Here is a 55,077-nt window from a genome sequence, read left to right on the forward strand (position 1 = left end):
GTCCGGCCGGCGCCAGTTGGCGGCCGGGAAGCGGCCCGAGATGCGCTCGATATCGGCGAAGACGCGGTAGCGGCGCTCGCCGTGCAGGCGGTCGAGCGCGGTGCGGAAATGGCCCTCGTAGTCGGTTCTGGTGGCTTGCCCAGCGCCTTGCCCAGCGCCTTGCCCAGCGCCTTGCCTGGTGTCTTGAGCCGGGCGCGTGTCGGGAATCGTCGTGTCGGGCATCCGGTTCAAGGGGCTCGTCCTTCGCGTGGCTGCCCGGACGGCCGTATGGGCGGCCCGGGGCGGGATCGTCGCGGTCGGGGCCCGCTCGCTGTCGGGCCCTCGGCGCGCGGGGCCTTGACGGTGGCCCCGCCCGATCGCGCATCAGAGGGAGGGGGTTCCTTGGAGAGGTTTCCTCGGAGCGGTTTCCTGGGCAACCGTCTATCGGGCGGCGTCGGGGGCAGGATACAGGCGGATTTGGAATCGGTTCAAGCTGGGATCCGACATCCCTGCTTTGCATCCGCGATGCGGTTCCGGCAAAGCGGATTCGAGCCCCTGGCGACGATGGGTCGCGTATCATGAGCACGAAGCCGAACGAATCCCGCAACGAGCGCCTGAAGGCTGCGCTTCGGGACAACCTGAAACGGCGCAAGGCGCAGGGGCGCGGCCGGGCGGAGGCGCCCGACAAGCGGGCCAGCGCCCTCGATCCCGCCCCGCAGCCGGAGCCCGACCCGCCGGGCGAGCCGTGACGGCGGCCCGAATCTACCCGGTCCTCATTCCGCCAAAACTGCCCTATACGGGGCCGTAACGCCGGGGCGCGAGCACGTGCCCCCGAGGGGAATGACCGGCGCCGACGACCCGAGAACGGGCCGGCGCGCGAGAGGACCGACATGGACCGCATCCACATCACCGGCGGCGCGCCGCTCAACGGCGTGATCCCGATCTCGGGCGCCAAGAACGCGGCCCTGCCCCTGATGATCGCGAGCCTGATGACGGGCGAGACGCTGGAACTCGTCAACGTGCCGCGGCTCGCCGACATCGCCTCCCTGCTGCGCATCCTCGGCAACCACGGCGTCGACCACATGGTGGTGGGCAAGCGCCCGGGCCAGACCTCGGAGACCGGCCAGACCATCCGGCTCACCGCCTCGAACGTGATCGACACCATCGCCCCCTACGAGCTCGTCTCGACCATGCGGGCGAGCTTCTGGGTGGTGGCGCCGCTGCTCGCCCGCTTCGGCGAGGCCAAGGTGTCGCTGCCCGGCGGCTGCGCCATCGGCACGCGGCCCGTCGACCTCCTGATCATGGCCCTTGAGCGCCTCGGCGCGCAGATCGAGATCGACGGCGGATACGTCGTGGCCAAGACCAAGAACGGCCTGCGCGGCGGCGAGATCGCCTTCCCCAAGGTCACGGTCGGGGGCACGCACGTGGCGCTGATGGCGGCGGCGCTGGCCTACGGCACCACCGTGATCGAGAACGCCGCCCGCGAGCCCGAGGTGGCCGACCTCGCCGAGTGCCTCAACAAGATGGGCGCGCGCATCGAGGGCGCGGGCACGCCCCGCATCGTGGTCGAGGGCGTCTCGCGCCTGCACGGCGCCCGCCACGAGGTCCTGCCGGACCGGATCGAGACCGGGACCTACGCGATGGCGGTCGCCATGACGGGCGGCGACGTGATCCTGGAGAACACCCGCCCGGACCTGCTCCACTCCGCCCTCGACGTGCTCGCCACCACGGGCGCGGAGGTGACCTCCACGGCCGACGGCATCCGCGTCCGCCGCAACGGCGCCGGGATCGCGGCCGTCGACGTGACGACCGACCCGTTCCCGGGCTTCCCCACCGACCTGCAGGCGCAGTTCATGGCCCTGATGACGCTCGCCAAGGGCCGCTCGCACATCCGCGAGACCATCTTCGAGAACCGCTTCATGCACGTGCAGGAGCTCGCCCGCCTCGGCGCCAGGATCCGGCTCGAGGGCGACCTCGCCATCGTCGAGGGCGTGGAGCGCCTCAAGGGCGCGCCCGTGATGGCGACGGACCTGCGCGCCTCGGTGTCGCTCGTCATCGCGGGCCTCGCCGCCGAGGGCGAGACCCAGATCAACCGGGTCTACCACCTCGACCGCGGCTTCGAGGCGCTGGAGGCCAAGCTCGGCCGCTGCGGCGCCGAGATCCGGCGCGTGCGCGCCTGACGGCGGAGGCGCCGCCGCCTCCGCACGAGGCGGCGCGACCGCTCAGCCGCCGATCTGGCCGCGCTTGAAGCCGAAGCCCGGCACCTCGCAGCCGCAGGCCGAGTTGTAGGGAGCCGGCCGGGTCACGCAATTGCCGCGGGCGGTGACGCAGATGCTGCTGCGGCGGCCGCCGAAATCGCGGCGGCGCTCGAACCGGTCCTCGTCGTAGCGGCGGCGCTCGTAGCGATCCTCGTCGTAGCGGCGCTCGTAGCGGCGGGGCCCGCCGTAATCGTCGCCGTAATACTGGGCGCTTGCCCCGGCCGCGCCGAGCGTCGTCCCGAGCGTCAGGGCGGCGATCGCCGCGAGCGTGATGCGCTTCACTGTCCAGTCTCCGTGATCGAACCGTTCCTCGCCGTACGGGATAGCGCCCGCCAGATGAACGGCGACTGAGGCCCGGCCGCCGGTTGCCGGAGCGGGATCGCCTCGCTACCTACGCCCCAGCCGCCCCGCCCGCACCCGACAAGCGGGCCACCCGCACCGGAGCCGGACACCCGCGCCATGGAGCTTCTCAAGCTCGCCGCCCTCGATCCCGAGGACCTGACCATCATCTCGGCCCACCTGCAGGACGCGATCCTGCGGGCGGGCGATCTCACCTATCTCGCGGCCGAGCACCGCTTCGTGCTGTGCGTGCGCCGCTTCGACTGGTCGGCCGGCCCCGGCGAGCCTCCCCGACGGCGGCTCGCCGGCGTGCATTTCGAGCGGGTGCTCGGCGTGCGCACCCGCGGCATCGCGCCGGGCCGGCACGCGGACGCGACCCTGAGCCTGCTCGCCGTCACCTTCGAGCCGGGCGACGCGCCGTCCGGCGCCGTCACCCTGGTCTTCGCCGGCGGCGCCGCGATCCGCCTCGAGGTCGAGTGCGTCGAGGTGCGCCTGAAGGATCTCGGCCCCGTCTGGGAGGCGCAGGAGCGCCCGGCACACGATCCGCAGGGCCCGACGCAAGATCCTGCACTCCAAGATCCCGCGCTCCAAGATCCCAAGCTCCAGGATCCTGCGCGCAACGCGCCGGCCTGAGGCCTCGGCCCGCCAGCGCTCCTCCCTCAACGCTCAGCACGGCTCGCACCCGATGGTCCGCCTCGACAGCACCTCCCCCGACTTCGCGCAGGACTTCGCGCGCCTGCTCACCGTCAAGCGCGAGATCTCGGAGGATGTCGACGAGACGGTGCGGGGCATCATCGCGGGCGTCCAGGCGGGCGGCGACGCGGCCCTCGTCGACTACACGCGCCGCTTCGACCGGCTCGGCGACGCGTTCGGCGCGGCGCGGCTGCGCGTCGGCGAGGACGAGATCGCGGAGGCGCTCGCCGCCTGCCCGGCCGAGGCGCTCGACGCGCTGACCCTCGCCGCCGAGCGGATCGAGAGCTTCCACCGGGCGCAGGTCCCGCGGGACCATCGGGCGACCGACGCCCTCGGGGTCACGGCGGGCTGGCGCTGGACGGCGCTCGAATCGGTCGGCCTCTACGTGCCGGGCGGCACCGCGAGCTATCCCTCCTCCGTGCTGATGAACGCGGTGCCGGCCCGCGTGGCCGGGGTGCCCCGCATCGTCATGGCGGTGCCGATGCCGGAGGGCCGGGTGAACCCGCTGGTGCTCGCCGCGGCGCGCCTGTCGGGCGTTCACGAGGTCTACCGGGTCGGCGGCGCCCAGGCGGTCGCGGCGCTCGCCTACGGCACCGAGACGATCGCGCCGGTCGCCAAGATCGTCGGCCCCGGCAATGCCTGGGTGGCGGCGGCCAAGCGACGGGTGTTCGGGCAGGTCGGCATCGACATGATCGCCGGGCCCTCCGAGGTCCTGATCCTCGCCGACGGCGAGGCCAACCCGGACTGGATCGCGGCCGATCTCCTGGCCCAGGCCGAGCACGACACGGCCGCGCAATCGATCCTGATCACGGACAGCGCGGCGCTCGCGCGGGCCGCCGAGGACGCCGTCGAGCGGGCGCTCGCCACCCTCCCCCGGGCCGAGATCGCCCGCGCGAGCTGGCGCGACTACGGCGCCATCATCCGGGTGCGGGACTTCGACGAGGCCGTGCCACTCGTCGACAGGCTCGCGCCCGAGCATCTCGAGATCGAGACACGGGACGCCGACGCGCTCGCCGCGCGGATCCGCAATGCCGGCGCGATCTTCCTCGGCTCGCACACGCCGGAGGCGATCGGCGACTATGTCGGCGGCCCGAATCACGTGCTGCCGACCGCCCGCTCGGCCCGGTTCTCCTCGGGGCTCGGGGTCATCGACTTCATGAAGCGCACCTCGATCCTGCGCTGCGGCCCGGAGGCGCTCCGCGCGCTCGGCCCCGCCGCCATCGCGCTCGGCCGCTCGGAGGGGCTGGAAGGCCATGCCCGCTCCGTCGCGATCCGCCTGAACCTGTGATACTGGCGAGCTTGAGCGAGATGGCGGCGATCTCCCCCGGCCTCGGCGGAGAGGCGGGACGCCGCCGCATGCGAGGGGACTGAGGCATCCGCATGAGCGAGGCGAAGGGCAAGGACCGCCTCGCGGCGGTGACCCTCGACGAGGATTCGATCGGGCGCGGCAACCCCGACCAGGAGCACGAGCGCGCCATCGCGATCTTCGACATCCTGGAGGACAACCGCTTCGTCATCCCGGGCCGCGAGGGCCCCTACGCGCTCAGCCTCGGCCTCGTCGAGAACAAGCTGTCCTTCGCGATCACGACGCCGGAGGGCGAGCCCGTGATCACGCATCTCCTGTCGCTGACGCCGTTCCGCCGGGTCATCCGCGACTACGAGATGATCTGCGAGAGCTACTACAACGCCATCCGCACCGCCTCGCCGACCCAGATCGAGGCCATCGACATGGGCCGGCGCGGGCTGCACAACGAGGCGTCCGAGACCCTGAAGCAGCGCCTCGACGGCAAGGTCGACCTCGACCACGACACGGCGCGGCGGCTGTTCACGCTCATCTTCGCCCTTCACTGGAAGGGCTGAGCGGCGTGGCGATGCGCCTCCCGCATCGCCCGCCCGGGTGTTGTCCATGATCCCCGGATCATGAAAAACACTCCAACCCTAGACAGTATCGCATTTTCTCGCGCCGAACCGGTGGCCAGTTCGGCGGACAATGCTCTGGAGCGAGCCCGGAGATGGATCCCGCAGCCCCGAAGAAGAAGCGGGTTCAGTCGGTCCTGTTCATGTGCAATTTCAACGCCGTGCGCTCGCTCGCGGCGGAGGCGATCGCGCGCCACTATTTCGGCAAGTCGATCTACGTGCAGTCGGCCGGCGTGCGCTCGGGCGAGCCGGCCGATCCGTTCATGATCGCGGCGCTGGACGAGATCGGCATCGATGCCGGCCGCCACCGGCCCCGCACCCTCGAGCAGCTCGAGGAGTGGGAGGGGGTGAATTTCGACCTCATCGTCACGCTCGCACCCGAGGCCCACCACGCGGCCCTCGAGCTCACCCGCACGCTCGCGGCCGACGTGGAATACTGGCCGACCCCCGACCCGACCGTGCTGCAGGAAGGCAGCCGCGAGCAGCGCCTCGACGGCTACCGCGACGTGCGCGACGGCCTGACCTACCGGATCAAGAGCCGGCTCAAGAGCTGAGGCGCCGCGGGCCCTGCCCTAACGCCGGCCCGATTCGCGCGGCACGGACGCTCCGAACGCCGATGCCCGGAAAGCCGCCTCCGCGGCCGACGGTCCGGGGCCTACACAAATTTGCGACAGTAAGGCTTTATCGACCGGAATTTGATCGGCCCGACTTGCCTCGTCCAAGTCTTGCTCCTTAGCTGCGAATCAGTCTCGAAAAGGCGGTTTTTCAAGATTTGTCGTAAACCGCACGGGCCCTGAGCTTGGAACCTTGGTCGAAGCGAGACAGTTACCCGTCTTTGCCGGTGGCAGCGTTCGATATGACACTTGATATTGCCGATGCGGACGAAATAGAGCCGGCCTGGGATCCTGAGGAGAACAGCCGGCGCGTGAGGGCCGGCCTCGTCTCCCTCTTGGCCGGGCGACCGATCAGCTTCACGCGGAGCCGATGTGACCTCATCGTCGTGTTCTCAGGGTCCTTCACGAAATTCAGCGGCGGAAGAGTTCATCTGTTTCAACAACATGTCCTAGACGGATTGGGAATTTACACCGAAATCGTCAAGCAAATACCGGCCTGTATAAAAGTTTTCTTCGTATTTCATAATAAAAATTATGGCGGCAAGGCAGAAATTCAGGAATTTCTTACATCGCAGGAGTCGATGGAAGTTTACGAAAATCTTGGCATAACGCAGATCCAGCTTGGCGGCGAGATCATATTCAAGAAGTAATCACGCCAGCCACCTCTATCCAAAATACATAAGAAATTCCGGGGGAATGCAATGACGGCGAATCTCCGTCACAATAAGTTCTGTCTGCTCTGCGCAAAGACGGAAGAATTGCGCCAAGTCATCAAGATCTTCGACGAGAAGTTCGACAGGGTACGGGGGCACCTATACACGGACCATGTCTATCGTCTGTCGGAAGACGCGACCATCCGCGTCGCCACCTGCAGCGCGATGGGTCACATGAGCGCGGCGGTCCGCACGGGACAGCTCATCACCCTGTCCCAGCCCGCGATCATGATCTTCCTCGGCACGGCGGCGAGCCTGAAGCCCCACGAGGTGCAGATCGGCGACGTCGTCATCCCCCGGAAGGCGATCAGCCGCGTCTACGAGAAGATCAGCGAGGCCGGCCAGCGCGACTTCGAGGAGCGCGCCGCCGCGGGCGACTTCCAGGAGTTCATCCTGCAGAGCAACGCCCTCATCTCCGATCTGGCGACGGTCGATTGCTCGGAGGACGCGCTGACGGTGATCGCGGCGCTCGAGATCGACGGGATCGCGCTGGAGCGGGGCAGCGGCGAGGCCATCGCCCTCGGGGGAAAATCCTACGCGCTCCGCCAGCCGAAGGTGCACGACGACATCGACATCTTCTCGTGCGGGATGGTGGTCGACAGCATCTCCTACCGGGAGTTCATCACCACCAACACCCACCGGAACCTCCGCAAGGCCGCCATCATCGACATGGAATCCTACGGCTTCTTCAAGGCGATCGACGCGACCCGGGGATCGGGCGTCGGCAGTTCGTGCTCCGGGCTGATGATCCGGGGCATCTCCGACTATGCCGGCCGCAAGGCCGAGACGGAGGGCCGTCCCGAGGGCTGGAAGAAGGCGGTCCGGAACGCGGCGATCGTGGCGGCGGCGCTGCTCCAGCGCATCGTCGAGTACGAGGCGGACCACGCCGCGGTCTGACGGATCCGGCGAGATCCGCGCGTCCCGTCAGGAGGCCGCGAGGCGCCGCAAGCCGGTGACGGGACCGTAGCTCTTCTCCAGGATGCGGGCTACCGCGACGACGAGGGGCTCGACCGCCACGGCCATGTGATGCCCGTTGGCGTGGATCAGCCGCTCGGCGTCGAGCATCAGGCCCACATGCCCGCGCCAGAACACGAGGTCGCCACGGCGAAGCTGCCCGAGGTCGAGGGGCAGGGCGCGGCCGAGGCCCCGCTCCTGCTGGTCGGCGTCGCGCGGGCAGGGCAGCCCCGCGAGGTCGAGGGCGAGCTGGACGAGGCCGGAGCAGTCGAGCCCGAGGCTGGTGCGCCCGCCCCAGAGATAGGGGGTGCCGACGAGCCGCTCGGCGGTCGCCGCGTAGTCGGGCTCGCGCCAGCCGGCCGCCTCGCAATGGGGCGCGAAGACGTAGGCATCGCCGGCGAGCCGGAGATAGTCGCCCTCCCGCCCCTCAGCCGCGAAGGCCGCGCCGAGCCCGAGATGCCCGCGATTCGGGCGTTTCAGGTCGGGTGCCGGGTACAGGAAGGTGCGCAGCGCCCGCACCCGGTGGGTCGGCGCGGGCTCGGCCGGCCCGAGGCTCGCGGCCGGCAGGTAGCCGACATATCCGTCCCGCACGAGCTGGACATAGGCATGGCCGTCCCGTTCCTCGTAGAGCCGCACCGCCTCGCCCATCACCGCCTCGGTATCGATGCCCGCATCCTCCCGCGGGGCGCGCCGCAGGGGCGCGGACGGAACGCGCACGCGGCGCGGTTCGGGCGCCACGAAGCGCTCGGCCGCGACGGACCCCTGCAGGGCGATGTCGGCGAGATCCGGCCGCGCCGGGGTGAGGCGGGGATCGCGCGCGGAAGGCGCGTCGACGGAGCGCGCGTCGACGGAGCGCGCGTCGACGGAGCGCGCGCCGGTGACGGGAGCGTCGGTGACGGGAGCGTCGGTCATGGCGACAGCCGTAGCGCGCCGGCCGGCGGGCCGGCAATGGCCGCGTCCGGCAAATCAATTCCGCTCGGCCTTAACCCATGTCCTGGCAAGCGGGAGAGTCTGGAATGCATCCTGCATCCGACTCGGTCGTTGCGCTGCACGGGTGGGACGGCTGCGTTCCGATGCAGTGCACAAATCCCCGCGAAGCTGTATGGTCGAGCGATGACGAGCGTGAGCCGAGCCGTGAAGAAGACACCGAGATCCCAAGCCGACCTGCCGCCGATTCGCGTGCGCCGCGAGCCGCCCACGATCGCCGAAGCCGTCATGGCCGCGCAGGATCTCGCCGACGACCTGGAGCAGCAGGTCGAGATCGCCGCCGGCCTGATCGGCCTGCCGCCCGACGAGGTGCGCCCGCACGTGCTGGCGGCCGAGCGCCCGAAGCCCGAGCCCCGCTTCGAGCGGGCGCCCGAGCGCATCCTCGGCCCGGCGAGCCCGAGCCGGGCGCCCCGCACCGTCATCGTCGAGCGCCGCACGCGGGCGCCCGTGGTGGTCGAGCGCCGCGGCCGCCCGCCCTTCGACGGGCGCCGCTGACGCGCCTCACCAGGCGAGCGTCTCGCCCCGGTAATCGAGATAGGCGACGCCGCTGCGGCCGAGCCGGCCCTCGATCACGTCGGCCATGCCGGCGACGCTCGTCGCCACGTCGATGTCGGCCTCCGCGCCCCCCATGTCGGTGCGGACCCAGCCCGGATGCATCAGCAGGACGCCGAGACCCGCGTCGCGGTGGCGGATCTCGAAGCTGCGCGCGTAGGTGTTGAGCGCCGCCTTGCTGGCCCGGTAGGTCTCCCAGCCGCCCGATTCGTTGAGCGCCACGCTGCCGAGCACCGAGCTCATCAGCGCGAGGGTTCCTCCCGGCCGCACGGATTCGCGAAACGCTTCCGCCAAGCGGATCGGGCTCACGGCGTTCGTCAGATAGACCTGGGCCGCGACCGCGCGCGGCACGGCGTGGAGCGGCTCGTGCGCCTGGGTGGCGACGCCCGCCACCACGAAGATCAGGTCGAAGGTCTCGCCCCCGAGCCGGTCGCGGAGGGTTGCCACGGCCGAATCGTCGTCGATGTCGACGGTCTCGACCCGCACGGAATCCGAGGCGAGCCGGGCGAGGCCGGGCGAAGGCGAGCGCTGCGTCGCCGTCACGCGCCAGCCGCGCCCCGCGAAGGTCTCGACGAGGCCGAGCCCGAGGCCGCGCGAGGCCCCGACGATGAGCGCGCTCTTCTGCTGTTCGGACATGATGGTCGTCTCCCGGAGCCGGGTGCCCGCGAGGGCCGCTCCTGCGGGACGGGAGGTTGGGGCGCGGGCCCGGCGCGGGAAGGCGCGGCCGGTCCCGTCCCGTGCGGCCGCGCACGCGCTCCTCTCAATCGGCCGTCTGCACCGACCAGGTGGCGTGGCGGATGCCGGGCGCGCGTGCCAGCGCCGCCGTGACGGCGTCGAGCTCCTCCGCCTCCACGGCGGTCGCCATCAGGGTCGCGACGACCTCGACCGCCTCCTCGCCGCGCTCCACCACCTCGATCCCGCCGACCGGGTAGCTCGCCGCCTCGAGCCGTTCGACCAGCAGGTCGCGGGCCGGGCCCGCCGCCTCGGGGGCCGTCGTCACCTGCACCTCGTAGGTCGCCTCCGTGGCGCTCTCGTCTATCGGCGCCCGGTTGATGGCGTTGACGAGGGGCCGCAGCAGCGTGTTGCCGGAGAGCACCGCCGCCGTCACGAAGCCGGCCTCGAGCGGCAGGTCGGCCCCCGCGAAGGCCCCGACCGCGGCCGAGCACCAGAGCGTCGCGGCCGTGTTGAGGCCCCGCACGTTCATGCCCTCCTTCATGATGACGCCGGCGCCCAGGAACCCGACGCCCGAGATCACGTAGGCGACGGTGCGGGTGCCGCCCGCCGCCCCTTCGAGCCGCATGCCGAGATCCACGAAGGCCGCCGCGCCGATCGCCACCAGCACGTTGGTGCGCAGGCCCGCCGTGCGCTGCCGGTACTGCCGCTCGGCCCCGATCAGGGTGCCGAGCACGAAGGCCACGATCAGGCTGATCGCGGAATTGAGGCTCTCGGGGATCGGGGAGGCGAGCAGGCCGGTCATCGCGCCTTCCTGTCGGGCGCCCGTGACGGAACCGTGACACGTGCGCGCAGGCCCCCGCGCGGAGCCGCCGAAATCCCGGGGCGAAAGGCCCGTGCCGCGCCATTCGATTGCGCGCGGGATTGACGCTCCCCCCGGCCAGCGGGCACACGGATGAGACCTATGGGTCGTCTAAGAACCCGTTGAGGAGACGCGTCGAATGCCGGTTTCAGCCCCCGTGACGGAGTCCCGCCCGTGAGCGGCGCCACCCTCGCCGAGCGGCCGGCCGCGATGGGGACGGACGAGGCCCTGCGCGCCCGCATCCACGCGCTGCGCGAGGGGCTGGAGCACGGGCTGATCGGCTGCACGGGCCTCGTCGAGCGCCTGCTGATCGGGCTCCTCACGGGCGGTCACCTCCTGATCGAGGGCGCGCCGGGCCTTGCCAAGACGCGGGCGGTCAAGCGCCTGTCGGACGGGCTCGACGGTTCCTTCGCGCGCGTCCAGTGCACCCCCGACCTGATGCCCGCCGACCTGACGGGCACCACCGTGTGGCGCCAGGACAGCGGCACCTTCGAGTTCCTGCCCGGCCCCCTGTTCCACTCGCTGATCCTGGTGGACGAGGTCAACCGGGCGCCCCCGAAGGTGCAATCGGCGCTGCTCGAGGCAATGGCCGAGGGCCAGATCACGGTCTCGGGCCACACCCATCCCCTGCCCGATCCCTTCATGGTGGTGGCGACGCAGAACCCGATCGAGCATGCCGGCACCTTCCCGCTGCCCGAGGCCCAGCTCGACCGCTTCCTGCTCCACGTCGTCGTCGACATGCCCGACGAGGCCTCCGAGCGGCGCATCCTCGACCTCGTCGAGGGCGAGCTGAACCACCACGCCGAGGCGATGCCCGTGAAGCTCTCGGTGGCCGAGATCCGGGCCGCCCGCGAGGCGGCGCTGAGGACCTACGTGTCGCCCGCGCTCAAGGATTATCTCGTGCGGCTCGTCGCCGGCACCCGCAGCGACGCGGCGGCCCCCGACCTCCGCGCGGCGATCGAGCACCCCGCCTCCCCGCGCGGCACGCTCGCGCTGATGGTGGCCGGCAAGGCCCGCGCCTACCTGCACGGGCGCGACCACGTCGTCCCGGAGGACGTGGCCGACCTCGCGGTCGACGCGCTGAGCCACCGGATCGGCCTGACCTGGCGGGCCGCCGCCGAGGGGCGCACCGCGCGCGGCATCATCGAGGGGCTCGTGCAGCGGGTGCGGGCGCTCTGAGGAGCGCGGCGATGTCCTCGGGCCCCTCATCCCCCGCCGACCCGTTCGAGGCCCCGGGCATCCACCTGTCCGGCGAGGTTCTGATGGGCCTGCGCCACCTCGCCCGCCGCGGCGTATCGCCGGCGACCCGCACGCTGGCGGGCCTGCCCGGCGGCATCGTCACGCGGCGGCGCGGGCGCGGCTCCGAGCCCGACGACGTGCGCCTGTGGTCGGAGGGCGACGACCGCCGCCACATCGACCGCAACGCCACCGCCCGCACCGGCGTGCTGCACGTGCGCACCCACCACGACGAGCGCGACCGCGCCGTGGTGCTGCTCGCCGATTTCCGGCCCTCGATGCTGTTCGGCACGAGGCGGGCGCTGCGCTCGGTGGCGGCGGCCGAGGCGCTGACGCTCCTCGGCTGGCGGGTCGTCGGCGATGGCGGGCGCGTCGGCCTCGCGGTCGGCAGCGCGGGCGAGCCCGCCGCCATCCGCCCGGCCGGCGGCGAGCGGGCCATGACGGCCGTGACGGGGGCGCTCGCCCTCGCGCATGCCAGGGCGCTCGCGGCGCCCGACATCGCGGACCCGCCCCTCGACGCCCTGCTGAGCGTCGCCCAGAGCCTGCTGCCCTCGGGCGGCCACCTCGTCATCGCGAGCGCGCTCGACGCGCCGGGCCCCGATTTCGACCACCTCCTCACGGTGCTGGCCGAGCGCCTGTCGATCCGCCTCCTCCTCGTCAGCGACGCCTTCGAGCGCGGCCGCCCGCCCGGCTTCTACCCCTTCGCCACGCCGGACGGCCGCCGCGGCACCGTGCAGGCGGCCCGCGCGGCCCATCCCGGCGCCGACGAGCGCCTCGCCGGCTACGCGCAGCGCGGCATCGAGGGCCTGCGCCTCGACGTCGAGGCCGGCCCCGAAGCCTACGCCCCCCTGATGGAGCGCCTCGATGCGGTGCTGTGAGCCGCGCCGGGCGCCGCACGCGCCCTCCCCGCCCGCGCGGCCCTCCCCGTACGCGCGACGCGCGCCCGCCCCCCGGAGGCCCGCATGAACCCGGCCGACGCGCCCGCGAGCCTCGACCAGCTCCGCGGCCTGCACCTTCCGGCGAACGCGGCCGGCGCCATCCAGGGCGAGGTCGTGGTGGCGGTGGCGCTCGGCTTCGCCGCCGCGCTTCTGGTCGGCCTGGTCCGCGCCCTGCGCGCCCGGATGCGGGCGACCGTCTGCCGCGCCGCCCTGCGGGACTTCGCGGCGACCCGCGCGCTGGCGCCGGAGGCGCGCCTCGTGGCGCAGGCCCGGCTCCTGCGCCGGGTCGCCCGGACGCTGGAGGGAGAGGCGGCGGCCTCCGAGCGCGGCGAGGCCTGGGCCGCACGCCTCGACCGGCTCTTCGCCACCGACTTCTTCAGCCGGGGCGCCGGCCGCGTCCTCGTCGACGGACTCTACCGGCGCCCGGCCGCAGCCGACGCGGGGGTAATCGACGCGGAACTCGCGCGCCTTCTCGCCCGGATCAGGGCCTGAGCCCATGAGCCTCGCCCCATGAGCATCGTTCCATGAGCGCCCTCCTGCCCGGCTGGGCCACGGCCCTCGCCTCCGCCTTCGACCTCGCGAGCCCGCTCGCGCTCCTCCTGCTGCCGCTGCCGCTCATCGCCGCCCGCCTGATGCCCGCGGAGGCCGCCGGCGGCAGCGGGGCCCTGCGCGTGCCGGCCTCCGTTGTGGCCCGCGCGCCCTCGGCCGCCGACATCGCGGCGCGGGGCCGGCGCCGCACCTGGCTGATCTGGACCCTCTGGGCCGCCCTCGTGGCGGCGCTCGCGGGCCCGCGCCTCGTGCTCTCGGCGACCGCCCTGCCCGCCTCGGGCCGCGAGATCATGATCGCCATGGACCTGTCCGGCTCGATGGAGCGGCGCGACTTCGCCCTCGACGGACAGACCGTGTCGCGCCTCGCCGCGGTGAAGCGCGTCGGCGCGGACTTCATCCGCCGCCGGGCCGGCGACCGCATCGGCCTCGTCATCTTCGCCGACCAGGCCTACGTCGCGGCGAGCCCGAGCTTCGACACCGCCACCGTCGCGCACGCGCTGGAAGAGTCGACGATCGGCCTCGTCGGCCGCTCGACCGGCATCGGCGACGGCCTCGGCCTCGCGCTGCGCCGCCTCGATCCCAGGGGGGCGGGCAAGGACGCGGCCAAGGAGGCCGGCGGCGAGGCCAGGCAGCCCCCGCCCTCCACCGCCAAGGTGGTGATCCTGCTCTCGGACGGGGCCAACAATGCGGGCCAGACGAGGCCCACCGACGTGGCGGAGCTCGCCCGCGACCTCGGCATCAAGGTCTACACCATCGCGCTCGGGCCTCGCGACCTCGCCGACGCGGACGGCGAGCAGGACGTGGTCGACGTCGAGACCCTGCGGGAGATGGCCACGGTGAGCGGCGGCAAGTCCTTCCGGGTGAAGACCACCGACGACCTGATCGCGGTGGCGGACGCCATCGATGCCCTGGAGGGCGGTCGCGCCAAGGCCCCTCCCCTGCCGATCCGGCGCGACTTCTGGCCCTGGCCGGCGGCGCTGGCGCTCCTCTGCGCCGGGTGGCTCCTGGCGACCCGGAGGGGGGCATGAGCCTCCTCGACGCCGTCACCCTGCTCCGCCCCTGGTGGTTCGCCGCGATCCCGCTCGTCGGCCTGCTGGTCCTGCGGGCGGCGTGGCGGGCGGCGCCGCTCGGCGACTGGGCGCGGGTGGTCGACCCCGCCTTGATGGCGCTCCTCGCCCGACGCGGTGCCGTGCTCGGCGGGCGGCGGCAGGCGAATCGCGCGGCGGCGGTCGCCGCGGCGCTCATCGCGCTGGCGCTGACCGGCCCCGCCGTGGAGCGCCGCGACACCGCGACCTTCCGCAACCTCGACGCCACCGTGATCGTCGCCGACCTCTCCCGCTCGGTCACGGAGGGCGGTGCCCTCAAGGAGGTGCGGCAGGTGGCCCAGGGCATCGCCGAGGCCGCCGGCACCCGCTCGGTCGCCCTCGTGGTCTACGCGGGCGACGCCTATCTCGCGATTCCGCCGACCACCGACCGCGAGAGCTTCGCCACCACGCTGTTCGCGCTCGACGCCGACACGGTGCCGGACCGCGGCAGCCACCCCGAGCGGGGCTTGGCGCTCGCCCGGCGCACGCTCGCCGAGGCGGGCGTCGTCGCGGCCGACGTGGTGCTGATCAGCGACGGCGACGGCATCGGCGAGGCGGCGATGCGCGAGAGCGCGGCGATGCGCGCGAGGGGCTGGCAGCTGCAGGCCGTGTTCGTGCCGGCCGCCCGCCCTCTGCCCGCGGGGGTGCCGAAGCCCGACCGCACCGCCCTCGAGACGCTGGCGCGGGCCGGCGGCGGCACGGCCGCCGACGTCACCGCGCCCGCGCCCGTCCTCGACGCGGTCGGGGCGAGCACGGCCAGGCACCTCGCGGCCGGCGGCTACACCGTCCTGGCCTATGCCGATCTCGGCCGCTGGCTCCTGCTGCTCGCGGCCCTGCCCGCCCTCCTCCTGTTCCGCCGGAGCGCCTGATGGGCCAGGATCGAATCTCGGAGCGCGCCGCATGATCCAGGAGCGCATGACCGACCTTCGGGGAAGCGTTTTGCAGGGAAGCGCCTCGCGGGCCGGCATTCTGCGGGGCCTGCCGGGGCTCGCCCTCGGCTTCTCGCGCCGCTGGCGGCGCTGGGCGCGGATCGGCGGCCTCGCGATCGCCGGGGGCGGCATCCTGGCGCTGGCCCTCGTCTCGCCGCCGCGCACCGGGCTCGGCCGCCTGCTGATGGGCGTCGGGCTGCCGGGCGCCGCGGCCGCGATCCTCGACGATCCGGCCTGGCGCGGCCCCGCGCTCTACGAGGCCGGGCGCCACCGGGAAGCCGCCGCGCTGTTCCGCAACGGCGGCCGGCGCAACGCCTACAACCTCGGAAACGCGCTGGCGCGCGCGGGCGATTACCAGGGTGCCATCGCGGCCTACGATGCGGCGCTGCAGTTCAACCCGCGCGACGCCGACGCGCAGGCGAACCGCTCGCTGATCGCCCGGATGCTCGCCGAGGAGATCGACCGCGGCAAGGGCGGCGGCGTCGCCAACGGCACGGCGCAATACGGCGCGCGCTACAACAACACCGCGAACCAGGACCAGAGCGACGACATCCAGGCCACGTCGAGCGGAGAAGGATTAGCCGGCAACAAGGAGGCGAGCTCGAGCGCCTCGCTGCCCGGCAACAGCACGGTCTCGCGCCGCGGCAAGGCCGAGCAGGTCGCGGTCGATTCCGGTCAGGGCGAGGCGCGGGGCTCGGCGAGCGACGCGGCGGGGCGCGGGCGCAAGGGCAACGGCTCCGCCATGGTGGCGGAAGCGCCCGAACGGGAAGTGCGCCGGGTCACGAAGAGCTTCGAGGCGCACGAGATCCGGCCCGACCGGCTCTGGCTGCAGACGCTGCCCGACGATCCCGGCCGCTACCTGAAGCTCCGCCTCAAGGCCGAGCAGACCCGCCGCATCGAGGCCGGCACCGCCATTCCCGCCGGGAGCAACCCATGGTAAGCCGGCTTAATTTGTACGTTGGCGTAATCCTGCTCGCCGTGCTTCCCACGGCCGCGGCCCGGGCGATGGAACCGGGTGATCTCACTTTCACGGTCACGCCGGAGCTCAACGGCAACGCCGCGCCCTTCTCCCGCGAGATGGTGCTGCTGCGCCTGCACGGTGTCTACAAGCAGCCGATCCTGCTGGAGGAGGTGATCCAGCCGACGCTCGCGAATTTCAGCTGGACCCAGCTCGGCCGCGACCATTGGAGCCGGACGAAGCTGCCGGACGGGCAGAGCGCGATCGCGTTCGACCGGGTGATCGCGATCTTCCCGCACCATCCGGGCGACTTCACCATCGACCCGTTCGTTCACCGCCTCACCGTCAACGACGTCGGCGAGCGCAAGGTGATCGACGTGCGCTCGCGGCCGGTCCCGCTGCCGGTGGCGGCCTGGACGCAGAAGACCGGCGGCCCCGACGCCAAGGAGCCCTGGTGGCTGCCGGCCCGCGACGTCACGGTCACGGATTCGTGGAGCCCCGATCCCGAGACCGTGAAGGTCGGCGAGACGACGCGGCGCGTCGTCACCGTCGAGGCGCAGGGCATGGTGGCCGAGGGCCTGCCGCCCCGCCCCGTGATGCGCACGCGCGGCATCCTCACCTTCGCCGGCCCGGTGACGCGCGAGACCGTCATCACCCCGCTCGGGCCGGTGGCGCGCGCCACCTACCAGTGGGACGTGCGGCCGGCCATCGACGAGGTGATCCCGCTCGACGCCATCGCGATCCCGTGGTTCGACACCGTGTCGCGCACCATGCGGGAGGCCGAGATCCCCGCCCGCCAGATCGGCGGCGGCCTCCCCGACCGCGAGGAGGCGCCTCCCGCGATCTCGGCCTCGCCCGTGCTGATCGGGGCGGCGGGCGCAGCCGCCTTCGGCCTCGGTCTCGCGCTGATCGGCGTCGGTTCGGGGCGGCGGCGGCTGCGCCTCGACGCAGCGAGCCGCCGGGCGCTGCGCCGCGCGGCCGCCGCGGGCGACGCCGCCGCCGTCCGGGCCGTGCTGGCCGGCGCCGAGCCCGAGCTCGCCCGGCGCTGGCGCGAGCGCCCGGACGTCGCGGCGGGCCTTGCCGCCCTCGACCGTGCCGTCTACGCGCCGGCCGGCGCCCCGGCGCCCGATCTTCCGGGTCTCGCCCGCGCCCTCTCGCGCGCGGAGCGGGTCCCGGCCCCGGCCGGGCTCGCCCTGGACGAGCGCTTGCTGCCCCTCGACGGCGGCCGCGCGGCGCACTGACGGGGGCGCAGGCGCCATGTCGAGAGCCACCCGCGCGACCCAGGCCCTCGACCGGGCCGGCGTCGCCTACAGCGTCCACGCCTACGCCTACGACCCGGACGCGCCCCGCATCGGCCTGCAGGCGGCCGAAGCCCTCGGGATCCGGCCGGAGCGCGTCCTCAAGACCCTGATGGCGGAGGTCGACGGCAAGCCCGTCTGCGTGCTCGTGGCCTCGAACCGCGAGATCGCGCTGAAGCGCCTCGCCGCGGCGCTAGGGGGCAATTCCGCCGCCATGCTGAAACCGGCGGAGGCCGAGCGCATCACCGGCTACCATGTCGGCGGCATCAGCCCGCTCGGCCAGAAGCGGCGCCTGCCGGTGGTCATCGACGCGGGCTCGCTGCCGGAGGAGGGCGAGATCTACCTCAACGGCGGCGGGCGCGGCCTGCAGGTGCGGCTGCGTCCCGCCGACCTCGTGGCCGTGCTGGAGGCGCGGCTCGCGGCCCTGATCTGACGGTAACCCTCCGTTCACCACGTCCTGCGAGGTTGCGGCTTTCCGGGGATGGCGCGCATGGGCGGATTGCGGAGGGTGCTGGCGCTCGGCCTCGCGCTGGCGGGCACATCGCCGCGCGCCGCCGACCTCGTCGAGATCGAGCCGGGCCCGTATCCGTATCCGGCCGCCCCGCGCTACTTCCCGCGCGGCGACGGCGAGGACCGGGTGATCGGCCTCGCGCGGCCCCTGCCCCGCCCCGTCGGCTGCCTGCCGCGGCGCGTGCCCGTGCCCACCAACGCGCCCGACGACCCGAGCTATGTCGGCTCGACCTACGGCCTGTCGAAGCCGAGCTATTACGGCTTCACCCCACCGCTGGGCGTCGACGATCCGTACGGCCGCCCGCTCCTGCCCTATTGCCGATAGGCGCGGGCGGGTAGGCGCGGGCTGGCGCGCGGGCGCGCACGGCTCTACAAGACCGGCCGAGCCCGCCGATGGCCCGTCAAGAGCCAGTCAGGAGCCAGTCCCTTGCCCCCGACCGACCCGGCCTCGCCCCTCCACCTCACCGAACTCGGGCCCTTGCGCGAAGCCGTCGCGGGCTGGCGCCGCGCGGGCGAGAGCATCGTGCTCGTCCCCACCATGGGGGCGCTGCATCCCGGCCACCTGGCGCTCGTGGCGCATGCCAAGGCGATCGGCCGGCGCGCGGTGGTGAGCATCTTCGTGAACCCGACGCAGTTCGGCCCGAGCGAGGACTTCTCCCGCTATCCCCGCGACGTCGCGGCCGACCTCGCGCTGCTGGCGGGAGCCGGCGCCGATGCCGCCTGGACGCCGGACGTGGCCGCCATGTACCCGCAGGGCTTCTCCACCCGAATCGAGGTGGCGGGCCTCGGCGAGGGCCTGTGCGGCGCCTACCGGCCCGGCCATTTCTCGGGCGTCGCCACCGTGGTGACGAAGCTTCTGAACCAGGTCCGGCCCGACATCGCCCTGTTCGGCGAGAAGGATTTCCAGCAATTGCAGGTGATTCGCCGGGCGGTGCGCGACCTCGACCTCGCGGTCGAGATCCGGGGCGTGCCGACGATCCGGGAGGCGGACGGCCTCGCCCTGTCCTCGCGCAACCGCTACCTCGGCCCGGAGGAGCGGCTGGTGGCGCCCCGCCTGCAGGCGGTGCTCGCCCGCATCGCCGCTGCCCTGGGGGAGGGCGCCGAGGCCGGGCGGCTCCTGCAGGAGGGGATCCGCGAACTCGAGGCGGCGGGCTTCAACCCGGTCCAGTACCTCGAATTGCGCGATGCCGAGACCCTGGAGAGGGTGGAGCGGCCCGTCCGCCCCGCCCGTCTGCTGGCGGCGGCCTATCTCGGCCGCACGCGCCTCATCGATAACGTAGCCGTCTAATCGACTTACGCCTGCCCGGCGCCGAGCCGGTGCTCGGCGAAGAAGTCGAGCATGGCGCGGGAGGCGTCGGGTCCGCGCGGATCGGTGTAGCTGCCGGCGGGGCTGCCGCCGGACCAGGTATGGCCCCCGCCCCGCACCAGCCAGCTCTCCACCTGCACGCGCCCGGCGGCGTCGGCGTAGCGGGTCCGGGTGTAGGGATGGCCTCCGTCCCCGCCTTCCTCCCGCGTCGGGCGCAGGGCATCGATGCCGGCCTGGGCGAGCACTTGGTCGCGGTTGCGCGGGCTCACCGTCGCGTCCCCGTCGCCGTGGAAGACGATGGTCGGCACGCGCACGCCGTCGGTCGGTGCCCCGAACCCGTTCGGCTCGGCCAGGCCCGGTGCGCCGACCTGCATCGCCATCAGGGCCGAGGAGAGATCGCGCGCGCAGCCCGCCGCGAGGCCCGAATGGATCCCGACCCCGGCGTAGAGGTCCGGATAGGCGCGCGCGAGGTTCGCGGCCGCCGCGGCGCCCGCCGAGAAGCCCGCCACGTAGACCCGTGCCGGGTCGATCCCGTGCTCGGCCATCACTGCCCGGGTGAGGCCCGCGACGATCGCGGCCTCGCCGGATTCCCGTCCCTGATCGCCGGGCTCGAACCAGTTCCAGCACTTCTGGCCGTTGGCCCGGCGGGACTGGGCCGGATAGGCGACGAAGATTCCCTCCTCCTCGGCGAGCGCATTCATGTTGGTGCCGGCCGCGAAATCGTCGGGCGACTGGGTGCAGCCGTGCAGCATCACCACGAGCGCGGCGGGCCTGCGCGGGCGGCTCGGGATGTAGAGCTTGTAGTCGCGCGCGCCGGCGACGCTGGAGTAGCTTCGGCGCACGAAGCGATCCGTGTCCGGCGGGCCGGCCGGACGCGGCGCGGGACCGCGCCCGAGCCCGCCGAGCCCCTCGGCACCGAGGAAGCCCTCGGCGCCGAGGCCCTTCAGGACCGGCGCGACGCCGCGTCCGAGGCCGCGCATCACCCCGTCGAGCGTCTCGCGCAGGCGGTCGGGCAGGACGCTCTCGTGGTTGATGGGGCTCGCGGCGGCGGCGCGGCGGGGCTCGGCGCGAGGCCCGTCCTCGCGGCGCTCGGCCGTGAGGTCGATGGTCGGCGGCGCGAGGCGCGCCGCAGCCGTGTCCCGGCGCTGGCCCGGGTCGATGCCGCCGCCCTGGAGGCTGCGCTGGATGAGCGCCGTCGCCTCCTGCAGGCGGCCGGAGCCGGTCAGCTTGGCGGCTTCCAGCATCTCGGCGAGGCGCGCGGTGTTCCATGCGGAGTGATCGGTCATGGGCTCGCTTTCGTGAAATCGGGGAGCGGCGGCGCGGCAGGGTGTCGCGCCGGGAACCGGGTCTCAGAGCAGCCGGTCGGCGAGGACGGCCTTCACGTCCGGGCTCGCCTGCAGACTGCCCAGAACCTCGACCGACGCGATGGTCTCGCTGGCGAGTTCCGGCGTGACGTCGGGGGCGATGCTCGCGAGGCCGAGCACGCGGATGTCGAGGGTGCGACCGGCGCGGCGGATCGCTTCGAGGTCGGCGCGGTTGTACTGGCGGTAGCCGAGTTCCACGCTCTTGCGGGCGACGGACTGGCGCGTCGCCTCCGCGTGCCGCTCGATCTGGTTACGAATCGCCGTGCGGATGAAGTCGGTCCGGTTGCCGTAGAAGCCCTCGGCCACGAGGAGGTCCACGTGTCCGAGATCGACGTAGCCGAGGTTGATCGTGATCTTCTCGCTGTCGGCGAGCTTCGCGGCGCTTCTCGGCCGCGGCGTCACGTGCATCATCGGCACCATCCCTTCACCATCCTACTGGATGGTATATGGGCGGTTAATTGTGCGATGCAATAGAAAATTTGGTGCAGTGCGGTAGGAGCAGTGGGGTACCTTGCCGCTTCGCACGCATTCGGCACCCGCCCGCGGCATGTCCGGCGGAATGGTCCGCCAGAGGCATATGCCCCTTTGACACCGCCATGCGGATGCGGCTTCGTATTTCCGCGTGTTTCCGCACGGAGAAATTGCACACATGGACGCGCCGACGGCCACGTCCTGCCATTGCCTCGCGTTGCGGCAGGCCGCCCGGCAGGTGACGCAGCTCTATGACCGGCATCTCGCCGGGACCGGCCTACGCGCCACCCAGTATTCCGTCCTGGCCGTGCTCGGGCGTGCCGGGCCGCTTGCCGTTCACGAGTTGGCCGTCCACCTCGTGATGGACCGGACCACGACCGGCCGGGCGCTGCGCCCGCTGGAGCGGGACGGCTACGTCCATATCGGCCCCGGACGCGACGCCCGCACCCGGTCGCTCAGCCTGACGCCGAAGGGCCATGCTCTGCTGGAGAACGCCCGTCCGCTCTGGAACCGGGCGCAAGCGGCCTTCGAGGCGGGCTACGGCGCGTCCGAGGCCGCGGGGCTGCGGACGGCGCTCGCCAAGGTGGTGGGCCGAGCCTGACGGCTCCTCTGCCGGACATCCCGGGGCAATGGATGGCGAGGCAAGGGATGCGGGGGGCAGGGAAGGCCGGGCAATCCCATCCGCGTCCTCATCCTGACGTGCCGCATCGGCGGCCGAAGGAGAGTTCCCGAAATCTCCGTGCGAGCCGGAGGCCTCCTTCGAGGCTCCGCTCTCGCTCCGCGCCTCAGGATGAGGTCGCGGGTGGGGCGGACGGCTCCGCCCGGTTCCGGATGAGATCCGCGCGGACCTCGTACGGCGTCCGCTCGATTCCTTCGTGTTGCTGCGGGGTCCCACCCTCGCCCTCATCCTGAGGTGCCGCAGTGAAGCGGAGGCCTCGAAGGAGGGCTCCAGGGAGCGCGGGGGCCGCTGGAAGCCTCCTTCGCGGCCGCTGACGCGGCGCCTCAGGATGAGGAGGGAGGGTGGGATGAGGTCGAGCGTTGGGAGCCCTGACCCACACCGAAGGAATCACGCGGATTCGGTATCAGGACCGAGAGGCGGCCCGCCGCCCTACGGGCCCGCCGATGGCGGCGATCCACCTTGCCGGCGCCCCCGGATCCGGGCGTGGGACCGCCGGATCGCCCCTCCTCAGCCCTTGCGCGGCCTCGCCCCGAAGATCGCGGTGCCGACACGCACATGCGTCGCGCCGAGCTGGATCGCGGCCGGATAGTCGGCGCTCATGCCCATCGAGAGGATCGGCAGGTTGTGCCGCCCGGCGATGCGGGCCAGCAGCGCGAAATGCGCCGAGGGCGGGTCGTCGGCGGGCGGGATGCACATCAGGCCGTTGATGGCGAGCCCGTGGGTGTCGCGGCACTCGGCGATGAGCACGTCGACCTGAGCGGGCGAGATGCCGCCCTTCTGCGGCTCGTCGCCGGTATTCACCTGGATCAGGAGCTTCGGCGCGCGCCCCGCCCGGGCGATCTCCTTGGCGAGCGCCGCGGCGAGCGAGAGCCGGTCGAGGGAGTGGATCACGTCGAACAGCTCGACCGCCTCGCGAGCCTTGTTCGACTGCAGCGGCCCGATCAGGTGCAGCTCGACATCCGGGTAGCGCTCGCGCAGGGCGGGCCACTTGGCGCGGGTCTCCTGGACGTAGTTCTCGCCGAACAGGCGCTGCCCGGCCTCGAGCGCCGGCAGGATGCCCGCGGCCGGCACGGTCTTGGAGACCGCGACGAGATGGATGCTGCCGGGTGCACGCGCGCTGTCCTGCGCCGCCTGCCGGATGCCGGCGCGGACCTCGGCGAGGCCGGCGGCGACATCGGACGCGGGGGCAGGGGAGTCGGCTTCGCTCTTCGTCTCGGTCATGGCGCTCTCTTCGACTGTCTTCCGCGGCGGCCGCGCCGCGCGGCAGCGTTCCGCGGCACCTAGCACCGGCAGCGCGCAGGGCAAATCGAGGCTCCGCTCCGCCGTGTGGCCGCGGGACACGCATCTGTTGACCGCTCCACGTCATCCTGTGGTAGTCCCGGCCGCAACGCGCCGCGAAAGCGAAGGTCCCGACGGGCCCGGCGGTGCCCTCCCCATCCCTCAACCGACTCGAGACCGGCGCCGAACTGCCATGACGAATGCCGCAACCCCGCCCGCCGCGTTCGAGCGCTACAATGCCAAGGATGCCGAGCCGCGCTGGCAGCAGGCCTGGTCCGAGGCCGGCATCTTCGCGACGCGCAACGACGACCCGCGCCCGAAATACTACGTGCTCGAGATGTTTCCCTACCCGTCGGGACGCATCCACATGGGCCACGTGCGCAACTACGCCATGGGCGACGTGGTGGCGCGCTACAAGCGGGCGCGCGACTTCAACGTTCTGCACCCGATGGGTTGGGACGCCTTCGGCCTGCCGGCCGAGAACGCCGCCATGGAGAGGCGCGTCAACCCGCGCGACTGGACCTACGCCAACATCGCGACCATGCGCGGGCAGTTGCAGTCGATGGGCCTGTCGCTCGACTGGAGCCGGGAGATCGCGACCTGCGATCCCGACTATTACAAGCACCAGCAGCGGATGTTCCTGGACTTCCTGAAGGCCGGGCTCGTCACGCGGCGGACCGCCAAGGTGAACTGGGACCCGGTCGACCACACCGTGCTCGCCAACGAGCAGGTCATCGACGGGCGCGGCTGGCGCTCGGGCGCCCTCGTCGAGAGCCGCGAGCTGACCCAGTGGTTCTTCAAGATCACCGACTTCGCGCAGGACCTGCACGACGCTCTCGGCGGCCTCGAGCGCTGGCCCGAGAAGGTGCGCCTGATGCAGCGCAACTGGATCGGCCGCTCGGAAGGCCTGGAGGTGCGCTTCGCGCTGTCCGAGCCGCCGGCCGGGGCGCCCACCACCGTCAAGGTCTACACGACGCGCCCCGACACCCTGTTCGGCGCCAAGTTCCTGGCGATCGCCGCCGATCATCCGCTCGCCGCCGCCGTCGCGGCCAGGAAGCCCGCGCTGCAGCACTTCATCGAGGAGTGCCGCCGGACCGGCACCGCGCAGGCCGCCATCGACACGGCGGAGAAGCTCGGATTCGATACGGGCCTGAAAGTCCGCCACCCGCTCGACCCGTCCTGGCTCCTGCCCGTCTACGTGGCGAATTTCGTGCTGATGGAATACGGCACCGGCGCGGTCTTCGGCTGCCCGGCGCATGACCAGCGCGACCTCGACTTCGCCAACAAGTACGGGCTCGGCAACCGGCCCGTCGTCTGCCCGGAAGGTCAGGATTCCGAGAGCTTCCTCATCACCGACACGGCCTATGACGGGGAGGGGCGGATGATCAATTCCGGCTTCCTCGACGACATGACGACGGATGAGGCCTTTCGCGCGGTCGCCGACCGTCTCGAGGAGGAGATCCTGGACGGGGAGCCGGTCGCCCGGCGCAAGGTCCAGTTCCGGCTGCGCGACTGGGGCGTCTCGCGCCAGCGCTACTGGGGCTGCCCCATCCCGATCATCCATTGCGAGGATTGCGGCGCCGTGCCGGTGCCGGTCGCGGACCTGCCGGTGACGCTTCCCGACGAGGTCTCGTTCGACGTGCCCGGCAACCCGCTGGAGCGCGACCACGCCTGGCGGCAGGTGCCCTGCCCGAGCTGCGCCAGGCCCGCCCGGCGCGAGACCGACACGATGGACACCTTCGTCGATTCGTCCTGGTACTATGCCCGCTTCACCGCGCCCTGGCTGCGGGAGGCCCCGACCGACCGCGGCGCGGTCGATCACTGGCTCGCCGTCGACCAGTATATCGGCGGCATCGAGCACGCGATCCTGCATCTTCTCTACGCGCGCTTCTTCATGCGGGCGATGCGCGAGACCGGCTGGTCGGGCGTGGCCGAGCCGTTCGCGGGCCTGTTCACGCAGGGCATGGTGGTCCACGAGACCTACAAGGACGCGGCCGGGGCCTGGGTGCCGCCGGCCGAGATCCGGATTTCCGGGCAGGGTGCGGAGCGGCAGGCGTTTCACGTGAAAACGGACGCTCCGATCGCCATCGGGCCGATCGAGAAGATGTCGAAGTCGAAGAAGAACGTGGTCGATCCCGACGACATCATCGCGAGCTACGGCGCCGACACCGCCCGCTGGTTCATGCTCTCCGACTCGCCGCCCGAGCGCGACGTGATCTGGACCGAGGAGGGCGTGCAGGGCGCCGCCCGCTTCGTGCAGCGGGTCTGGCGCCTCGTCTCAACCGCAGCCTCCGCCTCGGGCGAGGGCGCCGCCGACGCGGCTCTGCGCAAGGCCGCGCACAAGGCGCTGGCCTCGGTCGAGGAGGATGTGGAGCGCCTGCGCTTCAACCGCTGCGTCGCGCACGTCTACACGCTGGCGAACGCCCTGGAGGAGGCCTTGCGCGGCCCGGTCTCGGGCCGGGCGGCCGGGGAGGCCGCCGGCATCCTGGTGCAGCTCATCGCCCCGATGATGCCCCACCTCGCCGAGGAGAGCTGGCAGGCGCTCGGCCGCCCCGGCCTCGTGGCCCAGGCGCCCTGGCCGGACGTCAACCGCGCCCTCCTCGTCGAGGACGAGGTCACCCTGCCGGTCCAGATCAACGGCAAGAAGCGGGCGGACGTCACCGTGCCGAAGGACGCCGGCAATGCGGCGGTCGAGGCCGCGGTGCTGGCGCTGGAGCCGGTGCAGCGGGCGCTTGAGGGCAGGGAGCCCCGCAAGGTCATCGTGGTGCCGGGCCGCATCGTGAACCTCGTGGTCTGAGGGCGATCCGCGCGACGGCCACGCTGCCGCCGCGAAGGAATCGTAAAGCGTGGCGCGTCACACTGGTGACCGCGGCCGGTCCTGCCCTTAAAGGATACGGCCAAGGTCGGGAAAAGGCGGGAAACCTGATGCGCAGGGCAGGGCAGGCGGCGGGCAACCGGATCGTGTCGCGGGCGGCGCGGCTCGCGCTTGTCTTGGCGCTCGCCATGCCCCTCGGCGCCTGTTTCCGCCCGCTCTACGGCCCGACCGCCTCGGGCGAGCCCATGGGAGCGCTGCTCGCCTCCGTGCAGGTCGACGACATCGCCATGGCGCAGGGGCAGGAGCGCATCGGGCATTACCTGCGCAGCGAGCTCATCTTCGATCTCGACGGGTCGGGCCAGCCCTCCCCCAAGCGCTACCGCCTGAAGATGCAGGGCAGCGAGGCCGTGCAGACGCCGATCGTCTCCTCGCAGACGGGGCGTGCCGAGGCCGGCACCATCGTCGCCACGATCAAGTACAGCCTCGAGAATCTCGACGGCACCAAGATCATCACGGAGGGCGTCGCCACCTCGACGGCGACCTACGACCGCTCGGTGCAGCGCTTCGCCTCGCTGCGCGCCGCGCGCGACGCCGAGATCCGCCTGTCCAAGATTCTGGCCGACCAGATCAAGACCCGCATCGCCTCGGTGCTGGTGACGAAGCCGTGAGGCGATGAGCGCGGTCAAGGCCGGCGACGTCGATGCCCTGATCCGGAGGGGGCCCGACCCGCGCATCTCCGTCATCCTCGTCTACGGACCCGATACCGGCCTCGTGGCCGAGCGCGCCAAGCGGCTCGCCGAGAGCTTCGTGACGAGCCCCGACGATCCCTTCGCGCTCGTCAGGATCGACGGCGACGCGCTTGCCGGCGATCCGGGCCGGCTCGCCGACGAGGCCGGCACGATGGGGCTGTTCGGCGATGCCCGCACGATCTGGGTCCGCCCCGGCAGCCGCAACTACGCGCCCGCGGTCGAGATCGTGCTGAAGGGGGAGATGGCCGGCGCCCGCATCGTCGTGGAGGCGGGCGACCTCGGCAAGTCGGCCCCCCTGCGCACCCTCTGCGAGCGCTCGCCCCGGGCACTCGCCCTGCCCTGCTACCCGGACGACGCGCGCGCGCTCGCCGACCTCGTCGACCGCACCCTGGCGGAGCATGGCCTGCGCATCGAGCGCGAGGCCCGCGAGACGCTGGTGGCGAGCCTCGGCGGCGACCGGCGCGCGAGCCTGCAGGAGATCGAGAAGCTCGCCCTCTACGCGTGCGGGCAGGCGAGCGTCAGCCTCGACGATGTCGAGGCGGTGGTGAGCGATGTGGCGGGCAGCGTCCTCAACACCCTGATCGACGCCGCCTTCGCGGGCCGCCCGGCCGAGGTCGAGCGCGAGGCCCGCCGCTTCCGCCACGAGGGCCTCGATGCGTCCGCGATGCTGGGCTCGGCCCTGCGCCATGCCCTGACCCTGCTGTCAACGCGCCTGGCGGGGGAGGGGCAGAGCCCGAGCGCGATGGCGGCGGGCTGGCGCGGGCTGCATTTCCGCAGGAAGGCCAGCGTGGAGACGCAGCTTGCCCGCTGGTCGCCGGCAGCGCTCCGTCAGGCGATCCAGATCCTGCAGGAGGCGATCCTCGCCTGCCGCCGCGCGAGCCCGGACCTCGCCCAGGCGCAGGCGCTCGCCACGCTCCTGCGCATCGCCGGGGAGGCGGCGCGGCGTCGGGGCTAGGAGGGGCGCTCTCGACTTCAGTTCCCGTTCAGCCGCCGGCACAGGCTCTCCAACTCGGCCGCGCTGCCGTAGCGGATGCGGATCTCGCCGACGCCGCCCGTCCTCGGCTTCACGGCGACGCCGAGGCCGAGCACCTTCGCGAGGGTCTGCTCGAGGGTGCGGATCTCCGCGTCCTTCTCGGCGCCGCGGCGCGGCCGGCCGGGGCGGGGGCCCTCGCCCTCCGGCACCTCGGCGGAGGCGAGCGCCTCCACCTCGCGGACCGAGAGCCCCTCCGCGACGACGCGGCGGGCGACCGCCTCCGGATCGCGCACGGCGAGCAGCGCCCGGGCATGGCCGGCCGTGATCTCGCCCGCGATCACCCGCTCCTGAATCGGGGCCGAGAGCTGCAGCAGGCGCAGCGTGTTGGCGAGGTGGCTGCGGCTCTTGCCCAGGATCTCGGCGAGCTCGCTCTGGCTGTAGCCGAACTCGCCCATCAGCCGCTCGTAGCCCGCCGCCTCCTCGATGGCATTGAGGTCGGTGCGCTGGACATTCTCGAGGATCGCGTATTCGAGCGACGTGCGGTCGTCGATCTCGACGGTGACGACCGGCACCTCGTTGAGGCCCGCCCGCTGCGCCGCGCGCCAGCGCCGCTCGCCGGCCACGATCTCGTAGGTGCCCGGCACGCTGGCGAGCGCCCGCACCACGATCGGCTGGATCACGCCCCGGAGCTTGATCGAGGCAGCGAGCTCATCGAGGTCGGGGTCGTGGAAGCGGCGGCGCGGGTTGCGCGGGTTCGGGCGCAGGAACTCCACCGCGACCTTGCGCTGCGGCGCATCGCTGCCGGCCTCGCTGCCGAAATCGCCGATCAGGGCCGCGAGGCCGCGCCCCAGCCGCGGCCGTGCCGCATCGTCCGCCATCGCCGCCACCCGCTCAACTCCTGTACGCTGACGCTACTCGATTTCTCGGCCAAGTCGAACCGGCCAAGTCGAACCGACCAAGTCGAACCGGCCAAGTCGAACCGGCCAACCGGCCTTCCGCCCAGGGGCTCTCAGGCCGCCACGGGCACCCGGCCCTCGCGCTGGATCACCTCGGAGGCGAGCCGCAGATAGGCCTGGCTGCCCGCGCATTTGAGGTCGTAGAGCAGCACCGGCTTGCCGTGCGACGGCGCCTCCGAGACGCGCACGTTGCGGGGGATCATGGTCTCGTAGACCTTCTCTCCCATGAAGCTGCGCACGTCCGCCACGACCTGCGCCGAGAGGTTGTTGCGCGGGTCGAACATGGTCAGGACGATGCCCTGGATGGTCAGCCGAGGGTTGAGGGCGCCGCGCACCTGCTCGACCGTGCGTAGGAGCTGGCTGAGGCCCTCGAGCGCGAAGAACTCGCATTGCAGCGGGACCAGCACGGCATCGGCGGCCGCGAGCGCGTTGATGGTCAGGAGGTTCAGCGAGGGCGGGCAGTCGATCAACACGTAGGTGACGCCCTCGGTCGCCGTACCGGCCTCGCCGACGCCGCGCAGCACGTTCCGAAGCCGATGCGACCGGTCGGAGGCGCTCGCCAGCTCCAGTTCCAGGCCCAGCAGATCCATGGTCGAGGGGGCCACGGAGAGGCGCGGCACTGCGGTCGGGATGACGGCCTGCGCCAGGGCGGCGTCGCCCGAGAGCACGTGATAGGTCGAGACCCGGCGCTGTCGCCGGTCGATGCCGAGCCCCGTCGAGGCGTTGCCCTGCGGATCGAGATCGAACACGAGCACGCGCTCGCCGATGGCCGCGAGCGCCGTGCCGAGGTTGATCGCGGTCGTGGTCTTGCCGACACCGCCCTTCTGGTTGGCGAGCGCCAGAATCCGCAGCGGCCGCTCGCCGGGAGCGGGGAGGGGGTTTGGATCGCTGGTCATGAATCCACGCGGAAGAGATCGGTGACGCGCACGATGCGGGCGGCCGAGTCGGTCCGGCTCGGCAAGAGATCGTAGTGGAATCTCCACCGTTGCGCAGCGTGGGTCAATTCGGACTCGACCTCGCGACCCTTCGGAAACAGGCCGGTGGTGCCTGAATTCAACAGCGGCTCGGTCCAGGCGAGAAGCTGGTCGAGCGGTGCCAGCGCCCGCGCGCACACGATCTCGGCCCCGGCATGCCGGCCGATCACCGCCTCGATGCGGGCCATGTGCACCCGGGCCGGAGCGCCGGTGAGGCGGGCGGTCTCGGTGAGAAAGGCGCATTTACGGCCGTTGCTCTCGACGAGATCGACCTGGAAGCCGGGGCGCTCCGCCCCCGCGATGGCCAGGATCAGGCCCGGGATGCCGGCGCCCGAGCCGAGGTCGAGCCAGCCCCTCGCATCGGGCGCGATGTCGAGAAGCTGCAACGCGTCGGCGACGTGCCGCGTCCAGACCTCCGCCAGCGTCGCGGGTCCGACCAGGTTCTTCACCCGCTGCCAGCGGCCGAGTTGCTCCACGTAGAGGTCGAGCCGGGCCGCTGTTTCACGTGAAACAGAATAAGCCGCGAGGACGCGGTCGCGGTCAGACACGGTACGTCCCGACGCGCCCGCTCAGGCCTGCCCATAAGCCCGACACCGCCCACATCGCTCCGCCCGTTGCGGATCCGACGAGCCCGGGATCAACGAGGCGCCCCCTCTCCCGTGCAGGAGAGGGTTGGGGTGAGGGGTGCGGCCTCTCCGGAGACGGCAAACCCCTCACCCGGTCCGCGTTCCGCGGACTCGACCTCTCCCGAACGGGAGAGGTGAACGGCGCCCGATCCTGTGGCAGTGAATTCTTCGGCGTCGAGTTCTTGGCCGGCATCGATCCGTGAACCGGCAGGCCCGGGCGGGACAGGCGAACCGGCGCTTCGTGCGGCGACGGGGGCATCGTCACCTATGTCCCGCGACGGAAGCCGTTGGGACCCCCCGCCGCGCATGGGCCGCGAGCAGGGTCAGGGCCGCCGGCGTGACGCCCTCGATGCGGGCCGCCTGCCCGAGCGTTCCCGGCCGCACGCTCTCGAGCTTGGCGCGCATCTCGTTGGAGAGGCCAGCGATGCGGCCGTAATCGAGATGCGCGGGCAGGATCACCGCCTCGTCCCGGCGGAAGGCCGCGATGTCGGCGTGCTGGCGATCGAGATAGACGGCGTAGGTCGCGTCCGTGCGCAGGCGCTCCGCGATGCAGGGCGGGACAGCGGCGAGGTCGGGCCAGACCGTCGCGAGGCGCGCCCAGTCGAGGTCTGGGTAGGACAGGAGCTGGAAGGCGGTGCGGCGGATGCCGTCCTGGTTCAGCTCGATCCCCTGGCCCCGGGCCTGGGCGGGCGTCAGGCTCAGACCGTCGAGCCGGGCTCGGGCGGCCCGGAGCGCCTCGCGCGAGGCCGCGAAATGGGCGGCGCGGCCGGCCCCGACGCAGCCGAGATCGATCCCCCGCGGGGTCAGGCGCTCGTCCGCGTTGTCGACCCGCAGCGACAGGCGATATTCCGAGCGCGAGGTGAACATGCGGTAGGGCTCGCTCACCCCATGGGTGACGAGATCGTCGATCATCACGCCGAGATAGGACTCGGCCCGGTCGAAGACGGCGGGCGCAGCCTCGCCGGCAAGGCGGGCCGCGTTGAGGCCGGCCACCAGCCCCTGGGCGGCGGCCTCCTCGTAGCCGGTGGTGCCGTTGATCTGACCGGCGAGGAAGAGGCCGGGCAGCCGCTTCACCTGAAGGCTCGTGTCGAGCTCGCGCGGATCGACGTAATCGTACTCGATGGCGTAGCCCGGCCGCACGATCTCGGCCCGCTCGAGTCCCGGGATCAGGGCGATCAGGTCGCGCTGCACCGCCTCCGGCAGGGCGGTCGAGATGCCGTTCGGGTAGACGACGGGATCGTCGAGGCCCTCGGGCTCGAGGAAGATCTGGTGCCCCTCGCGGTCGCCGAAGCGCACCACCTTGTCCTCGATCGACGGGCAGTAGCGCGGGCCGCGGCTGCTGATCCCGCCCGAGTACATCGGCGAGCGGTGCAGGTTCTGGCGGATCAGGTCGTGCACCGCCTTCGTGGTGCGGGTGATGCCGCAGCGGATCTGCGGGTTGGTGATGCGCTCGGTCAGCGTCGAGAAGGGCACCGGCTCCTCGTCCGCCGCCTGCATCTCGAGCCCCTGCCAGTCGATGCTGCGCCCGTCGAGGCGGGGGGGCGTGCCGGTCTTGAGGCGGCCGAGCCGCAGCTCGAGCCGGTCGAGGGTCCGGGCCAGGCCAAGCGACGGCGCCTCGCCGACGCGGCCGGCCGGCACCTGGACCTCGCCGATATGGATCAGGCCGCGCAGGAAGGTGCCGGTGGTGATGACGACGGACGGGCAGGGCAGGCGCCGCCCGTCGTGGAGCACGATGCCGGCGACGCGGCCGTCCCGGATGTCGAGATCCTCGCAGGTCCCCTCGATCACCGCGAGGCCCCGGGTGTCGGCGACAGCCGCCTGCATGGCGGCCGCGTAGAGCTTGCGGTCGGCCTGGGTGCGGGGTCCGCGCACGGCCGGCCCCTTGCGGCGGTTGAGCAGGCGGAACTGGATGCCGGCCGCGTCCGCCACCCGGCCCATCAGGCCGTCGAGCGCGTCGACCTCGCGCACGAGATGGCCCTTGCCGAGGCCGCCGATCGCCGGGTTGCACGACATCGCCCCGATCGTCGTCGCCTTGTGCGTGACGAGCGCGGTGCGGGCACCATAGCGCGCGGCCGCGGCCGCGGCCTCGACGCCGGCATGGCCGCCGCCGACGACGATGACGTCGAAGGAGGAAGGGAGGGGCTGGGGCATGGGGTGATTACGCGCGCCCGATGCGCGCCGTCAACGCGCGGGGCAACAGACACGCGAGGGCAGCGAAGGAGCACGCAAGGCGCCGCCGCGGGCGCCGTTGGCGGAACGCTGCCCGTCGCCTACGCGGCACTGCACAGTTAGGAGGCAATGAATACAATATTATATCGAGATCAGATCGACGAAACAGCTGATCGTGACGGCGTGTCATGCCATGCTTACATGGGACGCCGCGCTTCGAAGCTGATCTGTCGGCGACCAATGCAGCAATGGACCAGCTTCCCGGGTGGCACTCCACTTGCTTAACGACCGTTGAGCGCGCACAATCGGTGCGTGTCGTCACGGTTCACAGCCGGCAACCTTGCCGGTCAAGCGACCAGCGGAGGTTGCATTGGGCGCGATCGCGATCGGTATCGGAGCGGCCTGTTGCGCGGGGGGAGCCGTTGCCCATTTCCTCGACCAGACCCATCGCAAGGAAGGCGCCTTCGGGTTCGCCGGTTTCTGCTTCCTGCTCGCCGGCCTGTTCCTGACCCGAGCCTGAAAGCCCTGCTCCCGGAGGAATCGGGCACGGACCTGCCTTGAGGCGCGCGCACCGGCCGCCTCGACGTCCTCGCCGAGGCCCTCATCCGCGAGGACAACACCTTCACCCGAGAGCGACCTCCTGGCTCGAGCTGCGACACAGCCGCGGTTGCTGGCGCGCGGACGCGGCGGGTCCGGACGAAACTTCCCCCAGGGCCAAGCTGATCCGGCGTCGCGGGGCGCGTTGTGCAAGGCAACGGAACGACCTGCCCCGTCGCCGCCGGCGCTGCCATGCGTGGTTGAGTTGGAACCAAACCGGCTCTGTCAGGCCTGTGAGCGGGGGCGGGCTTGATCGCCCGGCCCGGGCGCGGCAGACGACGGGGCGGTTGCCGCTCAACCCCGCGCCCGCCTGCGGGAAGGGAGCCGCCGCGGGATGTGCAGGCGAGGTCGGTCACCGTGAGTCAGACATCGAGCCCCGTCGGCAGCCCCGCCCGCGCACCCTCGCCGGAGGCCCGCGCGAGCGCCGTCTCCCCGGGACCCGTGCACGAGCGCTACGAGGCGCTGGTCGAGGCCGGCACGATCGAGCGCGACTCCGCGCAGGTGCGGCTCGTCCGGGCCCTCGACAGGCTGATCCAGGATCTGGAGCGGCGGCGGCGCGCCCGGAAGGGCAGCGCGCTGGGCTGGCTGTTCGGCCGCAAGGACGATGCGGGCACGCATCCGAAGGGCCTCTACATCTGGGGCTCGGTCGGGCGCGGCAAGACCATGCTGATGGACCTGTTCCACGAGGCGGCGCCCGGCCCGAAGCGACGGGTGCATTTCCACGGCTTCCTGGCCGACGCGCACGAGCGCATCCACGCCCACCGGCAGGCCCTGAAGCGCGGCGAGGTGAAGGGCGACGACCCGATCCCGCCGGTGGCGGAGGCGCTCGCCGAGGAGGCGAAGCTCCTCTGCTTCGACGAGTTCACGGTCACCGACATCGCCGACGCGATGATCCTCGGGCGCCTGTTCGCGGCCCTGTTCCAGCGCGGCGTCACCGTGGTGGCGACCTCGAACGTCGAGCCCGGCCGGCTCTACGAGGGCGGCCTCAACCGCGCCCTGTTCCTGCCCTTCGTGGCCGAGCTGACGGAGCGCGTCGAGGTGCTGCGCCTCGATTCCCGCACGGATTTCCGGCTGGAGAAGCTCGGGGGCGCCTCGGTCTACCACGTGCCGGCGGACGCGGCGGCGCGCGCCGCCCTCGACCGCGCCTTCAAGAATCTCACCGGCAAGCAGACGGGCCGGCCCGCCACCATCCGGGTCAAGGGCCGGGACGTAGCCGTGCCCGAAGAGGCCGCGGGCGTCGCCCGATTCGGCTTCGCGGATCTCTGCGCGCAGCCGCTGGGCGCCTCGGACTTCATGGCGCTCGCCAGCACCTTCCACACGATCATCCTCGACGACATCCCCGTGATGGGCGAGGCGAACCGCAACGAGGCCAAGCGCTTCATCACCCTCGTCGACACGCTCTACGACGCGCACGTGAAGCTCCTGGCCTCAGCGCAGGCCGAGGCGCAGGGCCTCTACACGGCGACCGAGGGCCGCGAGGCCTTCGAGTTCGACCGCACGGTCTCGCGCCTTATCGAGATGCGCTCCTCCGAGTATCTCGCCCTGCCGCACGGGCGCGGCGATTCGGAGGCGTCGGGCGCCAGCACCGGCCTCGTCGAGACCTGAGGCGGGGCGCGGCCTGACGCGGACGTGAGCGGCCCGGCGGCGTACCGGCATCTACAAGCGCGGCGGCCCGTCCTATCTCTCCGGGCTGTCTCCCGTCCGGAACAGGACCATGCAGAGTTGTCCCATGAGCGTTGTTCCATGAGCGCTTCCACGAGCCCGAGCCGGCGCGCGGGCGCGCCCGCGTGAGCGGGCCGCTCGCCGCGCTGCGGCGCTGGAACCGGCGCGGGTCACGCCCGCTCGCCGGGCTCCTCGGATCGTCGCCGGCCGCCTTCGGCCTCCTCTGCGCGGCGCTGGCCGCGGGCGGATGGAACTACCTGACCGGCGAGGCGAGCCGGGCCGAGGCGGCGCGGCTCAACGGCCTCATCGGCGCAACCGAGCGCCTGCTTTCCTCGGTGAAGGACCTCGAGACGGGCGAGCGCGGCTACGTGATCGTGGGGGGCGAGCGCTACCTCGCGACCTACGCCGACTCCCTCGGCGCCATCGACGGGCGGCTCGCCGCCCTCGGCGCCGTCGCGGCCGGGGCCGGGCGCACGGCGCTCGCCGAGGGCAAGTCCCTCGCCACGCTGATTGCCGAGAAGCGCGATTTCGCTGCCCGGGTCGTCGCGCTCCGGAAGGAGCAGGGCTTCGACGCCGCGACCGCCCTGGTCCGGACGGACGAGGGCAAGCGCATCATGGACGCGATCCGTGCCGAGAGCGCGGCGATCCACGCGGAGGCCGCCCGCCGCATCGAGGCGGTCGAGGAGCGCGCCGCCATCCGCTCCCTCGCGCTGTCGCTCCTCGCCGGCGTCTCGGCGCTCGCCGCCATCGCGATGCTCGCCCGCCTCGCCCTGGTGCGCCGCCGCGAATCGCAGCGCATGACGAGCCTCCTCGACGGCGTCCTGGCCAATGCCCCCGTGGGCCTCGGCTTCCTCGACCGCGACCTGAAGATCCGCCACATGAACCGGGCGCTCGCGACCATGAGCGAGCGCGGCTTCGGGGCCGATCTCGGGGCGCCGATCTGGGCGATGCTGCCGACCCTGCGGGACGCGCTCGCGCCCAAGCTCGCCGCCGCGCTCGACGCGGGGCTCGTCACGCCGGACGTGCCCGTGGCGGTGCCCGCACCCAGCGCGCCGGGGGGCGTGCGCCACTTCTCGATGAGCTTCTACCCGCTGCGCGGGGTCGCCGACACGCAGGGGCCGCGGGTCGACGGTGTCGGCCTCGTGGTGCTCGACGAGACGGTGCGCCGGCTCGCGGAGGAGCGCACCCGCCGCAGCGAGGAGCGCTTCCGCTCCCTGATCGAGGCCTCGGCGGCGATCGTCTGGACGGCGACGCCCTCGGGCAGCCTGCATCCGCGCCAGACGGAGTGGACGCGCTTCACCGGTCAGGACGAGGCGGCCTATGCCGGCCTCGGCTTCCTCGAGGCCATCCACCCGGACGACCGCGCCGGGACCCGCGCGGCCTGGGATCGGGCGGTCGGGACCCTCACGCCCTACGAGGCGGAGCACCGCCTGCGCCGGCAGGACGGCACCTACCGCCACATGGCGGTGCGGGCCGTTCCGATCCTGGCGGGGGAGGGGCGCCTGCGCGAATGGGTCGGTGCCCACACCGACATCACGGCCCGCAAGGAGGCGGAAGCCGCCATCGCGGCCGCCAAGGAGGCGGCCGAGGAGGCGAACCGCGCCAAGAGCCAGTTCCTGGCCAACATGAGCCACGAGCTGCGCACCCCCCTCTCGGCGGTGATCGGCTATTCCGAGATGCTGCGGGAGGAGCTGGAGGATCTCGGCGAGCCGGCGCTGATCGCCGACATGCGCAAGATCGAGGCGAATGCCCGCCACCTGCTCGGCCTCATCAACGACGTCCTCGACCTCTCGAAGATCGAGGCGGAGCGCGTCGAGATCTTCGCCGAGGACGTCTCCGTCGCCGAGGTGGTGGGCGAGGTCGCCGCGACCGTGGAGGGCCTCGCGGCCAAGACGGGCAACCGGCTCGTCCTCGACGTCGCCCCGGATGTCGGCGCGGCCCACACCGACGTGACGAAGCTGCGCCAGTGCCTGATCAACCTGCTCAGCAACGCGGCGAAGTTCACGCAGGACGGGCAGATCACGCTCGCGGCCTCGCGCGGGGCGGACGACACCCTGCGCTTCGCGGTCGCGGATACCGGCATCGGCATGAACCCCGAGCAGGTCGGACGCCTGTTCGAGCGCTTCATCCAGGCCGACGCCTCGACCACCCGCCGCTACGGCGGCACTGGTCTCGGCCTGTCCATCACCCGCGCCTTCGCGCACATGCTCGGCGGCGACGTCGCGGTGGAGAGCCGGGAAGGGATGGGCACCACCTTCACGCTCAGCCTTCCGGCGCGCTACGCGCCCCCCGCCGAGGAGGCGCCGCCCGCTCCCGAGCCGGCCGAGGCCGAGGGCCCGGGCATCCTCGTCATCGACGACGACGCGGCGACACGCGACCTCCTGGCCCGCTTCCTCGAGCGCGACGGCTTCCGGGTCGCCACCGCGGGCGACGGGCGCGTCGGCCTGGAGCGGGCGCGCACCCTGCGGCCCCGCGCCATCCTGCTCGACGTCACCATGCCGCACATGGACGGCTGGTCGGTGCTGCGCGCGCTCCGGGCCGACCCGGATCTCGGGGCGACGCCGATCGTGATGGTGACGGTGCTCGACGAGCAGACGCTCGCCTTCTCGCTCGGCGCCACCGACTACCTGCACAAGCCGATCGACTGGGACCACCTCAAGGCGGTGATGGACCGGTTCCGGCCGGGGCCCGGCGGCGGCCCGATCCTGGTGGTGGACGACGATGCCGAGGCCCGCGAACGCCTCGCCGCCTACCTCGCGCGCGACGGGCTCGACGTGCGGGCGGCGGAGCACGGCGGCCTCGCCCTGGAGGCGGTGGCGGCCGAGAAGCCGGGCCTGATCCTGCTCGACCTGATGATGCCCGAGATGGACGGCTTCGCCTTCCTGCGCCGCCTGCGCGCGGGGCCGGACTGGCGCGATATCCCGGTCGTCGTCCTCACCGCCAAGGACATCACGCCCGAGGACCGGCGCCGCCTCGCGGGACAGGCCGACCGGGTCATCGCCAAGGGCTCGCTCAGCCTCGCGGATCTGGCCCGCGAGGTGCGGGGATTGGTGGGTATGGAGGAACGCGCCGGGACGGTGTGAACGGACCTCAAGCGCCGAGGAGCTTCACGAACGCGACGCCGGCCCCGAAGTAGGCGGCGCCGGCCGCCATGCCGGCGAAGCCGACCTGCCAGGGGGCGAGGCTGCGGTCGCGGGCGAGCTTGTCCGCCTCGGCCATGAGCGTCTTCTGCTCGGCGACGAATTTTTCGCTCTCCTCGCGCGCGCGACGGATGCGTCCGACCTGCTCCTCGATGTCCAGGGCGGCGGTGTCGCTCATCGGATCGGGCTCCGCTCCGACGACCAGGATGCCGGATCCGCCGGGGGCGTCAATCGCTGCCGCTGCGCGAGCGGACGGCTCGACTACGACTCCCGGTCGAAGCGGAAGGCGTTCGGCAGGCGCGGCATGCCGATGCGCTCGTAGAAGGCCTCGGAGCCGGGCGCGGCCGTGAGCATCACGGCCACTTCCGGCCCGGTCTTCTCGCGCACGATCTCGATCAGGCGGCGGCCGATGCCCCGGCCCTGGACGGCGCGGTCGACGGCGAGTTCCGAGACGTAGGCGCACCACGCGAAGTCGGTGAGCACCCGCGCGACGCCGACGAGGTTGCGCTCCGGAACCAGAGCACGGGCGGTGACGATCAGGTTCGCGCCCGCGAGGATCCGGGCCAGGCGCTCGGGATCGTCGCCCGGGCGGCGGGCGATCAGGCCCGAGGACAGGAGGACGCGGCGGAACTCCGCCGCGCTCAGGGACGGCTCGACGCCGTAGGCGATGCCGGGCGTGGCGGGGCCCCCCCGCACGCGATCAGGCCGTGTAGCTGCCGTGGCAGTGCTTGTACTTCTTGCCCGAGCCGCAGGGGCAGGGCTCGTTGCGGCCGACCCGGCCCCAGGTCGTGGCGTCGGAGGGGTCGCGCTCCAGGACGGCCGCGTCCGCCGAGAGCGCCTGCGCCGCGTAGCCGAGGGCGCCGCCGGCGCCGCCGTCGCTGCCCGTGCCGCGGCCCGTCATCGCCATCTCGTTCTCGCCCGTGACGGGATCGAGGTGCTGGGCGAACATCGGCGGCAGGGACGGGCTCTCGAGCCCGCCGAACGGGTTCGCGTCCTCGCCTTCGGGCTCTTGGTAGATGATCTCGACGCGCGAGAGCTGGGCGGTGACCTGCTCGCGCAGGGACGCCACGAGGCCGTTGAAGAGGTCGAAGGCCTCCGACTTGTACTCGTTGAGCGGGTCGCGCTGGGCGAAGCCGCGCCAGCCGATCACCTGCCGCAGGTGGTCGAGGGTGACGAGGTGCTCGCGCCAGAGATGGTCGAGGGTCTGCAGGAGCACCTGCTTCTCGATATAGGCCATCACGTCGGGTGTGTTCTTCTCGACGCGCTCGGCATAGGCCTCGTCGGCGGCCCGGCGCAGGCGCTCGCGCATCTCCTCGTCGGCGATGCCCTCCTCCCTGGCCCAGTCCTCGACCGGCGCGTCGAGGTTGAGCACGCCCGTCACGCGCTCGCGCAGGCCGGCCACGTCCCACTGCTCCGCGTAGGCGTTCTCGGGGATATGCACGGAGACGAGGTCGTCGACGACGCCGTGGCGCATCTCGTCGACGGTCTCGCGCACGCTCTCCTGGCCCATGAAGTCGCGGCGCTGCTCGAACACGACCTTGCGCTGGTCGTTCATGACGTTGTCGTACTTGAGCACGTTCTTGCGCATGTCGAAGTTGCGCGCCTCGACCTTCTGCTGCGCCTTCTCGATGGCCTTGTTGATCCAGGGATGGATGATGGCCTCGCCCTGCTCGAGGCCGAGCTTCTGCAGCATCCCGTCCATGCGGTCGGAGCCGAAGATGCGCATCAGGTCGTCCTGGAGCGACAGGTAGAACTTGGATCGCCCCGGATCGCCCTGGCGGCCGGAGCGGCCGCGCAGCTGGTTGTCGATGCGCCGCGATTCGTGGCGCTCGGTGCCGATGATGTAGAGGCCGCCGGGCAAAGCCTTCTTGCGGCCGGCCTCGGGGTCGGCCGGCTCGCCCGCCGCCAGCACCTTGGCGCGGTTCTCGTCGATCTCGGCTTTGATCGCCGCGATCTGCGCGTCGCGCTCCGGGCCCTCCGGCACGCCCGCGAGCTCCTTCTCGATGCGCATCTCCAGGTTGCCGCCGAGCTTGATGTCGGTGCCGCGCCCGGCCATGTTCGTGGCGATCGTGATGGCGCCGGGCACGCCCGCCTCGGCCACGATGTAGGCTTCCTGCTCGTGGAAGCGGGCGTTCAGCACCGCGAAGCGCTTCGTCACCCGGCCCTCGCGGGCGGCGGCGTAGACGTCGGTCAGCGCGTTCGGGTCGGAATAGTCGAGGGGCTTGTAGCCGGCTTTCTTGAGGAGCTCCGCCAGCACCTCCGACTTCTCGATCGAGCCCGTGCCGACGAGGATCGGCTGGTGGCGCTGGTGCGCCCGGTCGATCTCCTCGATGATGCCCTGGTACTTCTCCTCGACCGTCCGGTAGACCTGATCGTCCTCGTCGACGCGCTCGACCTCCCGGTTGGTCGGGATGTCGACCACCTCGAGCTTGTAGATCTCGGCGAACTCGTCGGCCTCCGTCGAGGCCGTGCCGGTCATGCCGGCGAGCTTCTTGTAGAGGCGGAAGTAGTTCTGGAAGGTGATCGAGGCGAGCGTCTGGTTCTCGGGCTGGATCGTGACCCGCTCCTTGGCCTCCAGGGCCTGGTGCAGGCCTTCCGAGTAGCGCCGGCCCTGCATCATGCGGCCGGTGAACTCGTCGATGATCACCACCTCGTCGCTCTTGACGATGTAGTCCTTGTCCCGGGTGAACAGGGTGTGGGCGCGCAGAGCCTGGTTCACGTGGTGGACGAGGGTGACGTTGTGGGCATCGTAGAGGTCGCCCTCCTTGAGGAGGCCGGCCTCCCGCATCGCCTCCTCGATGAACTCGTTGCCCTCTTCCGTCAGCGAGACGGTGCGCTGCTTCTCGTCGAGGTCGTAATGCTCGCGCACGAGCCGGGGCATGAGCGCGTCGACGGCGACGTAGAGCTCCGAGCGGTCGTCGACGGGCCCCGAGATGATCAGCGGCGTGCGGGCTTCGTCGATCAGGATCGAGTCGACCTCGTCGACGATGGCGTAGTTGTGCCCCCGCTGGCTCAGCTGGGACATCTCGTACTTCATGTTGTCGCGAAGATAATCGAAGCCGAACTCGTTGTTGGTGCCGTAGGTGATGTCGCAGGCGTAGGAGGCGCGGCGCTGCTCGTCGTCGAGCCCGTGCACGATGGTGCCGACCGACATGCCGAGGAAGCGGTAGACCCGGCCCATCCACTCGGCGTCGCGCGAGGCGAGGTAGTCGTTCACCGTGACGACGTGCACGCCCTTGCCCGAGAGCGCGTTGAGGTAGACGGGAAGCGTCGCCACGAGCGTCTTGCCCTCGCCGGTCTTCATCTCGGCGATGCCGCTCTCGTGCAGGACCATGCCGCCGATGAGCTGCACGTCGAAATGGCGCTGGCCCAGCACGCGCTTGGCGGCCTCGCGCACGGTCGCGAAGGCGGGGACCAGGATGTCGTCGAGGCTCTTGCCGGCGGCGAGCTCCGCCTTCAGCGCGTCGGTGCGGGCGCGAAGCTGCTCGTCCGTGAGCGCGGCGACCTCCGGTTCGAGGGCGTTGATCGCGGCGACGCGAGGACGGTAGCCCTTGACCCGACGGTCGTTGGACGAGCCGAAAATCTTCTTGGCGAGGGCACCGAGCATCGTGAACCTGCGGTCGAGCGAGCAGTCGAGGGCGAATTGGGCGGGCTTATAGAGGTAAATATCGGGGGGCGCATCTAAAAGAGGCCCGCCCGGACGCCGCCGCCGCAGGGGTGGGCGCGGGGGGTGGCATCGACCCGCGGGAACGGCCCGGCTGCTGTCCCGGTTCCTCACGATCGGGTGTCCCGAGCCGGGCGGATCGCGCCGCGAAGCTTGCGTTTGCGGCGCAGCCATTCCACCTGTGACGCCGATTCCCGCGGCCCCCGCGCCGTCACCGAAGCCCCGCACCGGAACGTCGCCGGCCACAGCTTGGCCCGGACGGGCGCGGGGCCGAACGCCCAAGGACGCCGATCCCATGCCGATGCCCTCCACCCTCCGGCGCGCCAGCGCCCTCGCGCTGATGCTCGCCCTGCCGGCGGGCGCCTGGGCGCAAGGCCCCGCGACGCCGCCCGGCAATCCCGCCGCGGCGGCCCCGGCCGCGCCCGAGACGGTCGTCGCCAAGGTGAACGGCGCCCCGATCACGCAAGGGGACCTGACCGTGGCCGCCGAGGATCCGGCCCTGTCGCTCCCGGGCGTCGACGACGCGCAGAAGCAGAAGCTCCTCGTCGACTACATGATCGACCTCAAGGTCGGCGCCCAGGCCGCCGAGGCGGCCAAGATCGCCGACACGCCGGACTTCAAGCGCAAGCTCGCCTATTTCCGCGACAAGCTCCTGCTCGACGAGTATCTCGAGCGCGAGGCCAGGAAGGCGGCGACCCCCGAGGCGGCCAAGGCCCTCTACGACCAGACCGTCAAGGCGATGAAGCCCGAGGAGGAGGTGCACGCCCGCCACATCCTCGTCGATAACGAGGCCGAGGCCAAGAAGATCGCCGAGCGCATCAAGGGCGGCGAGGATTTCGCCAAGGTCGCGGCCGAGGTCTCGAAGGACCCGGGCTCGAAGACCGAAGGGGGCGATCTCGGCTGGTTCAGCAAGGAGCGCATGGTGGCGCCCTTCGCCGAGGCCGCCTTCAGGCTGCCGGTCGGCCAGGTCTCCGACCCCGTCAAGACGCAGTTCGGCTGGCACGTCATCAAGGTCGAGGACAAGCGCGTGAAGCCGATCCCGAGCTTCGACGAGATGAAGGAGCAGGTCGACCAGTACCTGACCCGCAAGGCCCAGCAGGACCTGATCCTGAAGCTGCGCGAGGGCGCCAAGGTCGAGCGCACGGACGCCGCCCCGCCGGTCGCGCCGCCGCCCCCGGAGACGAAGAAGCCGTGAGGCGGCGGGCGCGCCGGCCGTCGGGGCCGCGCGCGCGCCGCGTTACCGGACCTCGGGCGTCAGGTAGGCGGAGTGCGAGGCCGGCGCCGGCTCGGCGCCGGTCAGCACGGTGAGTTCGGTCTTGCGCCGGTGCGCCATCAGGTCGAGGACGGCGAGGACGAGCCACGGTCCGCCGATTCCGATGAAGAAGGCCATCTGATCCCTCGCGCGAGCGGCCGCCTGCCCGGCCCTGACCGGGACATGATAGGACGGCGCGCCGCCTCCGCAAGCTGCAGCCAAGATCGCCGAGATCGCGGACATCGCCGAGGCCGGCGATCGCGCGGCCCCGATCGTCCGCCTCAGACCCAGCCCTGCAGCTCCCGCCGCACCACGTGCTCGATGACCCGCATGCCGAGGTCGGAATCGTTGAGGCAGGGGATATAGGCGAAGCGCTCGCCGCCGTTCTCCTCGAAATAATGGCGGTTCTCGCCGTCGAGCTCCTCCAGCGTCTCCAGGCAATCGGCCGTGAAGCCCGGCGCCACGATCGCCAGCCGCCTGACGCCGCTCCGGGCCAGCGCCTGCACGGTCTCGTCCGTGTAGGGCTTCAGCCATTCCTCGTTGCCGAAGCGGGACTGGAAGGTGACGCGCATCCTCTCGGGCGAGAAGCCGAGGGCCTCGCGGATGAGGCGGCCGGTCTTCACGCACTGGCAATGGTAGGGATCGCCCTTGAGCAGGTAGCTCTTCGGCACGCCGTGGAACGAGGTGAGGATCACCTCCGGCTCGAAGTCGAGCCCGGCCAGACCCTCGCGGATCGACTGGGCCATGGCCTCGATGTAGACGGGGTCGTCGTGGTAGGGCGGCGAGACCCGGACCGTCGGCTGCCAGCGCATCTGCATCAGCGCCTTGAAGGCCTGGTCGCAGGCGGTGGCCGAGGTCGCGGCGGCGTATTGCGGGTAGAGCGGCACCAGCAGGATGCGGTCGCAGCCCTGGTCGAGCAGCGCCTGGATGCGCAGGGTCACCTCCGGCTTGCCGTAGCGCATCGCCCAGTCGACCACGACCGAATCGCCCATCGCCGCCTGCAGCCGCTCGCACTGGCCCCGGGTGATGGTCTTGAGCGGGCCCTCGTCGCGCTCGTTGTTCCAGACGCTGGCGTAGTCGCGCCCCTTCGGACCGGGCCGCTTCGTCAGGATGACCAGATTGAGGAGCGGCCACCAGATCAGGCGCGGCACCTCGATGACGCGCCGGTCCGAGAGGAACTCCTTGAGATAGCGGCGCATCGGCCAGTAGCCCGTGCCCTCGGGCGTGCCGAGGTTCATGAGCAGCACGCCGACCCGGCCCCATCTCACCGGCGGGTGCTCGGCGGGCAGCGCCCCGCCCTGCGCGAACGCGTTGTCCGCCTGCACGGTCCGGCGGGTCTGCAGCGAGGCGGGTTCGACGCGTTCGTTCATCGGCTTCCGGCTCGACGGCCGCTTCCTGTCATCGTCGCCGGGGCTGCGGCGACGCCGGTTCCTGGATTCGTGCGGACCCGGCGCGCCTCGCGCCGCGGTTGTCCGCGCGGACATATCTATCTAGAGCACGGAACCGGCCAGCGAAGACACGACAGGACAGGGCGCGACATGCCGTCTCCCCGCTACTTCCTCAACCACTTCATGCCCTTCACCGGCTACCCCTACACGGGCGCGCCCACGGCCTGCAATCTGTGCGGCGGCCACGAGAGCGTGACGGTGGCCGAGACCGACCGGCGCCTGAAGACCCTGAGATCCATCGCCTGCGTCCAATGCGGCCTGATCCGAACCGACCCGATGCCGACGCCGGCCGAGCTCGCCGAGTACTACGCCCACGCCTACCGGGCCGATTACCAGCTCGCCTTCGCGGGCGGGCCACCCCGCCACCACCTGAACCGCTCGGCCCGCGAGGCCGCCTTCCGGGCAAACCTGCTCGCGCCGATGCTGCACCCGGGCGCGCGGCTCCTGGATTTCGGCTCCGGCTCCGGCGAGTTCCTGGCGGCGGCTCGGGCGCGGGGCTGCGAGGCGGTCGGCGTCGAGCCGGGGCGCGACTACGCGGCCTATGCGCGCGCGCATCACGGCGTCGAGGTTCTGGAGGATGCCGGCGACGACCGCTTCGAGCCCGGCACCTTCGACGTGATCACCACCCACCACGTGCTGGAGCACCTGCGCGACCCCGCCGACGTGATGGAGCGGCTCGCCCGCTGGCTGAAGCCCGACGGCGTGCTCTACGCGGCCGTGCCCAACATGGCGGCGACAGGCAAGCCGCCCCACGAGCGCTTCCACTTCGCCCATGTCCACGGCTTCGTGCGCGACACCCTCGACCTCACCGCCCGCCGCGCCGGGCTCGTGCCGCATGCCGATTACTGGCGCGAGGACACGACGGTGGTCTACCGCAAGGCGGCGGAGCCGGCCGGCGCCATCGCGGCGCCCGGCCTCGCCGAGCGCCTGGCCGCCGAGCTGAGGCCGATGCCGGCCGCTGCCTACCTCGCCTCCGGCGCCTGGATCTGGCCGATGGTCCGGCGCAACGCCAAGGCCGTGCGCGATACCTTCGCGCCGCGGTGAGGGCAGGCTCGGCCGTGACGTAGCGCCGTCACGGAGCGCGGCCTATCAAGGGCACGGTTCCGGAGACGCCTCGACCATGCCCCGCCCCAATCGCCGCCAGACCCTCGGCCTCGGCCTCGGCGCCGGGCTCGCCGCGGGCCTGCCGGCCGCGGCCGCCGAAGGGGCGCCCTCCGCTCCGGAGGCGACCTTCAGCCTGCTCCTCGTCAACGACGTCTACCAGATGAGCGAGGTCGACGGCCGGGGCGGCTTCGCGCGGCTCAACGCCGTCGTGAAGGCCGAGCGGGCGCGCGGCGTGCCGATGCTCTACGCGCATGCGGGCGACACCCTCTCGCCCTCGCTGATGTCGGGCATCGACCGCGGCGCCCACATCGTCGAGCTCCTCGGCCTCGCGCCGCCGGATGTGTTCGTGCCGGGAAACCACGAGTTCGATTTCGGGCCGGCCGTGTTCCTGCAGCGGATGGCCGAGGCGGCCTTCCCGGTCCTCGCGGCGAACCTCCGGGACGCGGAGGGCCGGCCGCTCGAGGGCGTGCAGGACCGGACCGTCGTGAATCGCGGCGGCATCCGGATCGGCGTCGTCGGCATCGCGCTCGCGAGCACGCCGGAGAAGTCGCAGAGCGGCGATCTCCGCTTCGGCCCCGAGATGGAGACGCTCGCCGACCAGGTGGAGCAGCTCCGCCGCGAGGGGGTGGACCTCGTCGTCGGGATCGCCCACACGGCGCGGCCGACCGACCGGGCGATTCTGGCGGCGGGCCTCGTCGACATCCTCCTCTCGGGCCACGACCACGACCTCCTCGTCCATTACGATGGGCAGCGGGTGCTGGCGGAATCGAGCGTCGACGCCCACTACGTCACCGCGATCGACGTCACCGTCACGGTGACCGGGGAGGGGCAGAGCCGGCGCGTGGCCTGGCGCCCCCGCTTCCGCATCCACGACACCGCCGCCGTGACGCCGGATCCCGAGACGCTGGCGCTCGTGAACCGCCTCGAGGGGGAACTCGCGCGCGAGCTCGATGCCCCGCTCGGCGCGACGCGCACCGCCCTCGACAGCCGCGTCGCCACCGTGCGGGCGCGCGAATCGAGCTTCGGAGGCCTCGTGGCCGACGCCCTGCGCGCCGCCACGGGCGCCGAGGCCGCGATCATGAACGGCGGCGGCATCCGCGGAAACCGCCTCTACCCGGCCGGCAGCGTCCTGACGCGGCGGGACATCCTGACGGAACTCCCTTTCGGCAACACCACCGGGCTCGTCGCGATCTCGGGCGCGCAGTTGCGCGCCGCGATCGAGAACGGGCTCTCTGATTTCGGCCGCCCCGCCGGCCGGATGCTGCAGGTCTCCGGGCTGACCGTGACCCTCGACCCGGCGGCACCGCAGGGCGCCCGGGTCGTCTCGGTCCTGGTGGGCGGGGAGCCCCTCGAGGCGGACCGCACCTACCGCGTCGCCTCGAACAGCTTCCTGTACGACGGGGGCAACGGCTACGGCGCCCTCGCGGAGGGGCGCACGCTCATCGGCGCCGCCGACGGCAAGCTCGTCGCCAACGAGGTGATGGCCTACATCCGGGCGCATGCCCCCCTCGACGTCGCGTCCGGGCAGCGCATCCGGGTCCGCTGATGACAGACACGCCCGTCGCCGCGGCGCTCGCGCGCTTCTGCGCCTCCGGCTCCCCGTGGGCCGAGCTCCCCTTCTTCACGGACGGCAGCGCCGAGCGCGTCGCGGCGCGCGTCGACGCCCGCATCGCGGCGGGTGCGCGCGTCCTGCCGGACCCCGAGAACATCTTCCGGGCGCTCAGCCTGACGCCGCCGGATTCCGTCAAGGTCGTGATCCTCGGACAGGACCCCTACCCGACGCCCGGCGACGCCAACGGGCTCGCCTTCTCCTACGTGGGGACGGGCCGCCTGCCGGCCTCGCTCAAGGTGATCCTGGCGGAGGTGGCGCCGGGCCGGCCGGGCAGCGGCGACCTTACCCCCTGGGCGCGCCAGGGCGTGCTCCTCCTCAACAGCGCGCTGACCGTGGAGGCGGGCCAGGCGGGAGCCCATCTGCGCTACGGCTGGGCGCGGCTCACCGACGAGGCGGTGGCGGCGGTGTCCGCCCGGCCCGAACCCGCCGTGTTCCTGCTCTGGGGCGCGCAGGCCCGGGCGCGGGCCGCCCTGATCGATACCGGCCGGCACTGCGTGATCGAGAGCGGCCACCCGTCTCCGCTGAACCGCGCCCGCGACTTCCCGGGCTCGGCCCCCTTCGGACGGGCGAATGCATGGTTGGAGGCGCGCGGCCTCGCGCCGGTCGAGTGGCGGCTCTAGATCATGCCGCGTTCTGACCGATTCGGTCAGAACGCAGAAGAACGGCGTCCGCTCGATCAAAGCGGACGCGGCGTCATACCTTCACCGCTCGATCCCTTCGGTTCGGCGTCGACCGTCCCGCCCTCGCCCTCATCCTGAGGCGCCGCAGCGCAGCGGAGGCCTCGAAGGAGGGATCCAGGGAGCGCAGGGGCCGCTAGATCCCTCCTTCGAGGCCGCTGACGCGGTGCCTCAGGATGAGGGCGAGGACAGGAATCCTCACCCACGCCGAGGATCGCGCGGATCCGGTATCAGTCCTCGTCGTCGCCCGCGTACATCCGCTCGGCCATGCCCTCCTCCAGCATCAGCCGGGCGCGGGCACGCAGCTTCTCGGTCTCGCTCTTGAGCTGGCCGCAGGCCGCCAGGATGTCGCGGCCGCGCGGGGTGCGCACGGGCGAGGCGTAGCCGGCGTTGAACACGATCTCGGAGAAACGCTCGATCCGGTCCCAGTCGGAGCATTCGTAGCGGCTGCCGGGCCAGGGGTTGAACGGGATCAGGTTGATCTTGGCCGGGATGCCCTTGAGGAGGCGCACCAGCTCGCGCGCGTCGGCATCCGTATCGTTGACGCCTTTGAGCATCACGTACTCGAAGGTGATGCGGCGGGCGTTGTTCAGGCCCGGGTAGCGGCGGCAGGCGTCGAGCAGCGCCGCGATCGGGTATCTGCGGTTGAGCGGCACCAGCTCGTCGCGCAGCTCGTCCCGGACCGCGTGCAGCGAGATCGCGAGCATCGCGTGCGCCTCCTCGCCGAGGCGCTGCATCTGCGGCACCACGCCGGAGGTCGAGACCGTGATGCGGCGGCGCGACAGGCCGAGGCCTTCCTGGTCCGACATCACGCCGACCGCGTCGATCACGTTGTCGAGGTTGTAGAGGGGCTCGCCCATGCCCATGAAGACGATGTTGGTGACGAGGCGCCCCGCCTCGCCGGTGCCGGTCGCGTCCCGCGAGGGCATCTGGCCGATCCAGTCGCCGAGCTCGTCGCGCGCCACGACAAGCTGCGACGTGATCTCGGCGGCCGAGAGGTTGCGCACGAGGCGCTGCGTGCCCGTGTGGCAGAACGAGCAGGTGAGCGTGCAGCCGACCTGGGAGGAGACGCAGAGCGTGCCCCGGTCCGGGCCGGGGATGTAGACGCACTCGATCTCCGCGCCCCGGTTGTGGTCGTGGGCGCCGGTCGGCGCCATCCTGAGCAGCCACTTGCGGGTGCCGTCGCGGGAGACCTGCTGGCTCACCACCTCAGGCCGGTCGAGCGTGTAGTGCTGGGCGAGCAGCGCCTTCAGGCCCTTGCCGACATTCGTCATCGCCTCGAAGTCGCGCGCGCCGCGCACGTTGAGCCAGTGCCAGATCTGGCCCGAGCGCATGCGGCTCTCGCGCTCCGGCACGCCGGCCGCGAGGAGCCGCGCCTTCAGGTCGGCGCGGGTGAGCCCGACGAGCGAGCTGCGCCGGCCCGGCAGCGGGCTCGCCGCCTCGGGCCGGAACTCCGGCGTCTTCTCGATTGCGGGAACGGCGCTGCCTTCGCGCCGGGCGGTGTCGAACGACGCCGTCGCCATGATCGTCTCGGGCCTTCGGAGAGGGAATTTGGAGGGGATATAGGCGATCCGCGGCCGAAACGCGAACCGTGGCCGGGAGATTCGGTATCGCCCGGGCCTTCAGGCCGGCGCGCCGAGCGCCTCGCACCGGATGGCGGCGTAGTCGGCGCGCGCCAGCCGCTCGGCCAGCGCCGGAAGGAACAGGCCGGCCTCCTCGGCGAGCCGCCAAGGCGGGTTCACCACCACGAGGCCGGTCCCCGCGAGGCGAGCCGGATCCGGCCGGTCGATCAGCAGGTCGAGGCGCAGGGCCGGCCGCTTCAGGGCGCGGTCGAGATCCGCGACCATGCGGTCGACGGCGGCGAGGTCCTTGACCGGGTACCAGGCGAGGAAGATGCCGGTCGGCCATTTCGCGACCGCCCTGGCGAGGCGCGTGCCGAGGCGCTCGATCTCGCCCGGGACCTCGTAGGGCGGGTCGATCAGCACGAGGCCGCGGCGCTCGGGCGGCGGGATCAGGCTGCTGAGCGCGGTCCAGCCGTCGAGATGCAGCACCTTGGTGCGCGGGTCCGCGTTGTAGCGCGCCCGCAGCGATGCGGCGTCGGCCGGGTGCAGCTCGACGAAGACGCCCTGGTCGCCCGGGCGCAGGGCCTCGCGGATGAGCGCGGGCGAGCCGGGATAGACGCTCGCGCCGTGCCGTGCCCGCACGGACGCCACCGCCGCCCGGTAGGGCGCCAGCAGCGCCTCGATCTCCCCCGGAAAGGGCTCGTCGAGGCGGCCCCATCCGCCCTCCCACTCGCCCGTGCGCCCGGCCTCGTCGCCGGCGAGATCGTAGAAGCCGAGGCCCGCGAAGGCGTCGATGGCGCGGAAGGGCGCCGGCTTCAGGCCGAGATGCGCGAGCACCCGGGCCAGCACGAGGTGTTTCAGGACATCCGCGAAATTGCCCGCATGGAAAGCGTGCCGGTAGTTCATGGTTTGGCAATCAAGGCAGGCGGGCCGCCCATGTCCAGGGGCCTCGGCCCGACCGGGGCAAAAAAGTCAGCGGGCGGCGTCGATGGCGATCTCGGGCGCGCGGCAATTCCGGCGCGCCAATTCGGGGCAGGGCGTGAAGCCGCGCAGATCCTTCGCGAAGCAGATGCGCACCTCCTGCAGCTGACCGCGCGCGCAGGTCACCGACATCATGTCCGGGCGCAGGCCCCTGTTGGCGAGCACGAAGGCGCGGGCGATCTCGACCGGCGCGGCGCGTCGGGCCGCCCCTGGCCCCTTGAAATCGTCGGGGATCGTCACCGCCGCACGGGCCTCACGCGCGGAACGGAAATACGAGGTCGGATCGAGGCCCGAGCAGGTACCGTGCTTGCGCCACTCGTACCGCGCGAGCCCCTCGCTCGGATAGACCTCGCCGGCGACATCCATGGCCTGCCGGGTGGGCGCGCGCTCGACCGCCGAGCAGTTCGACGGGTAACCCCGCTCGTATTGCGGCCAGAGCCCGTGCACCACGAATCCGAGGCCGCGGCCCGGCGCGCATTGCCGCTCGTCGCGGCGGGCGCCGGCCGCCTCGCAGTAGGTCGGCGACCAGGACAGCGACAGCACGTAGAAATCGAAGGCGCCGGGCGTGCCGCCGCGCCCGAACCCGCCGTCATCCTGGGCCCGCGCGCCAGGGGCGGCGACGGCGGCCGCCAGCAGCGCGAGGCCGACCCCTAGCCGTCCCATGCCCCACCGTGCCGTCTGCTTCATCACCACCCCCGAGGCAGAAGCGAAACCGGTGCTGAACCTTACGGGCGCGCCATCCGGCAGGCCGTGGAATAGGCGTAGGCGAGGTTGCGGTCGAGGCCGTGGACGCAGAACTCGACGCCCCAGGTGGCGCCGATGATGCCGAGGCTCTCGCGCACCGAGTAGTCGACCTTGCGGCGCACGCCGTCCGAGGTGGTGGCGGTCGCCGTGCAGAACCGGCGGGGGTAGTAATCGAGGCCCCAGGGTCGCCAGGCCGTGCGCTCGATATGGTCGTAGGAGACGATCGTCAGCGACGAGTTCCAGAACTTCGCCTCCTTCTCGGCGAACTGGGTCGCGACCTTCTCAAGCACGTCCGCGTCCTGGCAGCCCGGGATGTCCGCGTCGAAGGGGAAGATCCGCTCCTCCGAGGGCTGGATCTCCTCCCGCGCCGACCGGGCCAGGGCGGGCTGCAGCGCGCTCGCCAGGAGAAGTCCGATGCTCAAGGCGGCGAGGGGGGCGTTCGGGCGCATGCCGGCGTCTTCCGCTGGAATTCCTGATCGGCCGACGATGGCCCGTGACCCGGCGGAGTCAAGCTGGCGGAGGCGCCACGCTGCGCTTTCGGAGCCGGGTGGGGTGTGCAGGGCACACCCCGGCGGTCAGTAGATCGGCCCCGGCGCGAGTCCAGGCGCGGAGAGCGAGAGGGGTTCCTCGAAGCCCGGCGCCGGCTCCTCGTAGGCCGGCGCGGCGGCGAGGCGCGGGGCGGGCGGGCGCGCCGGGTAGGAGCGCGAGGGCGGGGCGGAGGCGTAGGCCGCGGGCGGCTGGATCGGTGCGGCGCGTGCAATCCGCGCGGGCGTCTCGCGGGCCGACATCGGGGTCAGGCCGTAGGGATCGTCCTCCTCGACGTCGATCGGGGCCTGGGGCGGGGCCGGCTGGCGCGCGGGCGGGCGCGGATAGGAGGAGCGGGCGCCCTCCGCGCCGAGCTGGGGCTGGAACTTGATCAGCGGCTGGCAGATGCGCTTGAGGCCGCGCGGGTCGTGGCGGGCGAGGTCGACGTGGATATGGTCGTAGTGGAACACGTTCGAGCCCGGCGCCAACACCGTGGTGAAGCGCTGACAGGCCCCCAGGAACACCTCGCGCAGGAAGCCCTGCTCGGCCTCGGTGCCGCGCCAGCCGCCCTTGACGGTGATGACGGAACCGTCGGCGAGCTTGAAGGACATGACGTCGACAGCGTTGCCGAAGGAATGCTCCGAGAGCTTGGCCCCGGCCTGGTTGTTGCGGCCGCGGCAGGCGTAGGAGCCCGCGTTGATCTCCGCCACGGGCTGCCCGAAATACAACTCGGCGGCGGGCTGGATGGTCTCGGCGAGCCAGGCCTCGGCCTCGGCGAGCGCCGGGCAGGCCAGCGTCATGCGCTGCTTGAGGGCCACCGTGCCGTTGCCGAGCCGCGTGACCCGGAAGGGCTGCTGCATGCCGCAGGGGCCCGGCCCGTCGATCTCTTTGGCGAGGCTCATGAACTCAGTGGGCTGCACGAGCTTCTTCGAGAGGCAGATCTGCTCCGCCTGGTCGCGCCAGGGCTCCCGGCGCTCGAACCTGTTGAGCGCACAGCCGGTGAGCCCCGCGCCGAACAGCGCCAGGGCGGAGAACGCAATTACGCCACGCCACATGGCGCGTAGGATGCGCGCGGTTGTGTGAAGGGATCGTCAACGCTGGCGGCGGCTGCGTACCGGATCAGACATGTATCGGATCAGACATGGACCGGCCCGTCCTCGCCCGCGCGGTCGCGCCGGTAGGAGCGCAGCGTGGCGGCGAGGATCCAGAGATAGAAGGCGGCGACGCACCCCAGCACCAGCGCGCCGGGCAGCGGCCCCAGCGCAGCGTTCGACAGGATGTCGGCCGGGCCGTGCACGAACTCGGCCCCGCCCGAGCCCGGCTGGAGCTTGGCCGAGGTGATCTTGAGGACCCAGGCGAGCAGCAGAATCATGAACATCCAGCAATAGTTACGCCGCAGCCGACGCGACACCGCATCGCCCAGGGCGATGCGGAAGACGGGCTGGCGCAGGTCCTGCCCGAGCTCTCCCGTCCAGGCGGCCGGGGCGCCCGGGCGCGGCGCGAACACCTCCGCGTAATAGTGCCGCTCGAGCCGCCGCACGCGTGCCCGGTAGACGTCAAAGAAGCGGTAGCGGCGGGCCTCGATGGCGAGCAGCAGCATCACGAGGAGCATCGCGAAGAGCAGGACGCCGTGATGGGCGGAGGGCGTCGAGAGCGAGACCGACAGCATCGCGGCGATCACGGTGATCGCCCAGTTGGTGGTGCGGTCGATGCGGTCGCGCCAGCCGGCCATGCGGCTGATCTCGGCCCGGTGGTAATGGGCGAGCACCGTGATGATCTCGCCGGGGCTGCGCGGCAGCGGCACCGACGCGGGCTCGCCGGCCTCCGGCGGCGGCACGTGCTCCATCGTCTCCTCCCTGGCCGGTCCGGGAACCGGGCGCCCATCATGGACCGGTCGGGCCTATATCGACAGTTGCATTTCGCGGCCCGCTCGAATCGGGACAATTCATGAACGTCCGGCACGCTGGCCGGACCGGGCCGCGCCCCGAGTTGACAGCGCCCCCCGGGAGCCCGAGGGAGGCGCCATGCTGTCCCTCGTCGACCTCCTCGCCCGCCGCGATGCCGGCACCCTGACGCCCGCCGCCGCGATCGGAATCGCCGAGGCGGCGATCGCCGCGCGGGAGCCGGAGGTCGGCGCGCTGGCGAGCCTCCAGGCGGATCCGTTCGTCCCCGAGCGGGGGCCGCTCGCCGGCATCGCGGCCGGGGTCAAGGACATCATCGACACGGCGGACCTGCCCACCGGGATGGGCTCGCCGATCTACGCGGGCTGGCGCCCGAGGGCCGACGCCGCGATCGTGATGCGGCTGAGGGCGCTCGGCGCGGTGCCGCTCGCCAAGACCACCACCTCCCCCTTCGCGAGCCTCGACCCGACCCGGACCCGGAACCCCCGTGCGCCCGGCCGCACCCCCGGCGGCTCCTCGGCGGGCTCGGCCGCCTCGGTGGCGGCCGGCATGCTGCCGCTCGCGCTCGGCACCCAGACCGGCGGCTCGGTGATCCGACCGGCCGCCTACTGCGGGGTGGCGGCGATCAAGCCCTCGTTCCGGCTGCTGCCGACGGTCGGCGTCAAGACCTTCTCGTGGGCGCTCGACACGCTCGGCCTGTTCGGCGCCGGCATCCGCGACGTCGCGCGCGCCCTGGCGCTGCTCGCCGACCGGCCGGCGATCGACCTCGGCGCATCCGAGCCCGGCCGCCCCCGCATCGGCCTCGTCGCGCAGGACTTCGCCGGCAGCCCCGATCCCGACATGCAGGCGGCGCTCGCCGCGGCCGTGCGGGCGGCCGAGCGCGCCGGGGCGAGCGTGCGCGACCTCGCGCTGCCCGAGCCGCTGCCCGGGGCCTGGGCCCGCCACGGCATCATCCAGGATTACGAGGCGCGCCAGGCGCTCGCCTGGGAATATGCGAGCCACCGCGACGCCCTCTCCGAAGGGCTCGGCGCCCGGCTCGACCGGGCCCAGGACCTGACGGCCCGGGACTACGACGACGCCCGCCGCCACGCCCATCAGGCCCGCCGCGCCTTGAAGGACGTCTTCTCGGATGTCGACGTGCTGCTCACCGTCTCGGCGCCTGGCCGCGCTCCCGAGGGCCTCGCCTCGACGGGCGACCCGCGCTTCAACCGGCTCTGGACCCTGATGGGCGTGCCCTGCGTGAACCTGCCGGTGCCGGGCGAGGGCGCGCCGCTCGGCGTGCAGGTCATCGCCCGGTTCGGGGATGACGGGCGGGCGCTCGCGGCGGCCCGGATGATCGAGGCGGCGCTGGCCGATCCGAGCCGGTGATGCACGCCGCCGCGTAGCGGGGACGTTCCGGTTCTCCGCCCATCCGGCAGCGTCGTCCGGACGCCGACCTGCGGGCCGTCATCCCGGGGCCGCGCGAGCGGAACTCGGATCCGGAACCGGAACCGCCGCGGGCGCACAGCTCTGGCCGCCATGGCGTTTCGCGTGGTCGAAGCCCGGCACTCGGCACCCGTCCGGAGACCGCTCGCAACCCAGCTCGGACGCTCTGTGCATGCTCGTCGCGCCGGCGCGTCCGACCCTGAGCGGGCGTTGGGACGGCCGGCCATGAAGGTCCGCAATGGGTGGGAAGCGAACCCTGGCATCTCGACCGGAAGCGGACGTTCCGCCTCCGGCGCTTGAGTGCCATCGGGGCTGAGAGGTGGCTTTCCCGGAAGTGGACGCCGAGCCCTCTCGCGGGCGCAGGTGAGTTCCTACGCTCC

The 55,077-nt window shown here is 72.3% G+C and carries 54 protein-coding genes and 1 pseudogene (1 of these 55 only partly in view); 31 read left to right on the forward strand and 24 right to left on the reverse strand.

The window, feature by feature from the left end; all coding sequences use genetic code 11:
- Nucleotides 1-222: pseudogene (locus WDW90_RS02900) on the reverse strand (5-aminolevulinate synthase); the annotation flags it as partial.
- A 335-nt stretch (nt 223-557) separates the two neighbouring features.
- Between WDW90_RS02900 and WDW90_RS02905 the strand changes: the two are divergent.
- Both WDW90_RS02905 and murA read left to right on the forward strand, forming a co-directional pair.
- Complete coding sequence (locus tag WDW90_RS02905; RefSeq protein ID WP_336485766.1) at nt 558-728, forward strand: hypothetical protein; 171 nt, start codon at nt 558-560, stop codon at nt 726-728.
- A 141-nt stretch (nt 729-869) separates the two neighbouring features.
- Nucleotides 870-2,159 (forward strand): UDP-N-acetylglucosamine 1-carboxyvinyltransferase, encoded by a 1,290-nt coding sequence (gene murA / locus WDW90_RS02910; protein ID WP_336485767.1) that lies wholly within the window; start codon nt 870-872, stop codon nt 2,157-2,159.
- 42 nt (nt 2,160-2,201) lie between these two features.
- Here the strand turns inward: murA and WDW90_RS02915 are convergent, their stop codons facing one another.
- On the reverse strand, nt 2,202-2,519 hold the full coding sequence (locus WDW90_RS02915) for a hypothetical protein (protein WP_336485768.1): 318 nt from the start codon (nt 2,517-2,519) through the stop codon (nt 2,202-2,204).
- A 177-nt stretch (nt 2,520-2,696) separates the two neighbouring features.
- Here WDW90_RS02915 and WDW90_RS02920 point away from each other — a divergent pair, with 177 nt between their 5' ends.
- The 6 genes from WDW90_RS02920 to WDW90_RS02945 all read left to right on the forward strand — a co-directional run bounded on the left by WDW90_RS02920 (nt 2,697) and on the right by WDW90_RS02945 (nt 7,410).
- Nucleotides 2,697-3,209 (forward strand): DUF2948 family protein, encoded by a 513-nt coding sequence (locus tag WDW90_RS02920; RefSeq protein ID WP_336485769.1) that lies wholly within the window; start codon nt 2,697-2,699, stop codon nt 3,207-3,209.
- A gap of 52 nt (nt 3,210-3,261) precedes the next feature.
- Nucleotides 3,262-4,557, forward strand: a complete 1,296-nt coding sequence (hisD, locus tag WDW90_RS02925; protein WP_336485770.1) for a histidinol dehydrogenase — start codon at nt 3,262-3,264, stop codon at nt 4,555-4,557.
- Between the two features lie 92 nt (nt 4,558-4,649).
- Nucleotides 4,650-5,129 (forward strand): UPF0262 family protein, encoded by a 480-nt coding sequence (locus WDW90_RS02930; RefSeq protein ID WP_336485771.1) that lies wholly within the window; start codon nt 4,650-4,652, stop codon nt 5,127-5,129.
- Between the two features lie 152 nt (nt 5,130-5,281).
- Nucleotides 5,282-5,740: an arsenate-mycothiol transferase ArsC gene (locus WDW90_RS02935; protein WP_336485772.1), complete on the forward strand. Its 459-nt coding sequence runs from the start codon at nt 5,282-5,284 to the stop codon at nt 5,738-5,740.
- 287 nt (nt 5,741-6,027) lie between these two features.
- Nucleotides 6,028-6,450 carry a hypothetical protein gene (locus tag WDW90_RS02940; protein WP_336485773.1) on the forward strand — a complete coding sequence of 141 codons (423 nt, stop codon included), beginning with the start codon at nt 6,028-6,030 and terminating at the stop codon, nt 6,448-6,450.
- A 51-nt stretch (nt 6,451-6,501) separates the two neighbouring features.
- Nucleotides 6,502-7,410, forward strand: a complete 909-nt coding sequence (locus WDW90_RS02945; protein ID WP_336485774.1) for a phosphorylase family protein — start codon at nt 6,502-6,504, stop codon at nt 7,408-7,410.
- A 27-nt stretch (nt 7,411-7,437) separates the two neighbouring features.
- Here the strand turns inward: WDW90_RS02945 and WDW90_RS02950 are convergent, their stop codons facing one another.
- On the reverse strand, nt 7,438-8,379 hold the full coding sequence (locus WDW90_RS02950) for a C40 family peptidase (protein WP_336485775.1): 942 nt from the start codon (nt 8,377-8,379) through the stop codon (nt 7,438-7,440).
- Between the two features lie 222 nt (nt 8,380-8,601).
- Here WDW90_RS02950 and WDW90_RS02955 point away from each other — a divergent pair, with 222 nt between their 5' ends.
- A complete protein-coding gene (locus WDW90_RS02955; protein ID WP_336485776.1) occupies nt 8,602-8,949 on the forward strand; it encodes a hypothetical protein in 348 nt (115 codons plus the stop codon).
- Nucleotides 8,950-8,955: 6 nt separating this feature from the next.
- On the opposite strand, the gene WDW90_RS02960 is transcribed toward WDW90_RS02955, so the two are convergent.
- Both WDW90_RS02960 and WDW90_RS02965 read right to left on the reverse strand, forming a co-directional pair.
- Nucleotides 8,956-9,642: an SDR family oxidoreductase gene (locus tag WDW90_RS02960; RefSeq protein WP_336485777.1), complete on the reverse strand. Its 687-nt coding sequence runs from the start codon at nt 9,640-9,642 to the stop codon at nt 8,956-8,958.
- Between the two features lie 124 nt (nt 9,643-9,766).
- On the reverse strand, nt 9,767-10,483 hold the full coding sequence (locus WDW90_RS02965) for an MgtC/SapB family protein (RefSeq protein WP_336485778.1): 717 nt from the start codon (nt 10,481-10,483) through the stop codon (nt 9,767-9,769).
- A 267-nt stretch (nt 10,484-10,750) separates the two neighbouring features.
- On the opposite strand from WDW90_RS02965, the gene WDW90_RS02970 reads away from it, so the two are divergent.
- The 10 genes from WDW90_RS02970 to panC all read left to right on the forward strand — a co-directional run bounded on the left by WDW90_RS02970 (nt 10,751) and on the right by panC (nt 19,331).
- Complete coding sequence (locus WDW90_RS02970) at nt 10,751-11,719, forward strand: AAA family ATPase (protein WP_336485985.1); 969 nt, start codon at nt 10,751-10,753, stop codon at nt 11,717-11,719.
- A gap of 83 nt (nt 11,720-11,802) precedes the next feature.
- Entirely contained in the window at nt 11,803-12,654 is an 852-nt protein-coding gene (locus WDW90_RS02975; RefSeq protein ID WP_431310966.1) for a DUF58 domain-containing protein, read from the forward strand.
- An 84-nt stretch (nt 12,655-12,738) separates the two neighbouring features.
- Complete coding sequence (locus WDW90_RS02980; protein ID WP_336485780.1) at nt 12,739-13,206, forward strand: DUF4381 domain-containing protein; 468 nt, start codon at nt 12,739-12,741, stop codon at nt 13,204-13,206.
- A 32-nt stretch (nt 13,207-13,238) separates the two neighbouring features.
- A complete protein-coding gene (locus WDW90_RS02985; RefSeq protein WP_336485781.1) occupies nt 13,239-14,291 on the forward strand; it encodes a VWA domain-containing protein in 1,053 nt (350 codons plus the stop codon).
- Nucleotides 14,288-15,217: a vWA domain-containing protein gene (locus WDW90_RS02990; protein ID WP_336485782.1), complete on the forward strand. Its 930-nt coding sequence runs from the start codon at nt 14,288-14,290 to the stop codon at nt 15,215-15,217. The genes WDW90_RS02985 and WDW90_RS02990 overlap by 4 nt, the downstream gene beginning before the upstream one ends.
- Before the next feature lie 31 nt (nt 15,218-15,248).
- Nucleotides 15,249-16,217 (forward strand): tetratricopeptide repeat protein, encoded by a 969-nt coding sequence (locus WDW90_RS02995; RefSeq protein ID WP_431310958.1) that lies wholly within the window; start codon nt 15,249-15,251, stop codon nt 16,215-16,217.
- The gene (locus WDW90_RS03000) at nt 16,211-17,476 is read left to right on the forward strand and encodes a hypothetical protein (RefSeq protein ID WP_431310959.1); all 1,266 of its coding nucleotides are present in this window, start codon (nt 16,211-16,213) and stop codon (nt 17,474-17,476) included. The genes WDW90_RS02995 and WDW90_RS03000 overlap by 7 nt, the downstream gene beginning before the upstream one ends.
- Before the next feature lie 16 nt (nt 17,477-17,492).
- Nucleotides 17,493-17,966 (forward strand): Cys-tRNA(Pro) deacylase, encoded by a 474-nt coding sequence (gene ybaK / locus WDW90_RS03005; protein ID WP_336485783.1) that lies wholly within the window; start codon nt 17,493-17,495, stop codon nt 17,964-17,966.
- Between the two features lie 57 nt (nt 17,967-18,023).
- Nucleotides 18,024-18,368 (forward strand): hypothetical protein, encoded by a 345-nt coding sequence (locus WDW90_RS03010; protein WP_336485784.1) that lies wholly within the window; start codon nt 18,024-18,026, stop codon nt 18,366-18,368.
- Between the two features lie 102 nt (nt 18,369-18,470).
- The gene (panC, locus tag WDW90_RS03015) at nt 18,471-19,331 is read left to right on the forward strand and encodes a pantoate--beta-alanine ligase (RefSeq protein ID WP_336485785.1); all 861 of its coding nucleotides are present in this window, start codon (nt 18,471-18,473) and stop codon (nt 19,329-19,331) included.
- A 5-nt stretch (nt 19,332-19,336) separates the two neighbouring features.
- Here panC and WDW90_RS03020 read toward each other — a convergent pair whose 3' ends face one another.
- Nucleotides 19,337-20,635 carry an extracellular catalytic domain type 1 short-chain-length polyhydroxyalkanoate depolymerase gene (locus WDW90_RS03020; protein ID WP_336485786.1) on the reverse strand — a complete coding sequence of 433 codons (1,299 nt, stop codon included), beginning with the start codon at nt 20,633-20,635 and terminating at the stop codon, nt 19,337-19,339.
- 63 nt (nt 20,636-20,698) lie between these two features.
- Entirely contained in the window at nt 20,699-21,124 is a 426-nt protein-coding gene (locus tag WDW90_RS03025; RefSeq protein WP_431310960.1) for a CopG family transcriptional regulator, read from the reverse strand.
- Between the two features lie 238 nt (nt 21,125-21,362).
- On the opposite strand from WDW90_RS03025, the gene WDW90_RS03030 reads away from it, so the two are divergent.
- Nucleotides 21,363-21,785 (forward strand): MarR family winged helix-turn-helix transcriptional regulator, encoded by a 423-nt coding sequence (locus WDW90_RS03030; protein ID WP_336485788.1) that lies wholly within the window; start codon nt 21,363-21,365, stop codon nt 21,783-21,785.
- Nucleotides 21,786-22,370: 585 nt separating this feature from the next.
- On the opposite strand, the gene WDW90_RS03035 is transcribed toward WDW90_RS03030, so the two are convergent.
- On the reverse strand, nt 22,371-23,084 hold the full coding sequence (locus tag WDW90_RS03035) for a YggS family pyridoxal phosphate-dependent enzyme (RefSeq protein ID WP_336485789.1): 714 nt from the start codon (nt 23,082-23,084) through the stop codon (nt 22,371-22,373).
- 250 nt (nt 23,085-23,334) lie between these two features.
- Between WDW90_RS03035 and leuS the strand changes: the two genes are divergently transcribed.
- The 3 genes from leuS (at nt 23,335) to holA (ending at nt 27,660) form a co-directional block, all read left to right on the forward strand.
- Nucleotides 23,335-25,938 carry a leucine--tRNA ligase gene (leuS, locus tag WDW90_RS03040; protein ID WP_336485790.1) on the forward strand — a complete coding sequence of 868 codons (2,604 nt, stop codon included), beginning with the start codon at nt 23,335-23,337 and terminating at the stop codon, nt 25,936-25,938.
- Nucleotides 25,939-26,066: 128 nt separating this feature from the next.
- On the forward strand, nt 26,067-26,624 hold the full coding sequence (gene lptE, locus WDW90_RS03045; protein ID WP_336485791.1) for an LPS assembly lipoprotein LptE: 558 nt from the start codon (nt 26,067-26,069) through the stop codon (nt 26,622-26,624).
- A gap of 4 nt (nt 26,625-26,628) precedes the next feature.
- Nucleotides 26,629-27,660: a DNA polymerase III subunit delta gene (gene holA, locus WDW90_RS03050; RefSeq protein ID WP_336485792.1), complete on the forward strand. Its 1,032-nt coding sequence runs from the start codon at nt 26,629-26,631 to the stop codon at nt 27,658-27,660.
- Nucleotides 27,661-27,677: 17 nt separating this feature from the next.
- On the opposite strand, the gene WDW90_RS03055 is transcribed toward holA, so the two are convergent.
- The 4 genes from WDW90_RS03055 to mnmG all read right to left on the reverse strand — a co-directional run bounded on the left by WDW90_RS03055 (nt 27,678) and on the right by mnmG (nt 32,385).
- A complete protein-coding gene (locus WDW90_RS03055; protein ID WP_336485793.1) occupies nt 27,678-28,556 on the reverse strand; it encodes a ParB/RepB/Spo0J family partition protein in 879 nt (292 codons plus the stop codon).
- 131 nt (nt 28,557-28,687) lie between these two features.
- Nucleotides 28,688-29,530, reverse strand: coding sequence for a ParA family protein (locus WDW90_RS03060; protein ID WP_336485794.1), 843 nt, complete (start codon nt 29,528-29,530; stop codon nt 28,688-28,690).
- Nucleotides 29,527-30,156, reverse strand: a complete 630-nt coding sequence (rsmG, locus tag WDW90_RS03065) for a 16S rRNA (guanine(527)-N(7))-methyltransferase RsmG (RefSeq protein WP_336485795.1) — start codon at nt 30,154-30,156, stop codon at nt 29,527-29,529. Before rsmG ends, WDW90_RS03060 begins: the two co-directional genes overlap by 4 nt.
- A 339-nt stretch (nt 30,157-30,495) precedes the next feature.
- A complete protein-coding gene (gene mnmG, locus WDW90_RS03070) occupies nt 30,496-32,385 on the reverse strand; it encodes a tRNA uridine-5-carboxymethylaminomethyl(34) synthesis enzyme MnmG (protein ID WP_336485796.1) in 1,890 nt (629 codons plus the stop codon).
- A gap of 388 nt (nt 32,386-32,773) precedes the next feature.
- Here mnmG and WDW90_RS03075 point away from each other — a divergent pair, with 388 nt between their 5' ends.
- The 3 genes from WDW90_RS03075 to WDW90_RS03085 all read left to right on the forward strand — a co-directional run bounded on the left by WDW90_RS03075 (nt 32,774) and on the right by WDW90_RS03085 (nt 37,745).
- Nucleotides 32,774-32,923, forward strand: coding sequence for a hypothetical protein (locus WDW90_RS03075; protein WP_336485797.1), 150 nt, complete (start codon nt 32,774-32,776; stop codon nt 32,921-32,923).
- Between the two features lie 518 nt (nt 32,924-33,441).
- The gene (gene zapE, locus WDW90_RS03080; RefSeq protein ID WP_336485988.1) at nt 33,442-34,605 is read left to right on the forward strand and encodes a cell division protein ZapE; all 1,164 of its coding nucleotides are present in this window, start codon (nt 33,442-33,444) and stop codon (nt 34,603-34,605) included.
- Nucleotides 34,606-34,736: 131 nt separating this feature from the next.
- Complete coding sequence (locus tag WDW90_RS03085) at nt 34,737-37,745, forward strand: response regulator (RefSeq protein WP_431310961.1); 3,009 nt, start codon at nt 34,737-34,739, stop codon at nt 37,743-37,745.
- Nucleotides 37,746-37,752: 7 nt separating this feature from the next.
- Here the strand turns inward: WDW90_RS03085 and WDW90_RS03090 are convergent, their stop codons facing one another.
- The 3 genes from WDW90_RS03090 to secA all read right to left on the reverse strand — a co-directional run bounded on the left by WDW90_RS03090 (nt 37,753) and on the right by secA (nt 41,409).
- The gene (locus WDW90_RS03090; RefSeq protein WP_336485798.1) at nt 37,753-37,980 is read right to left on the reverse strand and encodes a hypothetical protein; all 228 of its coding nucleotides are present in this window, start codon (nt 37,978-37,980) and stop codon (nt 37,753-37,755) included.
- An 83-nt stretch (nt 37,981-38,063) separates the two neighbouring features.
- Nucleotides 38,064-38,498, reverse strand: coding sequence for a GNAT family N-acetyltransferase (locus WDW90_RS03095; RefSeq protein WP_336485799.1), 435 nt, complete (start codon nt 38,496-38,498; stop codon nt 38,064-38,066).
- Between the two features lie 4 nt (nt 38,499-38,502).
- Complete coding sequence (secA, locus tag WDW90_RS03100; protein WP_336485800.1) at nt 38,503-41,409, reverse strand: preprotein translocase subunit SecA; 2,907 nt, start codon at nt 41,407-41,409, stop codon at nt 38,503-38,505.
- 352 nt (nt 41,410-41,761) lie between these two features.
- Here secA and WDW90_RS03105 point away from each other — a divergent pair, with 352 nt between their 5' ends.
- The gene (locus tag WDW90_RS03105) at nt 41,762-42,661 is read left to right on the forward strand and encodes a peptidylprolyl isomerase (protein WP_336485801.1); all 900 of its coding nucleotides are present in this window, start codon (nt 41,762-41,764) and stop codon (nt 42,659-42,661) included.
- Between the two features lie 42 nt (nt 42,662-42,703).
- Here the strand turns inward: WDW90_RS03105 and WDW90_RS03110 are convergent, their stop codons facing one another.
- Both WDW90_RS03110 and hemH read right to left on the reverse strand, forming a co-directional pair.
- A complete protein-coding gene (locus WDW90_RS03110) occupies nt 42,704-42,856 on the reverse strand; it encodes a hypothetical protein (protein WP_336485802.1) in 153 nt (50 codons plus the stop codon).
- A 143-nt stretch (nt 42,857-42,999) separates the two neighbouring features.
- Nucleotides 43,000-44,088 carry a ferrochelatase gene (gene hemH, locus WDW90_RS03115; protein ID WP_336485803.1) on the reverse strand — a complete coding sequence of 363 codons (1,089 nt, stop codon included), beginning with the start codon at nt 44,086-44,088 and terminating at the stop codon, nt 43,000-43,002.
- A gap of 168 nt (nt 44,089-44,256) precedes the next feature.
- Here hemH and WDW90_RS03120 point away from each other — a divergent pair, with 168 nt between their 5' ends.
- The 3 genes from WDW90_RS03120 (at nt 44,257) to WDW90_RS03130 (ending at nt 47,502) form a co-directional block, all read left to right on the forward strand.
- Complete coding sequence (locus tag WDW90_RS03120; RefSeq protein WP_336485804.1) at nt 44,257-45,210, forward strand: class I SAM-dependent methyltransferase; 954 nt, start codon at nt 44,257-44,259, stop codon at nt 45,208-45,210.
- Between the two features lie 76 nt (nt 45,211-45,286).
- Nucleotides 45,287-46,816: a bifunctional metallophosphatase/5'-nucleotidase gene (locus tag WDW90_RS03125; protein ID WP_336485805.1), complete on the forward strand. Its 1,530-nt coding sequence runs from the start codon at nt 45,287-45,289 to the stop codon at nt 46,814-46,816.
- Complete coding sequence (locus tag WDW90_RS03130; RefSeq protein WP_336485806.1) at nt 46,816-47,502, forward strand: uracil-DNA glycosylase; 687 nt, start codon at nt 46,816-46,818, stop codon at nt 47,500-47,502. Before WDW90_RS03125 ends, WDW90_RS03130 begins: the two co-directional genes overlap by 1 nt.
- Nucleotides 47,503-47,789: 287 nt before the next feature.
- Here WDW90_RS03130 and rlmN read toward each other — a convergent pair whose 3' ends face one another.
- From rlmN to WDW90_RS03160, 6 genes are all read right to left on the reverse strand, one after another.
- Nucleotides 47,790-49,082 carry a dual-specificity RNA methyltransferase RlmN gene (gene rlmN / locus WDW90_RS03135; protein ID WP_336485807.1) on the reverse strand — a complete coding sequence of 431 codons (1,293 nt, stop codon included), beginning with the start codon at nt 49,080-49,082 and terminating at the stop codon, nt 47,790-47,792.
- Between the two features lie 99 nt (nt 49,083-49,181).
- Nucleotides 49,182-50,027: a 23S rRNA (adenine(2030)-N(6))-methyltransferase RlmJ gene (locus WDW90_RS03140; protein WP_336485808.1), complete on the reverse strand. Its 846-nt coding sequence runs from the start codon at nt 50,025-50,027 to the stop codon at nt 49,182-49,184.
- 66 nt (nt 50,028-50,093) lie between these two features.
- A complete protein-coding gene (locus WDW90_RS03145; protein WP_336485990.1) occupies nt 50,094-50,765 on the reverse strand; it encodes a ribonuclease T2 family protein in 672 nt (223 codons plus the stop codon).
- 62 nt (nt 50,766-50,827) lie between these two features.
- A complete protein-coding gene (locus tag WDW90_RS03150) occupies nt 50,828-51,295 on the reverse strand; it encodes a hypothetical protein (protein ID WP_336485809.1) in 468 nt (155 codons plus the stop codon).
- Between the two features lie 126 nt (nt 51,296-51,421).
- Nucleotides 51,422-52,426, reverse strand: a complete 1,005-nt coding sequence (locus WDW90_RS03155) for an extensin-like domain-containing protein (protein WP_336485810.1) — start codon at nt 52,424-52,426, stop codon at nt 51,422-51,424.
- Nucleotides 52,427-52,506: 80 nt separating this feature from the next.
- Nucleotides 52,507-53,217 (reverse strand): DUF2270 domain-containing protein, encoded by a 711-nt coding sequence (locus WDW90_RS03160; protein ID WP_336485811.1) that lies wholly within the window; start codon nt 53,215-53,217, stop codon nt 52,507-52,509.
- A gap of 178 nt (nt 53,218-53,395) precedes the next feature.
- On the opposite strand from WDW90_RS03160, the gene WDW90_RS03165 reads away from it, so the two are divergent.
- Nucleotides 53,396-54,640: an amidase gene (locus WDW90_RS03165; RefSeq protein WP_336485812.1), complete on the forward strand. Its 1,245-nt coding sequence runs from the start codon at nt 53,396-53,398 to the stop codon at nt 54,638-54,640.
- A gap of 428 nt (nt 54,641-55,068) precedes the next feature.
- Here the strand turns inward: WDW90_RS03165 and WDW90_RS03170 are convergent, their stop codons facing one another.
- Nucleotides 55,069-55,077, reverse strand: partial view of an alpha/beta fold hydrolase gene (locus WDW90_RS03170; RefSeq protein ID WP_336485813.1) — the end only. It continues 903 nt past the right edge of the window; the window shows 9 of its 912 coding nt (coding positions 904-912); the start codon falls outside the window, past its right edge — the gene reads right to left on this strand; the stop codon is at nt 55,069-55,071.

It is taken from the genome of Methylobacterium nigriterrae (assembly GCF_037106235.1).
In the GTDB taxonomy this organism is placed as follows: domain Bacteria; phylum Pseudomonadota; class Alphaproteobacteria; order Rhizobiales; family Beijerinckiaceae; genus Methylobacterium; species Methylobacterium nigriterrae.

Bases quoted from the DNA above. Each gene is read 5' to 3' on its own strand.
- WDW90_RS02905 (WP_336485766.1), top strand. From the start codon at position 558: ATGAGCACGAAGCCGAACGAATCCCGCAACGAGCGCCTGAAGGCTGCG.
- murA (WP_336485767.1), top strand. From the start codon at position 870: ATGGACCGCATCCACATCACCGGCGGCGCGCCGCTCAACGGCGTGATC.
- WDW90_RS02920 (WP_336485769.1), top strand. From the start codon at position 2,697: ATGGAGCTTCTCAAGCTCGCCGCCCTCGATCCCGAGGACCTGACCATC.
- hisD (WP_336485770.1), top strand. From the start codon at position 3,262: ATGGTCCGCCTCGACAGCACCTCCCCCGACTTCGCGCAGGACTTCGCG.
- WDW90_RS02930 (WP_336485771.1), top strand. From the start codon at position 4,650: ATGAGCGAGGCGAAGGGCAAGGACCGCCTCGCGGCGGTGACCCTCGAC.
- WDW90_RS02935 (WP_336485772.1), top strand. From the start codon at position 5,282: ATGGATCCCGCAGCCCCGAAGAAGAAGCGGGTTCAGTCGGTCCTGTTC.
- WDW90_RS02945 (WP_336485774.1), top strand. From the start codon at position 6,502: ATGACGGCGAATCTCCGTCACAATAAGTTCTGTCTGCTCTGCGCAAAG.
- WDW90_RS02950 (WP_336485775.1), bottom strand. From the start codon at position 8,379: ATGACCGACGCTCCCGTCACCGACGCTCCCGTCACCGGCGCGCGCTCC.
- WDW90_RS02960 (WP_336485777.1), bottom strand. From the start codon at position 9,642: ATGTCCGAACAGCAGAAGAGCGCGCTCATCGTCGGGGCCTCGCGCGGC.
- WDW90_RS02965 (WP_336485778.1), bottom strand. From the start codon at position 10,483: ATGACCGGCCTGCTCGCCTCCCCGATCCCCGAGAGCCTCAATTCCGCG.
- WDW90_RS02970 (WP_336485985.1), top strand. From the start codon at position 10,751: ATGGGGACGGACGAGGCCCTGCGCGCCCGCATCCACGCGCTGCGCGAG.
- WDW90_RS02975 (WP_431310966.1), top strand. From the start codon at position 11,803: ATGGGCCTGCGCCACCTCGCCCGCCGCGGCGTATCGCCGGCGACCCGC.
- WDW90_RS02980 (WP_336485780.1), top strand. From the start codon at position 12,739: ATGAACCCGGCCGACGCGCCCGCGAGCCTCGACCAGCTCCGCGGCCTG.
- WDW90_RS02985 (WP_336485781.1), top strand. From the start codon at position 13,239: ATGAGCGCCCTCCTGCCCGGCTGGGCCACGGCCCTCGCCTCCGCCTTC.
- WDW90_RS02990 (WP_336485782.1), top strand. From the start codon at position 14,288: ATGAGCCTCCTCGACGCCGTCACCCTGCTCCGCCCCTGGTGGTTCGCC.
- WDW90_RS02995 (WP_431310958.1), top strand. From the start codon at position 15,249: ATGATCCAGGAGCGCATGACCGACCTTCGGGGAAGCGTTTTGCAGGGA.
- WDW90_RS03000 (WP_431310959.1), top strand. From the start codon at position 16,211: ATGGTAAGCCGGCTTAATTTGTACGTTGGCGTAATCCTGCTCGCCGTG.
- ybaK (WP_336485783.1), top strand. From the start codon at position 17,493: ATGTCGAGAGCCACCCGCGCGACCCAGGCCCTCGACCGGGCCGGCGTC.
- WDW90_RS03010 (WP_336485784.1), top strand. From the start codon at position 18,024: ATGGGCGGATTGCGGAGGGTGCTGGCGCTCGGCCTCGCGCTGGCGGGC.
- WDW90_RS03020 (WP_336485786.1), bottom strand. From the start codon at position 20,635: ATGACCGATCACTCCGCATGGAACACCGCGCGCCTCGCCGAGATGCTG.
- WDW90_RS03025 (WP_431310960.1), bottom strand. From the start codon at position 21,124: ATGATGCACGTGACGCCGCGGCCGAGAAGCGCCGCGAAGCTCGCCGAC.
- WDW90_RS03030 (WP_336485788.1), top strand. From the start codon at position 21,363: ATGGACGCGCCGACGGCCACGTCCTGCCATTGCCTCGCGTTGCGGCAG.
- WDW90_RS03035 (WP_336485789.1), bottom strand. From the start codon at position 23,084: ATGACCGAGACGAAGAGCGAAGCCGACTCCCCTGCCCCCGCGTCCGAT.
- leuS (WP_336485790.1), top strand. From the start codon at position 23,335: ATGACGAATGCCGCAACCCCGCCCGCCGCGTTCGAGCGCTACAATGCC.
- lptE (WP_336485791.1), top strand. From the start codon at position 26,067: ATGCGCAGGGCAGGGCAGGCGGCGGGCAACCGGATCGTGTCGCGGGCG.
- holA (WP_336485792.1), top strand. From the start codon at position 26,629: ATGAGCGCGGTCAAGGCCGGCGACGTCGATGCCCTGATCCGGAGGGGG.
- WDW90_RS03055 (WP_336485793.1), bottom strand. From the start codon at position 28,556: ATGGCGGACGATGCGGCACGGCCGCGGCTGGGGCGCGGCCTCGCGGCC.
- WDW90_RS03060 (WP_336485794.1), bottom strand. From the start codon at position 29,530: ATGACCAGCGATCCAAACCCCCTCCCCGCTCCCGGCGAGCGGCCGCTG.
- mnmG (WP_336485796.1), bottom strand. From the start codon at position 32,385: ATGCCCCAGCCCCTCCCTTCCTCCTTCGACGTCATCGTCGTCGGCGGC.
- WDW90_RS03090 (WP_336485798.1), bottom strand. From the start codon at position 37,980: ATGAGCGACACCGCCGCCCTGGACATCGAGGAGCAGGTCGGACGCATC.
- secA (WP_336485800.1), bottom strand. From the start codon at position 41,409: ATGCTCGGTGCCCTCGCCAAGAAGATTTTCGGCTCGTCCAACGACCGT.
- WDW90_RS03105 (WP_336485801.1), top strand. From the start codon at position 41,762: ATGCCGATGCCCTCCACCCTCCGGCGCGCCAGCGCCCTCGCGCTGATG.
- WDW90_RS03110 (WP_336485802.1), bottom strand. From the start codon at position 42,856: ATGGCCTTCTTCATCGGAATCGGCGGACCGTGGCTCGTCCTCGCCGTC.
- hemH (WP_336485803.1), bottom strand. From the start codon at position 44,088: ATGAACGAACGCGTCGAACCCGCCTCGCTGCAGACCCGCCGGACCGTG.
- WDW90_RS03120 (WP_336485804.1), top strand. From the start codon at position 44,257: ATGCCGTCTCCCCGCTACTTCCTCAACCACTTCATGCCCTTCACCGGC.
- WDW90_RS03125 (WP_336485805.1), top strand. From the start codon at position 45,287: ATGCCCCGCCCCAATCGCCGCCAGACCCTCGGCCTCGGCCTCGGCGCC.
- WDW90_RS03130 (WP_336485806.1), top strand. From the start codon at position 46,816: ATGACAGACACGCCCGTCGCCGCGGCGCTCGCGCGCTTCTGCGCCTCC.
- rlmN (WP_336485807.1), bottom strand. From the start codon at position 49,082: ATGGCGACGGCGTCGTTCGACACCGCCCGGCGCGAAGGCAGCGCCGTT.
- WDW90_RS03140 (WP_336485808.1), bottom strand. From the start codon at position 50,027: ATGAACTACCGGCACGCTTTCCATGCGGGCAATTTCGCGGATGTCCTG.
- WDW90_RS03145 (WP_336485990.1), bottom strand. From the start codon at position 50,765: ATGGGACGGCTAGGGGTCGGCCTCGCGCTGCTGGCGGCCGCCGTCGCC.
- WDW90_RS03150 (WP_336485809.1), bottom strand. From the start codon at position 51,295: ATGCGCCCGAACGCCCCCCTCGCCGCCTTGAGCATCGGACTTCTCCTG.
- WDW90_RS03155 (WP_336485810.1), bottom strand. From the start codon at position 52,426: ATGTGGCGTGGCGTAATTGCGTTCTCCGCCCTGGCGCTGTTCGGCGCG.
- WDW90_RS03160 (WP_336485811.1), bottom strand. From the start codon at position 53,217: ATGGAGCACGTGCCGCCGCCGGAGGCCGGCGAGCCCGCGTCGGTGCCG.
- WDW90_RS03165 (WP_336485812.1), top strand. From the start codon at position 53,396: ATGCTGTCCCTCGTCGACCTCCTCGCCCGCCGCGATGCCGGCACCCTG.